This is a genomic window from Rhodopseudomonas sp. BR0G17 (genome assembly GCF_010907025.1).
In the GTDB taxonomy this organism is placed as follows: Bacteria; Pseudomonadota; Alphaproteobacteria; order Rhizobiales; family Xanthobacteraceae; genus Rhodopseudomonas; species Rhodopseudomonas palustris_H.
The window spans coordinates 1-49,976 of record NZ_QUML01000038.1 but is presented as its reverse complement, the minus strand read 5'-3'; the positions used below and the strand labels follow the sequence as shown (position 1 = coordinate 49,976).

The following is a 49,976-nucleotide window of genomic DNA, read 5'->3' as shown; positions in this document are numbered from 1 at the left end:
GACCCCTCCCCGCAAGGGGGAGGGGAGCGAGAGGCGTTCGAACTAGAACTTCACCTGCGGCACCTGCTCCACTTGGGTGCGCGTCTCGCCGAGGTCGAAGTAATCCTTGTGGGTGAAGCCGAGTGGCGCGGCGAACAGCGCGGCGGGCATCTGCTGGATGCCGGTGTTGTACTCCTGCACGGCGTTATTGAAGAACCGGCGGCTCGCCGCGATCTTGTTCTCGATGTCGCTGAGTTCGCCCTGCAGCTGCTGGAAATTGGCGTTGGCCTTGAGGTCCGGATAGGCCTCGCCGAGCGCGATCAGCCGGCCGAGCGAGGCGGTCAGCGCGTTCTCGGCCGCGGCCATCTGGCCGGCCCCCTGCGCTGAGATCGCGGCGTTGCGTGCCTTGACGACGTCTTCGAGCGTCGAGCGCTCATGCGCCGCATAGCCCTTCACGGTCTCGACCAGGTTCGGAATCAAATCGTGCCGCTGCTTGAGCTGCACGTCGATGTCGGCGAACGCCTGTCCGACGCGTTGCCGCAGCGCCACCAGGCGGTTGTAGGTCACGAGCGCATACAGCGCGAGCGCGACGACGATGCCGAGAAAGATCCACATATTGCCGGTTCCCATTCAACGACGACCCTGCACCTTGCGCCTGGACGGCACGCGTGCGGCCGGGACCGCGCCACCCGCGCGGCATCCCTTGGTCGTCGCTGCAGGTGCGAATGTTCAATCGACGGTGTCGCCCCAGTCGAGGCGCCGGAACCGCGCATAGGCCGGCTTGTCGCGCCGCGCGGCGACGGCGAGCTCGAGCTTGCCCGCGGGCGTGCAGAGTTTGGCGGTGATCGCCGCCTTGGTCTGCTCGGGCTGCGCCAGCACGCGCGCTGGCCGCTCCGGCAATGCGGCGCGCGTCAGCGCCACGTAGCTGAACTTCTCGTCTTCGAACGGGACGTCGGCGGCCTTGAGCTGCAGATGCAGCTTCGAGCGCGGCAGCCGCTGCACGAAGTGGCACCAGTCCGGCGCGGTCAGCGGACAGGCAGCCTCGTGCGGGCATGGCGCGATCACGCGCGCGCCTTGGGCGATCAGCCGGTCGCGCAGGTCGAGGATGCGCTGGTAGCCGGCGGGCGTGCCGGGTTCGACCACCAGCAGCGTATCGGTGGTCTTACGCCACAGCGCGTCGGCAAAGGTTGCGCGCGCCGCGTCGGAGAGTTCGTTGATGACGTAGCTGGCGATCACCAGCGCCGCCTCCGGCGCATCGGCCAGAGCCTTGCCGGCGTCGCCGAGCCGGTAGTCGATCGCCGGCAGCCGCGTGGTCTCAGCGAGCTGCAGGGCGAGGTTGCGCAGCGCCGGATTGGCGTCGAGCAGGGTGAAGCGCTGCAGCGTGTCGAACGCCTGCGCGGCGGCCCAGCTCGCGGTGCCAGGCCCGGCGCCGACGTCGAGCAGCGTGGCCGGGGCGAAGTCAGGACGGATCGCAGACAGCGCGTTGAGACAGGCGATCACCGCCGCGTAGGTCGCCGGCATCCGCGCGCCCGCATAGGCCAGCGCGTCGGCCTCGCTGGTGATCGGCGCCGAGGTGCCGCCGCCGCGATAGGTCAGCGAAATCCGCTCCGCCCGCGCCGCCGCATCGGCACGCGCGAGGCCGTGCAGCTTCTGCTCCAGCGCGGCTCTGAGTTCGGCGGGGAGGGATGGGGGGATCAACAGCTCACCCTTTGCCGGATGACACCGCGTCTCGCCGGCAGCGCAGGAGTACAGCTGCTCGATGTGTCGCCGCTCATTGGTGCGTCATGCGCGGGCTTGACCCGCGCATCCATCAGAGCGCGCAGCGCGCAGCACGAAGATGATTTGCGAACAAGATGGATCGCCGGGTCAAGCCCGGCGATGACGGATCCGTTGATCCTTCTGCGCCGCGTCACTGCCCTGGCGCGAGCGCCGCTCACGCCACGTTCTGATCCAGAATATCCACCGCGCCCTGGAGGTCGACGGAGACCAGCTGGGAGACACCGCGTTCGGCCATGGTGACGCCGAACAGGCGGTTCATGCGGGCCATGGTGATCGGGTTGTGGGTGATGGTGATGAACCGCGTTTCCGTGGTCTTCGCCATGTCGGTGAGCAGGTCGCAGAACCGTTCGACGTTGTGGTCGTCGAGCGGCGCGTCGACTTCGTCCAGCACGCAGATCGGCGACGGGTTGGTCAAGAACACCGCGAAGATCAGCGCCATCGCGGTCAGCGCCTGCTCGCCGCCCGACAGCAGCGACAGCGACTGCGGCTTCTTACCCGGCGGCTTGGCGATGATGTCGAGACCGGCTTCGAGCGGATCGTCGCTCTCGATCAGCTTCAGCTCGGCTTCGCCGCCGCCGAACAGCGTGGTGAACAGCCGCTTGAAGTGACCGTTGACGACGTCGAACGAGGCGAGCAGCCGCTCGCGGGCTTCCTTGTTCAGGCTCTGAATGCCGGTGCGCAGCTTCTTGATCGCTTCGACCAAATCGTCGCGCTCGGCCGCCAGCGTGCCGTGCTGGGTCTCGACCTCGTTGAGTTCTTCCTCTGCGCGCAGGTTGACGGCACCGAGCCGCTCGCGGTCGCGGCGCAGCTTGTCCAGGCTCTCTTCGATCTCGGCGAGCGGCGGCAGGTCGGCGCCCTCGACGATCTCGGCGAGCTGGGCGGCAGCCTGCGGCTCGACCTCGAGCATGTCGCGGATTTCGCGCTCGACGTCTTCGAGCCGGCGGCGGGCCGCTTCCATCCGTTCCTCGGCGCGGGCGCAGGCTTCGCGGGCGCTGGAAAGCTGTTCGAGCGAGGCTTTCGCCAGGCGGTCGGTCTCGGACATCGCCTGTTCGGCGGCTGCCAGTGCGTCAGCGGCGGCGCGGCGATCGGCTTCGGCGAATTCGATCTCGGTGATTACCGCGCTGCGCTTCTCGGCGAACACTTCGGGCGCGTTCTCGAGCTCGGCGCGCTCGGCGGTGAGTTCGGCGACGCGCTCTTCGACGGTGGCGATCTGCGACGCCGCGCCGGCCTTGCGCTTCTGCCAGTCCATCCGCTCGGCGGCGATCGCCTGCAGCCGCTTGTCGGCAAGCTCGGCTTCGCGCGCCAGCGCCTGGGCTTCGGCGCGGATCTGCGCAGCGATACGGCGGCGGCCATCGATGTCGCCGCGCACCGCAGCGAGGCGGGCTTCGGCTTCGGTGTTCGGCTCCAGATCGGCGATCTGCGCTTCGGCGTTCTCCAGCGCGGCTTCGGCTTCGGCGCGGTCGGTGGCGAGGCGCGACTGCGCTTCGGCCAGCGCCGACTTGCGCGCGGCGTGGCGGTTGACCTCGCGCTCGGCGGCGGCGAAGCGCTCGCGGGCGGCGTCGACTTCGCGGCGGGCGCCGCGCAGCGCCTCACGTGAGGCGGTCTCGGCGGCGGCCGCCATCTTCAATTCGGCTTCGGAAGTCTCCAGCGCCTGGCGCTTAGCGGCGGCGTCGATCCGGGCCTGCTCGAGTTCGTTCTCGATGTCTGTCAGGCGGGCGCGTTCGGCGAGACGGCGGGCGGCGCCGGTCGGCGCATGGGCCGAGGCGACGAAGCCGTCCCAGCGCCAGACGTCGCCGTCGAGCGATACCAGCCGCTGGCCGGTCTTGAGCTTTTCGCACAGCTCATTGCCACGCTCCTTGGTGACGACGCCGATCTGGGCGAGGCGGCGCGCCAGCTCCGGCGGCGCGGTGACGTGCTGCGCCAGCGCTTCGACGCCTTCCGGCAGCGCCGGATCTTCCGGCTGCACGCCGACATCGGTCCAGCGCATCGGCGCCGACGGATCGACCGGCGCGTCGAGATCGTCGCCGAGCACGGCGCCGATCGCCTTTTCATAGCCCTTGGCGACGGTGATGCCGTCGATGATCGGCGGCCACAGATTCTTGGTCTCGCCGTTGAGGATCTTGCTGATCGTCTTGGCTTCGGTCTCGAGCCGCTGCACCTTCTTATCAGCTTCGACCAGCGGCGCCCGCGAGCCGTCCAGCGTCTGCCGCGCGGCGATTTGTGCGGCTTCCGCGGCCTGCACCGCGGCTTCCTGCTCGGCCAGCAGCTCCTGGGCGATCTCGACCGCTTCGGCGAGTTCGGTCAGGTCGCCGGCGCCGGAGGTCTCGGCGGACAGCCGGTCGATCTCGCTCTCGACGTTCTTGATCTCGGTATCGAGCCGCGCCAGCCGGTCGCGATGGGTGCGGACGCTCTGCTCGAACTGGTTGCGCCGCGCGGTGAGTTCGGCGAGCTGGGTGGTGAGTTCGGCGAACAGCTGCTCGGCTTCGCTCAGCGAGGCATCGGCTTCGGCGACGCGCTCGTCGACGCCGCTGCGCTTCTCGACCCGCTCCAGGATCTCTTCGCGCAGCTCGACGTCTTCGGTGTCGAGCCGCTCCAGCGCGGCGTCGGCGTCGATCGCCTGCTGCTGCTCGCGCGCGACGTCGGAGGAGAACTGCGTCAGCCGCCGTTCCAGTTCGACCACGCGCTCCTTGGCGCGGGCTTCTTCACGGTCGAGCTGTTCGCGGGCATTGATCAGCCGCTGCAGGCCGGCGGCGGCGCGGGCTTCGGCCTCGCGCAGGCTCGGCAAGGTGGAGGCGCGCTCGGCCTGGATGCGGGAGGCTTCGGCCTGCACGCGGGTGCATTCGGCGAGCTGGCGCACCCCAAGATCGTGCACCTCGGCGGCCGCGCCAACTTCGGCCTGCGCGTCGCGCCAGCGCATATGATACAGCATCGCCTCGGTCTTGCGGACCTTGGCAGCGACTTCGCGGAACCGGATCGCCTGGCGCGCCTGCTTCTTCAGGCCGTCGACCTGGGTCGACAGCTGGCCGATCACGTCCTCGACGCGGGTCAGGTTGGTTTCGGCCGCCTTCAGCCGCAGTTCGGCTTCGTGGCGGCGGGCATGCAGACCGGCGACGCCGGCGGCGTCTTCCAGCACGCGGCGGCGCTGTTCCGGTTTGGCCTGAATGATTTCACCGATCTTGCCCTGGTGGACCAGCGCCGGCGACCGGGCGCCGGTGGCGGCGTCGGCGAACAGCAGCTGCACGTCGCGGGCGCGAACTTCGCGGCCGTTGATGCGATACACCGAGCCGGCCTCGCGCTCGATCCGGCGCGAGATATCCAGGGTGTCGGAATCGTTCAGCGCGGCCGGCGCGGTGCGATCGGAATTGTCGATCGACATCACCACTTCGGCGTGGTTGCGCGCCGGACGGTTGCCCGAGCCGGCGAAGATCACCGCGTCCATGTCGGTGGCGCGCAGCGATTTGTGCGAGGTTTCGCCCATCGCCCAGCGCAGCGCTTCCACCAGATTGGACTTGCCGCAGCCGTTCGGCCCGACCACGCCGGTCAGACCCGGCTCGATCATGAAGTCGGTGGGCTCGACGAACGACTTGAAGCCGTGGAGGCGGAGACGCGTGAGTTTCATCTGGTCCGATGCTCTATGGGCCGCGATTCGTGCGGCTGTAGCGAATCTCTCAAGCGCGACAATACCATAGGTTGTCCCGCCCGGTCGCAACTCGCTCGCAGCCATCAGCGTTGAGCCGCCGACAATGGCCGCCGATTAAGGCAGGAGCAACCACGCGGAAGGGCTTTTCCACGGCGGGATTCGCCGAAAAAGCGCGATAAATCTGGGGATTTCGGAAGCTGCTGACTGTGTCGGTCGCAACCAGGTATTGCCCATTCTCTGAAAGGCTTGCTGACGCAACGTTCGTCATTCCGGATTGCGCGCTTTGCGCGCAATCCGGAATCCATAAGCCGTGTGGTCGCGGTTGCGATGATGCGCGGAACGGGGGCCCGGTCCATCATGAACGCGGTGGTTATCGATTCCGGGCTCGCGCGGAGCCTGTCATCGGGCCGGCCGAAGGCCGGACCCGGTGGCGCGCCCCGGAATGACGAACGTGAGGGGATTCACCCTCGTCATCCGCGGGCTCGACCCGCGGATCCATCGCGCGTCAGCGCGCTAACTGGAAGGGCGTCTTGCGAAGGAGATGGATTGCCGGGTCAAGCCCGGCAATGACGGTGGTGAAGGATCGCGCGCAGTGCTGGCACCAGGCAGAGAACGCCCCCGCCTCAGCTCTTCTTCGCCAGCAGGGCGTCGATGCGCTTGGCGAATTCGTCAAACGAGTTCTCGCCGCGCAGCATTTCGCCGTTGATGAAGAAGGTCGGGGTGGCGTTCACCTTCAGCACTTCGTTGGCGTACTTCTGGTCGGCGGCGATCTTGTCGAGCAGCTTCTGGTCCTTCAGGCAGGCTTCGACCTCTTCGCCCGACAGGCCGGCTTGCTTGCCGATGCGCTTGAGCTGTTCGGTGGTGTCTTTCAGCACCCACTCGGTCTGGCTCTTGAACAGAACGTCGGTAACCGCGAAGTACTTGGCGGAATCCTCCTTGGCGATGCAGCGCGACAGCATCGAACCGGCGGCGGCCTTGATGTCGAGCGGGAATTCCCGGAACACGTAGCGGATCTTGCCGGTGTCGATGTAGGCCTTCTTGATCTGCGGATAGACCTGCTCGTTGAACGCGGCGCAGTGCGAGCAGGTCAGCGAGGCGTATTCGGTGATGGTGACGGCGGCGTCTTTCGGGCCGAGCGCCATGTCGGGTAGCGACATCGGCTTGGCGACATCGGCGGCCGCCGCGGCTTCCTTGCTCTGGGCGAAGGCCGCATCGATCAGCCGGAACGGCGATACGCCGGCGACGGCGAAGACCCCGGTCAGCGACAAGGCGGCGGTAAAAGTGCGGCGCGTGATCATCGGCAAACAGCTCCAGTTCGGCGGGACACGCCGCGGACAACGACACGTCAGCGGCTTCAGCCGCACGACCTTGGGATTGTCGCTAGCTTGAAACAACAATTGTGGCAATGCCGGGCCTGAACACCGCCCAAACCGCCGGCGTCACTTCCGCTTGATCGTCGCGCCGAGCCGCGCCAGCGCGTCGCGCAACTCCTGATCGGCGACCTGGTCGAGCGTCGCAGCAACGCGGGCGACCGCCGCCGGATCGGGACCAGGCGGCACGGTCTTGCGCGGCCGGCGCGACAGCGGCGCCTGGCGCAGCGCGATCCGCCCGACCGCATTCCAGCCGAGGAAGCGGTTGACCCGTTCGAGGATCAGGTCGGAGGAATGCTGGATCTCCAGCGCCATCGGGCCTTCGACCCGCAGCACCAGAGTCGCCGGTTCCACCGGCTGGCCGTCGACGGGGCGCGGCCACTGCATCTTCAGCGGTTCGGAATGCGCGGCGATCTGAGGCCCGGCGATCTCGGACCAGCGCGTCACCAGTTCGCGCGCTGCAAAGCCCTGCTTGGCGAACGCTTCGGACAGCGTTGCGCCCAACAGGCCGGACAGGGGCTTGGCGGAAATCGGGCCGGGCTTGCTCATGCAGGGACGCTTTGCGACGATACCGCTCATGAGTCTAGCAGGCGCGGCGCCGCGGCGGAAACAATCCCCGGTCATCACAGCAGAGCACGACCCGGCCGACGCTTCGTTGCGTGCGCGGCCCGCCGCGCTGCTCGTCTGGTACGACCGCCATCGCCGCAGCCTGCCGTGGCGGGCGCCGCCCGGCGCGACGGCCGATCCCTACGCGGTGTGGCTGTCGGAGATCATGCTGCAGCAGACCACGGTGCGGGCAGTCGGGCCGTATTTCGACAAGTTCATGGCGCGGTGGCCGACGGTGACGGCGCTGGGCGAAGCCTCGCTCGACGACGTGCTGAAGATGTGGGCCGGGCTCGGCTACTACTCGCGCGCCCGCAATCTGCACGCCTGCGCGGTGGCGGTGACTCGCCAGCATGGCGGGCGCTTTCCGGATACGGAGGAGGGGCTGCGCGCGCTGCCCGGCGTCGGGCCCTACACCGCAGCCGCAATCGCGGCGATCGCGTTCAGCCGGCGGACGATGCCGGTCGACGGCAATATCGAGCGGGTGGTGTCGCGGCTCTACGCGGTCGAGGACGAACTGCCGAAGGCCAAGCCGCGCATCAAGGCGCTGGCCGAGACGCTGCTCGGCCCGTCGCGCGCCGGCGACAGCGCCCAGGCGCTGATGGATCTCGGCGCCACCATCTGCACGCCGAAGAAGCCGGCCTGCGCGCTGTGCCCGCTGATGGAAGGCTGTGCCGCAAGGCTGCGCGGCGACGCCGAGAGCTTCCCGCGCAAGGCGCCGAAGAAGACCGGGGCGCTGCGCCGCGGCGCCGCCTTCGTGGTGATCCGCGGCGACCAGGTGCTGGTTCGCAGCCGCCCCGCCAAAGGCCTGCTCGGCGGCATGACCGAGGTGCCGAATTCCGACTGGCTGCCCGATCAGGATGAAGCCACCGCCAAGGCCCAGGCCCCCGCGCTGAAGGGCGTCGCCCGCTGGCACCGCAAAGCCGGCGTCGTCAGCCACGTCTTCACGCACTTTCCGCTGGAGCTGACCGTGTATGTGGCGCATGCCTCGGCCGCGACCCGGGCCCCCGCCGGCATGCGCTGGACGCAGATCTCGACGCTGTCGGACGAGGCTTTGCCCAATCTGATGCGCAAGGTGATCGCCCACGGCCTCGGTGATTGAGGCATCAAGATACCGGTTATCGTCGTCAGGCGCCTCGGAAACGGTATCTAGATGGTGCTTACATCAATAATATGAACTTTAGTAATTCACCTTTGGTGGAATAAACCCATTCGCAACAGTTCTGCGAATAACGAGCAGGCGCAAATGAGTTCCATCGAGGTCATCTATGCGCCACGTCACGCCCAGCGGACGGGAGGCCTTCTTCCCAGCTTCTGAATTGATCGTCTCCAAGACCGACACCAAAGGACGGCTGACTTACGCCAACCGCCTGTTCTGCGATGTCGCCGGCTATAGCGAGGCGGAGCTGATCGGCCAGCCGCACAACGTCATCCGCCATCCCGATATGCCGCGCGCGGTGTTCAAGCTGCTGTGGGACGCCGTGCAGCAGGGTCGCGAAATCTTCGCCTATGTGAAGAACATGACGCGCAACGGCGACCACTATTGGGTGTTCGCGCATGTCACGCCGTCGTTCGACGGCACGGGGCGGATCGTCGGCTATCACTCCAACCGGCGCGCGCCGGATCGCGGCGTGCTCGAAGGCGCGATCATCCCGCTCTACGCCGAAATCCTCCGCACCGAGCGCAGCCACCGCAACGCCAAAGAGGCGCTTGCCGCCGGCTCTCGCGCCCTGTCCGATTTCGTCGCTTCCCAGAAGGCCTCCTATGACGAACTTATGTTCTCTCTCAAGAGCGCGGCTTAACGTCGCCGGATTGATCGTCGCCGCGGGCGCGGCTGTGGTGTGCGGCGTGTTAGAGTACTACGTCGCCGCGATGGCGATCCAAGGCGTCGTCATGGCATTCGCCGGGCTGGCGCTGTTCCGCATCAGCCAGACCCGGCGACTGCTCGGCGAAGCCAGCGCCGTCTGCCGCCGCATCGCCGATGGCGATTTCGAAGCGCGGATCCTCGGCATTCCGGATGACGGCCGCACCGGCACTCTGCTGCGCGCCATCAACGACATGATCGACGATTGCGACGCCTTCGTTCGCGAGGCGACTGCGGCGATGACCGCGATGCATCACAACAAGTACTTCCGCCGCATCCTGCCGGGCGGGTTGCACGGTGCGCTGCTGCACGGCGCCGGCGCCATCAATACGGCCGCCGAGAACATCGAGCGGCGGATCAAGAGCTTCGAAGGCCGCACGGCGGAGCTGGAGGCGACCACGAGCGCGATCGTCACTGCACTCGACCAAGGCTCGGCCGAGATGAAAGACACCGCCGGCACGCTGACGGTCGGCGCGTCCTCTGCGCGCGAGCAGCTGGCTTCGGTCGCAGCGGCGTCCGAACAGGCCGCGGCCAATATGCAGTCTGTCGCCTCGGCGACGTCGGAGCTGACGTCGAGCGCCAGCGGCGTGCGTGCCGAGATCGATCGCTCCGCCGAGATCGTCGCGCGGGCGGTGAGTAGCGTCGGCGAAGCCACCGGCAATGTCGATGCGCTGAAGCAGGTCGCCAACAACATCGGCGAGATGGTCAAGGCGATCGAAGCGATCGCCAGCCAGACCAATCTGCTCGCGCTCAACGCCACGATCGAAGCGGCGCGCGCCGGCGATGCCGGCCGCGGCTTTGCCGTGGTGGCACATGAGGTGAAGGCGCTGGCGTCGCAGACCGCGCAGTTCACCGGCGAGATCGAAGCGCAGGTCGGCCAGGTTCACGGCGCCGCCGGCGCGGTGAGCAGCTCGATCGGCGAGATCGGCACCGTCATCGCGGAGATCGACAGCATCACCCGTCAGGTGGCCGGTGCAGCAGGCGCGCAGTCGCAATCGACCGCCGAGATCGCACGCAATATCGACGAGGCGTTCGCGGTGGTGCGCGAGATCTCCGAAACGATCCACGTGCTCGCCGGCAATGCCGAGGACAACGAACGCGCGGCGGCGTCGACGATGACGACCTCGGCGCAGCTGTCCTCACAGTCGGAGCAGCTTGCCGAGCAGATCAACGGTTATCTCGGCCAGGTCCGCAAGGAACTGGTGGAACAACGAGCCGCATGAGTTCAGCGAGGCCGGCGAACTGATCGTCGGCCTCGCTGGGTTCCATTCAGCGGCTTCGTACGAATACGTGTTTGGCCCATCGGCGTGACGTGAGGCGTAGGCTTTAAGACAAATTCAAACCCCTGAACTTACCTAAAACAGAGGCGTGCCCTCCGAGGAGAAAGGCGATGGCTGTCGAAATCCGCCCGACCGGCAAGGAAGTGTTCTTTCCGGCGGGTGAGCTGATCGTCTCCAAAACGGATCTGAAGGGCCGCATCACTTACGCCAACAGCACGTTCTGCCACATCGCCGGCTACAGTGAGGCGGAACTGCTTGGCCAGCCGCACAGCATCATCCGTCATCCCGACATGCCGCGCGCAGTGTTCCGCTTGGTGTGGGACACCATCGCGGCCGGCCGCGAGATCTTCGGCTACGTCAAGAACATGGCGCGTAGCGGTGACCATTATTGGGTGTTCGCGCATATCACCCCGTCGTTCGACCAGCACGGCAACATCGTCGCCTATCACTCCAATCGTCGCACGCCGGATCCGAGCGTAGTCGCCAACGCGATCGCGCCGCTCTACGCCGAGGTGCTGCGGGTCGAGCAGGGTCACGCCAACGGCAAGCAGGCGGTCGAGGCCGGCCTCAAGGCGCTGACCGATTTCGTCGCCTCCAAGAAAGTCAGCTATGACGAACTTATGTTCGCTCTCCAAAGCGCAGCTTAACCTCGCCGTCATCATCGTCGCATCGTCGATCGCGCTGGCGCTGGAGGCGCTGGACTATCGTCCGGCGGCGATGACGATCCAGGGCTTTGCGATCCTGGCGAGCTGTCTGGCGCTGTATCGCATGGTGCAGACCACGCGGCTGATCAGTCAGGCCCGCGAGGTCTGCCTGCGAATTGCCGCCGGCGACTTCGAAGCCCGCATCCTGCGGATTCCCGACAATGGCCGCACCGGCGACATGCTGCGCGCCGTCAACGACGTGATCGACGGCTGCGACGCCTTTGTGCGCGAGGCCACTGCCGCGATGGACGCGGTGCAGCACCGCCGTTACTTCCGCCGCATCCTGCCCGGCGGCTTGCACGGCGCGCTGCTGCGCGGCGCCAAGACCATCAACGCCGCCACCGACAGTATCGAGCAGCGGATCAACACGTTCGCCCAACAGGCGGAGCAGCTCGAGAATGCTGTCACCGGCGTGGTGTCCTCGCTCGACGAGGATTCCCGCGGCATGCGCGACACCGCCGGCAGCCTGACCAGTGGTGCCTCGCTTACCCGTGAGCGCCTGACCACGGTCGCAGCGTCGGCCGAGCACGCCAGCAGCAACATGCGCAGCGTCGCCGCCGCCACCACTGAACTGTCGGCGAGCGCCCGCGAGGTCGGCGCCGAAATCGGCCGTTCCGCCGAAGTGGTCGGCCGCGCGGTGAGCCGGGTGTCGGAAGCGTCCGCCAACGTCGCCAGCCTGCGCAGCGTCGCCGAACGGATCTCCGAAGTTGTGAAGTCGATCGAAGTGATCGCCGGCCAGACCAATCTGCTGGCGCTCAATGCCACCATCGAAGCGGCGCGCGCCGGCGAGGCCGGTCGCGGCTTTGCGGTGGTGGCCGCCGAGGTGAAGGCGCTGGCCGAACAGACCGCGAAGTTCACCGGCGAGATCGAAGCGCAGGTCGAGCACGTCCACAGTGCCGCCGACCTCGTCAGCCGCTCGATCGGCGAGATCGGCTCGGTGATGAGCGAAGTCGATGACATTACAGCCGCTGTCGCCGGCGCCGCCGAAGCGCAATCGGCCGCCACGGCCGATATCGCCAAGAACATCGAGCTGGCCTACGACGTGGTCAGCGAGATCACCGGCAGTATCCAGACCGTCACCGAGAGTGCCCGCGACACTGAACAATACGCCGCCTCGACCATGACGGCCTCGACCGATCTGTCGTCGCAGTCGGAAATGCTGGCGCACCGGATCCGCGACTATCTCGCCCGGGTTCGCGCCGACATGCTGGCCCAGCGCGCGGCCTGAGCGGCAGCCTGGGGCTTGCTGAGAATCACTGGCAGTTAGCTTCAGCCGGTGCATACCGGCCGTTGACGCTGGCGGCGGATGGGCCTGTCAGCAACCTGTCAGGCGCGGTAGCATAGGAAAGCAGCTCGTTGCGGCGGCTGCGGGGAGCCGGCGCGTCCGGCATCCCAGGCCGGCACAGGTGCCAGTGACAGACCCATGCTCCGCCTTTCGACGATTCCGACTTTGCTGATGGCCGCTGTACTGGCTTGCGCGACTGCGCATGCCGGCGACGAGCTGTCGATTTCCAAGCAGCAGGCCGAGCGGGTCGGGATCGAGACCTCGCCGCTGGAAAAGCAGCCTGCCGCGGCCGGCCTCAGCTTCCCGGGCAAGATCGCGGTGCCGCCGGATCGCAGCCGACTGATGAACGCGCCGCTCGGCGGCCGGATCGAGCGGCTGCTGGTGCGCACCGATACGGTGGTGAAGGCCGGCGATCTGCTGGCCGAGATCCAGAGCCCGGCGCTCGCCAATGCCCAGGCCGAATATCTGGTCGCCTTCAATAAAGAGCGGCTGCTCAAGACCAATCTCGACCGCGAGGAGCAGCTCGCGCCTTATGGCGCCGTGACCAAGAAGCAGGTCATCGTCACCCAGAGCGAATACGAACAGGCCCGCGCCACCGCTGCCGAGCGCCGCCAGGCGCTGCTGCATTACGGCATGACCGAAGCGGCGGTCGACAAGCTGGCGGCGAGCCAGAAGCTCGACCCCAGGCTGACGCTGATCGCGCCGATCGATGGCGTGGTGCTGGAAAGTCCGACCACGCCCGGCCAAACCGTCGAGGCGCTGGCGCTGGTGTTCAAGCTGGTGCAGCTCGCGCCGCTGTGGGCAGAAATTCAGGTGCCGGCGCTGCGGGCGGAGGATTTCGCGGTCGGCGCCCGCGTCACGCTGCGCGGCCATGATTGCATCGGCAAGGTGGTGTCGATCGGCTCCAGCGTCGAGCCGACCTCGCAGACCGTGATCGTCCGCGCCCAGTTCGACGAGCCCGATACCGACTTGCGGCCCGGCCAAGTGGTCGAGGCGCAGATCGCTCCGATCACCAGCGGCTCGGCCGAATGGCGCGTGCACAGCGGCGCGATGGTGCGGCGGGGCAAGGACGCCTTCGTGTTCGTGCAAACTGACAGCGGCTTCGTCGCCACGCCGGTGAAGATCCGCGAGGAGCTGCCGCAATTCGCGGTGGTCAGCGGCAGCTTCCGCGGCGACGAGCGGATCGCGGTGCGCGGCATCGCCGCGCTGAAGGGCGCCTGGCAGGGACTCGGCGGGGTCGAGTAAATGCTGACCCGTCTCGTCGAATTTTCGCTGTCGCATCGCCTGCTGGTGGTGCTCGCCACGCTGCTGCTGATCGGTGCCGGCGTGCTGGCGTTCCGGCATCTGCCGATCGATGCTTTCCCGGACGTCTCGCCGGTCCAGGTCAAGATCATCATGAAGGCCCCGGGCATGACGCCCGAGGAAGTCGAGACCCGGGTGACGATGCCGCTTGAGCTCGAGATGCTCGGCATCCCCAACAAGACCATCCTGCGCTCGACCACCAAATACGGCCTCGCCGACGTCACCATAGATTTCGCCGACGGCGTCGACATTTATTGGGCGCGCAATCAGGTCGCCGAACGGCTTGCGTCGGCGATGAAGGACATGCCCGACGGCCTCACCGGCGGTCTGGCGCCGATCACCACGCCGCTCGGCGAGATGTTCATGTTCACCATCGAGGGCGGCGACCTGACGATGGCCGAGCGGCGGACGTTGCTCGACTGGACCATCCGTCCGGCGCTCCGCACGCTGCCCGGCGTCGCCGACGTCAATTCGCTCGGCGGCTTCGTCCGCAGCTTCGAGATCGTGCCCGACAATCTGGCGATGGCCTCGCACGGCATCACCATCGATATGCTGGAGAAGGCGATCGAGAAGAACAACCGCAATGGCGGCGCTGGCCGGCTGTCGGCCGGCGAGGAGGTGCTGCTGGTCCGGGTCGACGGTCAGGTCCGCACGCTCGATGATCTGCGCGACATCGTGCTGGCGTCGCGCGACGGCGGCATGGTGCGGGTGCGCGACGTTGCCGAGGTGCGGATCGGCAGCATCACCCGCTACGGCGCAGTGACGCGCGACGGCCAGGGCGAAGCAGTGCAGGGCCTGGTGCTCGGCCTGCGCGGCGCCAATGCGCGCGACGTGGTCGACGGCGTTCGCGCCAAGTTCAAGGAGCTGGAGCCGACGCTGCCGAAGGGCGTGACGCTGAACGTGTTCTACGATCGCGGCGACCTGGTCGGCCGCGCCGTCGGCACGGTGTCGAAGTCGCTGCTCGAAGCCGTGGTGCTGGTGATCGTGCTACTCATCCTGTTCCTCGGCGATTGGCGGGCCGCGCTGGTGGTGGCGCTGACGCTGCCGCTCTCGGCACTCGCCACTTTCGTGCTGATGCGGTTCGCCGGCATGTCGGCAAACCTGATGAGCCTCGGCGGTTTGGCAGTCGCGATCGGCATGCTGATCGACGCCGCGGTGGTGGTGGTGGAAAACGTCGTGTCGCATCTGGCGCATGATCGCCACGCCGCGCAGGTGCCGCTGCTCCACCGGATCTATCAGGCATTGCGCGAAGTCGTGGTGCCGGTCACCTCGGGCATCGGCATCATCGTCATCGTGTTCCTGCCGCTGCTGACTCTGCAGGGGCTGGAAGGCAAGCTGTTCATCCCGGTGGCGCTGGCGATCGTGTTCGCGCTCGGCTCGTCGCTGCTGTTGGCGCTCACCGTGATTCCGGTGCTGGCGTCGCTGCTCTTGAAGACCGCCGGTCACGGCGACACCTGGCTCGTGCGCAAGATCAGCGCCGGCTACACGCCGGTGCTGCGGTTCGCGCTGAATCACGAGAAGGCGGTGCTGGCCGTGTCGGCGCTGGCGCTGGTCGCCACCGTGTTCGCCTATGCGCAGCTCGGCAAGATCTTCATGCCGACGATGGAAGAAGGCACGCCGATTATCAGCGTCGAGAAGCTGCCGTCGATCGGGCTGGAGGAGAGCGTCAATCTCGATCTCAGGATCCAGCAGGCGGTGATGGGCGCGGTGCCGGAGGTCAGGAGCATCGTGGCTCGCGTCGGCTCCGACGAACTCGGCCTCGACCCGATGGGTCTCAATCAGACCGACACCTACATCATCCTCAAGCCCGAAGCGGAGTGGCGCCGGCCGCACGACAAAGACTGGCTGATGGGCGAGCTGCGCAAGGCGCTCGCCGGCTTCCCGGGCATCGGCTTCTCGTTCACCCAGCCGATCGAGATGCGGGTGCAGGAGATGATCATCGGCGCCCGCGGCGATGTGGTGGCGAAGATCTTCGGCACCGACATCCCGACGCTCAACAGGTTGGCCGAACAGATCACCGCGACGCTGAAGACGCTGAAGGGCGCCGAAGACGTCCGCACCACGCTCAACGAAGGCTTCGAGTATTACAATGTCGGCATCGACCGGCTGCAGGCCGGCCGGCTCGGGCTCGATGTCGACGCGCTCACCGAGGCGCTGCGCACCCAGATCGAAGGCCGTCAGGCCGGCATCGTCGTCGAAGAAGGCCGCCGCACGCCGGTGCTGATCCGCGGCACCGAGTCGCTGCGCGAGTCGCCGGCGCGGCTCGCCGGCATCAATCTGGTACTCGCCGACGGCAAGTCGGTGCCGCTCGCCAACGTCGCCAAGCTGGAGCGGATCGACGGGCCGGTGAAGATCGACCGCGAAAACGGCAAGCGGCTGGCGCTGGTGATGAGCAACGTCTCGGGCCGCGACCTGGTCGGCTTCGTCGATGAAGCCAAGGCGGCGGTCGCCGCCAAGGTCAAGCTGCCGGAAGGCTACAGCATTGTCTGGGGCGGCCAGTTCGAGAACCAGCAGCGCGCTGCGGCTCGACTCGGCGTCGTGGTGCCGATCGCGCTAGCTCTGGTGTTCCTGTTGCTGTTCGTCACCTTCTCGTCGTTGCGGCAATCGCTGCTGGTGTTCATCAACATCCCGTTCGCGCTGATCGGCGGCGTGTTCAGCCTGCTGATCACCGGCGAATATCTGTCGGTGCCGGCCTCGGTCGGCTTCATCGCGCTGCTCGGCATCGCGGTGCTGAACGGCCTGGTGCTGGTGTCGTATTTCAACATGCTGCGTAGCCAGGGCCTGCCGCCGGATCAGATCGTCGAGATCGGTGCCCAGCGGCGGCTGCGGCCGATCCTGCTCACCGCGAGTATCACCGGGTTCGGCCTGGTGCCGCTGCTCTACGCCACCGGTCCGGGCGCCGACGTGCAGCGGCCGCTGGCAGTGGTGGTGATCGGCGGCCTCGTCACCTCGACGCTGCTGACGCTGGTGATCCTGCCGGTGCTGTATCGCCGCTTCGGGATTCCGCCGAAACCGTCGGAGGCCCAGCCATGAGCGCGATGGTGCTGACCCTGCTGGTGCCGGTGGCGCTGAAGGACGACGTGATCGCCGCGATGCTGTCGCACGAGCCGACCGCGCGCGTCGGGTTCACAGCGCGGGAGGTCGAAGGTTATGGCCGCGACGTCGACTACGACAGCGTGGTCGAACAGGTCCGCGGTCACACGCTGTCGGTCGAGATCGTCGTCACCGCCGACGACGCCGAACTGCGCGGGCTGCTCGACACGATCGGCGACGAATTCGGTGGTCGCGGTCTGCGCTGGCGGATCGTGCCCGCGCCTGCTGTCGGGACGCTGTAAGCGGCAGGGTGCAGGTTCCGTATCGGAACCCGGAGAATAATTTCGCCTTTCGCGCCTTTCGGAGAGCATGTTTCTCTCCACCCCGAAAGGCCGCGGCAACTTCCTGCTTAATTTTCGGGCTGTATTTACCGGTATCCGGGCGATGCGTACATCCAGCCTCGAAAGGCGCGCCAATTGGCGCGCCGGCTGGAGGATCGGTCGATGCAGATGCCCGAATTGGTGATCGTGTTGGGGTTTGCGATCGGCGCCGCGTTTGGCGTCGCGGGGCTGCTGAGCGGCTTCTGCCTGATGAGCGGCCTGCGCGATTACTGGACCAAGGACGATGGCCGTAAGCTGCGCAGCTACGCGGTGGCGCTGGCGGTCGCGATCGTCGGCACGCAACTGATCTCCGGCCTCGGTTATGTCGACATCGGCAAGTCGTTGTATCTGCAGCCGTCGTTCTCCGCACCGCTGATCTTTCTCGGCGGCCTGATGTTCGGCCTCGGCATGGTGCTGGCGAACGGCTGCGCATCGCGCGCGCTGGTGCTGCTCGGCAAGGGCAACCTCCGCTCGCTGCTGGTGGTCGGGATCATCGCGGTCGCTGCGCAGATGACCCTGAAGGGCCTGATCGCGCCGGCGCGGCTCGCCTTCCTGCAGTGGACACAGGTGTCGCCGCCGCACGTCTCGGTGCCGTCGCTGATCGGCGCGCTCGGCGTCGGTGAGGCCTTCGCCCAGATCGCCGCGGTGCTGATCGCCGCCGGTGCGCTGCTGGTGTTCGCATTCTCCGACCGCTCGTTCCGTCGCGCCACCGGCCAGATCACCGCGGGTGCAGTGATCGGTCTGCTGGTCGTCGCCGGCTGGCTCACCACTGGTTACTTCGGTGCCGACGAGTTCAACCCGATCCCGGCGACCTCGTTGAGCTTCGTCGCGCCGCTGGCCGATACGCTGCAATACGCGATGTTCTCGACCGGTCTGACGCTGAGCTTCGGCGTTGCCCTCGCGGTCGGCGTGTTCGCCGGCAGCGCCACGACCGCACTGCTCACCGGCCGGTTTGCACTGGAGGGCTTCACCTCGGCGCCGCACATGCTGCGCTCGACGCTGGGCGCCGCGCTGATGGGCGCCGGCGGTGCGATGGCCTATGGCTGCTCGGTCGGGCAGGGCCTCACCGGCCTGTCGACGCTGGCGCTGCCGTCGGTCATCGCGGTCGCCGGCATCGTCGGCGGCGCCGCGCTCGGCATCCGCCGCTTCGCTCCGGTCGCGGCGCTGGCGACGCGGTGAAAGCTAAAGGCAGTCATTCCGGGGCGCGCGTGAAAACGCGCGAACCCGGAATCCAGAGATTGTTTCAAAGAGATTCCGGGCTCGCGAGCTGCGTTCGCGCCCCGGAATGACGAACCCAAAATTCCCTTTCGACCTGACGGCAACGTGATGCCCCGGCACCGCTCGCTCGCAGATGACTTCGGCGGCGGGTGCGGTTAGCGTGCGCGTCAAACAAGCTTTCCGGGAGGAGTACGATGAAGTCGTTGTTCAAGGCTGCCGCTGCGGCGGCGCTGCTGATTGCCGCTGCGGCCCCTGGCTTTGCGGCCGATGCCAAGTCGCACCGGGTCGCGATCCAGGTCGATCAGAACGATCCCGCGGTGATGAACCTGGCGCTGAACAACGCCGCCAACATCATCGAGTACTACAAGGCCAAGAACGAGGACGTTCAGGTCGAAGTCGTCACCTTCGGGCCCGGCCTGCACATGCTGCGCGCCGATTCATCGCCGGTGAAGGACCGGATCAAGCAGATCGCCGACGGCGCATTTCCCTCAGCCATCAAGTTCGCGGCCTGCGAGAACACCAAGACCGGCATGGAGAAGCATGAGGGCCACGCCGTCAGCCTCATTCCGCAAGCGAGTGCGGTGCCGTCGGGTGCGGTGCGTCTGATGGAGCTGCAGGACGACGGCTGGGCTTATTTGCGGCCGTAACGGCCGGCGTCCGGCGTCGCCGTAGCAATTCACGCCAGGCATCGAACCGGCGGCGGATCAGCTCGCGCGGTGAGCCGTCGACCAGCACCGCGATGCCGATGCGGGCGCCGAGCATCATGCCGGCGATGGCGATCGGCCACGACAGCGCCATCACCGAGCCGGCGGTGATCCCCTGGCCGATGGTGCAGCCGCCGGTCAGAATGCCGCCGAATCCCATCAGAGCCGCGCCAGCGACGTGACGGCGCATTTCGTGGTCATCGTCGAACGCTTCCCAGCGCAGCTCGTCGGTGTGCCAGGCAGCAAGAAACGCACCTGCAACCACGCCGAACACGGTGCCGACGCCGAAGTCGGCGAAATTGGCGACGTTGAGCAGCCCGGCATATACCGCTTTGCCGACCGTCGAGACGAAGGTCAGGCTTTGCGGATGCACCGGCCCGGCGAACGGGTCGGCGAGCTTGGTGGTGGCCAGCCAGCCGACCACCGTCAGCACGCCGAGTGCGACGCCGGCTGCCAGCAGACGCGGCGTCCGCCGCAGCCGCTTGTCGCCGAGCGCGATCAGGCACAGCACGCCGCCGCCCAGCGCGGCGATCACCGCGCGCAGATCCATTCCAGCGAGATGCTGAGTGAGCGCCGCGAGGTCGGTATTGACGCCCTCCGGCATCGTGATCGCGAAACGCTCCAGCACGGTGATGCGGAAGCCGGAGAACATCCCGCGTAGCGTCGCATAGGCAGCGCCGCCGAGCACCAGGATCACCACGAAGCTGCGCAGATCGCCGCCGCCGAGCCGCACCAGCGAACCGAAGCCGCAGGTGCCGACGAACGCCATGCCGATGCCGAACAGCACGCTGCCGATCGCGATCGAAATCAGCGGCAGCGCCGGGGCGGTATAGTTGGATTGGCCGGGATCGAGCTGGCCAGCGATCACCAGTGCCTGAGTACCGAGCAGCGCGATGCCGAGCGCCAGACCGAAGATGCGCAGGCGGCGCGTATCGCCGCCCATCAGCGCGTCTTCGACCGCCCCAAACGAGCACAGCCGCGCCAACCGCACAAAAAAACCGGCGACGACGCCGACGCACAAGCCGGCCAGCGCGAGCATCCAGGCGGATGCATCCTGCATGGGGTTCCCTCGTTTGCGCGCAGGCGTACGATGCGCGCTTGCGTCGGCTTATTGTTAGCGTGCCGCGAGGGATGGCTTACTTCTGGCCGTCCCGCGCGGACGAGCAGAAGATATCATAGATCACCGAGATCACGCGACGGACGTCATCATTGGCCAGGCTGTAGTAAATGGTCTTACCATCCCGCCGGGTGTCGACCATGCCGTCGTAGCGCAGCCGTGCAAGTTGCTGCGACACCGCCGACTGCCGCAGCGACAGGATGTTCTCCAGCTCGCTGACCGAGCGTTCGCGCTCGGCGAGCAGGCACAGCAGCAACAGCCGGTTCTCGTGCGACACCGCCTTGAGGAAGTTGCTCGCCTTGCGCGCCCGGCGCATCAGCATGTCGAGCTCGGGCGAGTACTCTGCGCCGTCGCGCAGTTCGGTCTCGATATCGGGTTCGAGGATCGGGGGCATGGCGATCTGCTAACGTCTCCGTTGGCGTTGCGATACGATCAGATGTGACTGCGGGGCGGCGCGATCTTGGTGGCAAGCGCGCCGAGCAGACCCCAGAACGCGTCGTCGTTGATGTAGCCGGTGATACGCCCGACTTCGCGGCCCTGGTCGATCACCACGAAAGTTGGCGTAAACCGCACCGGACTTGCAAGTCCGAGGCCAGGATCTTTGTCGTGGTCGATGTTGATGCGGCGCAACGGCAGCAGCTTGGCCTCATCGGTCTTGGGATAGATCGGGCCGACATCGCGATCCCAGCGCGCGCACCAGACGCAGCCGTCGCGCTCGAACATCACCAACTCGGCCGCGTGCGTCGCCACAGCTGATAGCTGCGCCGCACCCAACAGAATCGCGCCGATGAGAGTCGATTTCAGCATCTTCCCGGTCATTCTATGATACATATAGACGAATTCGCATGTATAAACTAGGGGCGGAAGCGCGGTGGTTTCGAATATCTCGCTGGTCGGCGCCTTCGGGGCCGGGGTGTTGTCGTTCCTGTCGCCCTGCGTGTTGCCGCTGGTGCCGCCTTATCTTTGTTTTTTGGCCGGCGTCAGCCTCGATCAGCTGACCCGCGGCGCCGATCAGCCGTCCAAGGCGATCGACGGGCGCGTGGTTGGCGCTTCGCTGGCGTTCGTGCTTGGCTTTTCGACCGTGTTCGTCGCGCTCGGGGCGTCCGCCTCGGCGATCGGCAAGGCGGTGACCGACCATTTCGAAGCGCTCGGCATCGTGGCCGGGGTCATCATCATCATGCTCGGGCTGCATTTCCTCGGGCTGTTCCGGATCGGCCTGTTGTATCGCGAGGCCCGGTTTCACAATGTCAGCCGCGGCGTCGGCTTGCTCGGTGCTTACGTGGTCGGCCTTGCCTTCGCGTTCGGCTGGACGCCCTGCGTTGGGCCGGTGTTGGCGACGATCCTACTGGTGGCGGGCGTGGAGGGCTCGGCGGCGCACGGAGCGGTGCTGCTCGGCGCGTATTCGCTCGGGATCGGGCTGCCGTTCCTGCTGGCGTCGCTGTTCTCCGGCGCGTTCATCCGGCTGATGGCGCGGCTGCGCGGGCAGATGGCGACGGTCGAGAAAGCGATGGGCGGCGCATTGGTGCTGACCGGCGTGCTGTTTCTCACCGGCGCGATGCCGAAGATTTCCGGATGGCTGCTGCAGACTTTTCCTGCCTTCGGCGAGATCGGCTGACGGCGCCACGGCAACAGGGAGGACAGGTGATGACGAAGACTGGAGTCTCGCGCCGCAGCGCCATTGCCACGCTGGGATTTGGCGCGCTTGGTGCGCTGTCGCTGCGCACTATGCCTGCAATGGCGGCGGAGCCGGTGCTGGGCGACGACGGGCTGTATCAGCTCGACTGGTACCTGCAGAGCTTCCTCGATCTGAAGGAAGATCTCGAAGGCGCCACCGCCAAGGGCAAGCGCTTCGCGATTCTATGGGGGCTCAAGGGCTGCCCATACTGCAAGAAGCTGCACGACGTGCATATGCGCGATCCGGCGATCGAGAGCTACATCCGCGACAATTTCGAGATCGTGCATCTCAATCACATCGGCGCCCGCGAAGTCACCGATTTTGGCGGCAGCAAACTGAGCGAGAAGGCGTTTGCCCAGGCCTACGGCATCCGCTTCACCCCTTCGCTGCAATTCTTCCCTGAGAGCGCCGACGGTCTCGCCGCCAAGAAGCCGCAGGACCGCGAAGTCGCCCGCATGCCCGGCCTGCTCGAGCCGCCGGAATTCCTGGCGATGTTCAAATACGTCCGCGAGAAAGGCTATCAGTCGATGCCGTTCACCGACTGGTTGAAACGGCCGGTGTAGCAACTCGTCATTCCCAGGCGCGCGAAGCGCGAGCCCGGAAATCCATATTCCGCTCCAGTCATTCCGGGGCGCTCGCGCTCAGCGAGCGAATCCGGAATCCGGAGCTGTGGGACACCCGGCCGTCGCTACCAACTCGGGATTCCGGGTTCGCAGGCTTCGCCTGCGCCCCGGAATGACTCGGTGTGTCGTCAGAAATCCAACTTGTCTTTGATCGCTTCGATGCCGGCTTTGGCGCAGGCTTCGTCCGCTTCACCGCCAGGAGCGCCGGATACGCCGATGCCGGCGACCAGCGAGCCGGCGGCTTCGACGATCAGTCCGCCGCCGAGCACGACGACGCCGGGCAGGTCGCGCAAACCTGATTGCGGCATGCCCGGCTTGGTCATGTTGGCCAGCTCGCCAGTGCCGGTCTTGAATGACACCGCGGTCCAGGCTTTGCCGGTCGCGGTGCTCGGTGTGTGAGCCCCGGCGAAGCGGTCGCGCAGCATCACCTGCGGCAGGCCGCTGCGATCGACGACGGTCACTGCGACCTGAAAGCCCTGCTTGCGGCATTCGCCGAGCGCCGCCTTGGCGGCGTCGAGGGCGAGTTCGGGGCTGAGCGACTTGCTGGTCACCAACGCGTCGTCGGCGCGGGCTGGTGCGGCCAACAGCGTGAGGCCGATCACGACTAATCCGATCCTACTGAGCATCAAACTGCTCCATCTTCGATGAGGAATGTGTCCGGTCCGGCGTCATTGCGAGAAGCACCCGGATCGTTGCTTCGCGTCGCCCGGGCACAGGCTCCGCGACGAAGCAGCCCGTGTCGATGAAGAGTTGGATTGCTTCGCTTCGCCCGCAACGACGCAAGTTCTGCTGGTCCTATTCCTTGTTCACCGGCGATTCCGGATCGAACAGGAATGCCATCACGTCCTTGATCTGCTGTTCGGTGAGGAAGCCGTTGGTGCCGAACCGCGGCATGTTCGAGCACGGCACCACTGCCTGCGAATTGTAGATCTTGGTGTAGGCCTGTTTGATCTCGGCTTCGGTGTAATTGCGGTCCTTGCCGTAGTGGGTGAGGCTTGGGCCGAGCGTGCCGAACGACACTTCCGACTTCGCCATCTGATGGCAGGCGTAGCAATTGCCGCCATGCACCGTTTCCGGCTTGTCGGAGAACTGGCCACCCTGGCCGTTATTGGCGATCTTGGCGCCTTCCTTCCAATTGCCAAGGAATTTGCCATCGGCCGGATACACCACCTTGGTGATCTCGCGCTTCATGATCGCATCGCCGACCTCGTGCGGCACGTCGTTGCGATACTTGTTGCAGGCCTGCATCGTCTCATCCGGGACGATGCGTTGCTGCCAGTCTTCCGGCGCCTTGCCGAACGTCGCCTTGATGTAACCGTCGACGGTTTCGGGCGAGACCTTCGAGGCGGCGCTTGCGGTCTTGGCGGGAGCCGGCGAGGGGCCGGGCTTCGTCGCCTCGACTGTCTTGTCGGCGGCCTTGCTCATCGCGCCCGCCGGCTTGGCGATCGGCTGATCGGCGGCGAGGCTCGCGATCGGGGCGGTGCAGCTCAGCGCGCCGCCGAGGGCGAGCGCCAGCATCGAAACGTGCAACTTCGTCATGGCGTCGCTCCCTCAGCGCTTGATCGACGGCACGGCGAGTTCGCCGCCCGCCGCGATCTTGTTGAGATACAGCGTCAGCGCCGTAATGCCGTCGGAGCCATATTCCGGCGCCGGCCAGCGCTGCTGGCGATAACAGTCCCACAGCCGGTGCTGGAACGTGCGCAGCGCGCTCTGCGACACGCGATAAGTCGGCCAGCTCGCCATCGTTACTTGCGCGTCCTTACCGGGGCCGGCGAGGTAGGGCAGGGCCTGCAGACGGATGCGCTTGCCTTCGGCGCCGTGGCAGGTCGAGCACGAGAAATCCATCACGCCGCCGCGGCGATGGAATAACTCTTCGCCGACAGCGGCCATTTCCTGCTCTTTAGGATGGCTGAGCTGCGGTTCGATCTTCATGCCGCTGGATTTGTTGGCGATGAACGCCACCAGGTCTTCCATGTCGGAAGGTTTGCCCGGACCTGAGAAGCGGCGCGCGACCACGTCCTTGGTGTCGAGCCCCTGGATGTTCTGCATGCACCACAGCAGGCGCTGCTCCAGATCCATCACCCGGTCGGCATCCTTGAAGTAGCGCGGCAGCTGCGCGAACGCGCCTTCGAGCTTGCCTGCGCCGAGACCGAGATCGCAGCTTTCGAGCGAGACATTCTTGGTGCCGCGCTTCTCCGCCCACAATTGTTCGCCACGATCGACCGCAAGGAATCCGGGATTGGACATCGGGTCGGAAATCATCTCGCGATAGCGCTCGATTTCCTTCTCGCTGGCGTCCTGCGCCTTTGCGACGATCGGCATTGTGCAAAGCACAACGGCGATCACCACCGATAGAGCGGTGATGGGTCTCATGTGTCCTCCCTCCTCGGCGACCGTCTTGTGAGTTGCGGCCGACGATACCTCGGCGCGCTGCCTGGCATCTTTACATTCAAGAAAAACAATATAATGATGTTTGCGGATCATGACCGATCGCGCTTGCAATCGTCAAGCGTTAGTATGGCAAGGGACGCGAAAGACTCCCTGATGGAGGATGCCCAATGGTGTTCATGAAGACCGAGACGAGCCGCCGCGAGGCGTTGGCGCTGGCGGGCATCGCCGGCCTTGCCGCGCTCCTGGCGCCGCGGATGTCCTTCGCTGATGCGGCGATGGTCGATGCCGAGATCAAGAAGCTGTACGGCGACAAGAAGTTCGACAGCGGCAAGATCAAGCTCGACGTGCCGGAGATCGCCGAAAACGGCCTGGTGGTGCCGATCACCGTCGACGTCGAAAGCCCGATGACCGATGCGGACTACGTCAAGGCCGTTCACGTGTTCGCCGATGGCAATCCGCTGCCTGGCATCGTCAGCTACAAGTTCACTCCGGCGTGCGGCAAGGCTTCGGCCTCGACCCGGATGCGGCTGGCGCAGACCCAGAACATCATCTGCATCGCGGAGATGTCCGACGGCAAGCTGTACTCGACCAAGTCGAGTGTGAAGGTCACCATCGGCGGCTGCGGCGGCTAATCCGGCAACGGCAACAAATCCAGGCGAGGAAATTCCAATGTCCGTCAAACCGACTCCGCGCGTCCGCGTTCCGACCCAGGCCAAGCCGGGCGAACTGATCGAAATCAAGACGCTGATCTCGCACGAAATGGAATCCGGTCAGCGCAAGGACGCGTCCGGCAAGATCGTGCCGCGCAAGATCATCAACACCTTCACGGCCCAGTTCAACGGCAAGATGGTGTTCGAGGCCGAGTGGAATCCGGCGATCTCCGCCAACCCGTATCAGTCGTTCTTCTACAAGGCGTCGGAGAGCGGCGAGTTTGCCTTCCTGTGGAAGGACGATGACGGCTCGGTGTACGAGTCCAAGCACAAGCTGACCGTCGCCTGATCGCGACCAACGTCACGACCTAACTATCCGTCGCAGATCACCGGGAGCCGGATCGGCTCCCGGAACGAGGATCTGCGGCTGAACCAACGGCCGCCTGTCACGGCGGTGGTGCCGAACGCGGCGCAAAGCAAGGGATGAAACGATGATCTCGAGGCGGGAATTCCTGCAGGCGACGGCCGCCGCATCGGCACTGACGATCGCCGGCAGCCTTGGGCCGATCGGGCGGGTGGCTGCTCAGCAGCGGCTGACCCAGGGCGACATCCTCAAATTCGATCCGCTCGGCACGGTGACGCTGCTGCACATCACCGACACGCACGCCCAGCTTGTGCCGCTGCATTTCCGCGAGCCCTCGGTCAATCTTGGCGTCGGCGAGGTCAAGGGCAAGCCGCCGCATCTCACCGACGAGGAATTCCGCAAGTACTTCCATATCGCCACCGGCTCGCCGGATGCGTTCGCGCTGACCGCGGACGACTTTACCGCGCTTGCCCGCAACTACGGCAAGATGGGCGGCTTCGACCGCATCGCCACGCTAGTCAAGGCGATCCGCGCCGAGCGCGGCGCCGACAAGGTGCTGCTGCTCGACGGCGGTGATGCGCTGCAGGGCAGCTGGAGCTCGCTGAAGAGCAACGGCCAGGACATGATCGACGCGCTTGCCGGGCTCAAGGTCGATGCGATGACCGGCCATTGGGAATTCACCTACGGCGCCGACCGCGTCAAGGAAATTGCCGAGAAGGCGCCGTTCGCTTTCCTGGCGCAGAACGTCCGCGACATCGAATGGCAGGAGCCGGTGTTCGAGGCGCGCAAGATGTTCGAGCGCGGCGGCGTCAAGATCGCGGTGATCGGCCAGGCGTTGCCACGCACCGCCGTCGCCAATCCGCGCTGGATGTTTCCGAACTGGGAGTTCGGCATCCGCGAGGAGGATATGCAGAAGCAGGTCGATGATGCGCGCGCCGAAGGCGCTGCGGTCGTGGTGCTGCTGTCGCACAACGGTTTCGATGTCGACCGCAAGCTCGCCGGCCGGGTGAAGGGCCTCGACGTCATCCTCACCGGCCACACCCACGACGCGATGCCCGGCGTGATCAAGGTCGGCGACACCGTGCTGGTGGCGTCGGGCTCGCACGGCAAGTTCGTGTCGCGGCTCGACATCAAGGTCGACGGCGGCAAGGTTGCGGACATCCGCTTCAAGCTGATGCCGGTTTTTGCCGACGCGATCGCGCCGGACCCGGAGATGGCCAAGCTGGTCGAGAAGCTGCGCGAGCCTTACGCCAAGGATCTCGCCCGCGTCGTCGGCAAGACCGACTCGCTGTTGTATCGCCGCGGCAATTTCAACGGCACCTTCGACGATCTGATCTGCGACGCGATGCTGAAGCAGCGCGACACCGAGATCGCGCTGTCGCCCGGCTTCCGCTGGGGCGGCACGCTGCTGCCGGAACAGAGCATCACCTGGGAGGCGATCACCAACGCCACGGCGATCACCTATCCGAACTGCTACCGCACCGAGATGACCGGCGAGCAACTCAAGAACGTGCTGGAAGACATCGCCGACAACATCTTCCATCCCGACCCGTACTATCAGGGCGGTGGCGATATGGTGCGCACCGGCGGCATGGGTTACGCGATCGACGTATCCAAGGAGATGGGCTCGCGCATCTCCAACATGACGCATCTGGCGACCGGCAAGCCGATCGAGGCGTCGAAGAAGTACACGGTGTCCGGCTGGGCCAGCGTCAACCAGGGCACCGAAGGTCCGCCGATCTGGGAGGTGCTGGAGAAGCACGTCGCCAGCGCCGGCCCGGTAAAGATCGAACCCAACAGCGCGGTCAAAGTCTCCGGCGCCTGATCCGCGCCGGAAGTGCGGACCGGTGCGTTCCATACATTCACGTATCGCAATGAGAAAGAGGCTAGCGGCATGAGTGAAAAGCCCACATCCGACGTCCTCAACCGCCGCCGGTTTCTCGGCGCGGCGGGGCTTGGTGCGGCCGGTCTCGCTGGTGCTGGGTCGATGCTGCCGTCGCTTGCGGCCAAGGCCGGTGAGGCGGCCAAGCCCGATCCGGCGATCACCGAGATTCAGGATTGGAATCGCTATCTCGGCGATGGCGTCGACAAGCGTCCCTACGGCGTGCCGTCGAAATTCGAGAAGGACGTGATCCGCCGCGACGTGTCGTGGCTCACCGCGTCGCCGGAGTCCTCGGTCAACTTCACGCCGCTGCATGCGCTCGACGGCATCATCACGCCGTCCGGCCTGTGCTTCGAACGGCATCACGGCGGCGTCGCCGAGATCGATCCGGCGCAGCACCGGCTGATGATCCACGGCCTGGTCGACACCCCGCTGGTGTTCACCATGGACGACATCAAGCGGATGCCGCGCGTCAACAAGATCTACTTCCTGGAGTGCGCGGCGAACTCCGGCATGGAGTGGCGCGGCGCGCAGCTCAACGGCTGCCAGTTCACCCACGGCATGATCCACAACGTGATGTACACCGGCGTCACGCTGAAGACGCTGCTCGACCAGGCCGGCGTGAAGTCGAACGCCAAATGGCTACTGCTCGAAGGCGCGGATTCCGCCGGCATGGATCGGTCGCTGCCGCTGGAGAAGGCGCTCGACGACGTGATGATCGCTTATGCGATGAACGGCGAAGCGCTGCGTCCGGAGAACGGCTATCCGCTGCGCGCGGTGATCCCCGGCTGGCAGGGCAATCTCTGGGTGAAGTGGCTGCGCCGCATCGAAGTCGGCGACATGCCGTGGCAGACCCGCGAAGAGACTTCGAAGTACACCGACCTGATGCCCGACGGTCGTGCGCGCAAGCATACCTTCGTGATGGACGCCAAGAGCGTCATCACCAGCCCGTCGCCGCAGATGCCGCTCAAGTTCAAGGGGCGCAATGTGCTCACCGGCATCGCCTGGTCGGGCCGCGGCACCGTCAAACGCGTCGACGTCTCGATGGATGGCGGACGCAACTGGTACGAAGCGCGGATCGACGGCCCGGTGCTGAACAAATCGATCGTGCGGTTCTATGTCGACTTCGACTGGAACGGCGAAGAGCTGATGCTGCAATCGCGCGCGATCGACGAGACCGGTTATGTGCAGCCGACCAAGGCGGAGTTGCGCAAGATCCGCGGCGTCAACTCCGTGTACCACAACAACGGCATCCAGACCTGGCTCGTGCATCCCGACGGAGTGACCGAAAATGTCGAAATCGCTTAAGGCTCTCGTTGGGTTCGCCGTCGTTGCCGCGATGGCGCTGCCGCTGGCGCAGGCCGGCGCCGAACACAAGCCGGGTCACAAGGCCAAAGACGCGGTGAAGGAAGCCAAAGCGTCGCCGCAGCCCGCCGTGCCGGCTGCGCCGTCCGCGCCGGTGAAGCTCGGTCTGGGCCGTCCGGCGCTGCCGGAAGAGATCGCGGCCTGGGACATCGATGTCCGTCCCGATGGCCAGGGTCTGCCGCCGGGGCGCGGCACCGCCAAGGAAGGCGATGCGCTGTTTCAGGAGAAGTGCTCGACCTGCCACGGCGAATTCGGCGAAGGCGTCGGCCGCTATCCGGTGCTGTCCGGCGGCCACGGCACGCTGAAGGCGGATCGTCCCGACAAGACCATCGGCTCGTACTGGCCGGACGCCACCACGGTGTACGACTACGTCCGCCACGCGATGCCGTTCGGCAACGCGCGCTCGCTCAGTAACGACGAGATCTACGCGCTGACGGCGTACATCCTCAACATGAACGACGTCATCAAGGATCAGGACTTCGAGCTGAACCAGACCAATCTCGCCAAGGTGAAGATGCCGAACGCGGATGGTTTTTACGAAGACGATCGCGATACGGCCGAGAAGGCGTTCTGGAACAAGAATCCGTGCATGAAGGATTGCGGGCCTGCCCCGAAGGTGATCGGCCGCGCGATCGCGGTCGACGTTACGCCCGACGAAAAAGCCGGGCCGAAAGTGGACTGATACGTGATGGCGTACGTCGCGGTTCCAGCGCGGCGCGCGCCAAGTAATTGCACCAGCGTTCGGCTGGTTGATTAGTTCGGTTGCGCCAGATCAATGTCGATCGGTGCGTGCGGAGGACAATCTGTCGTTCCGCGGCCGCTGTTTGGAAGATCGAAGACGACCGACGACGGGTTGCAGTCGAGCGTGCCGCAAAGACGAGGAACGCTTCTTTTGGATCTCGACCTTCTTATCGAGCGCTTCGGCGAAACCACGCTGCTGACCGCAGGCGGTCTGCTGGTGGGGCTGGTGTTCGGCGCGACCGCCGAACGCAGCAAGTTCTGCCTGCGCTCGGCAGTCATCGAGTTTTCCGAAAGCTCGTTCGGTCCCAAGCTCGCGGTGTGGCTGCTGACGTTTTCCGCCGCGGTTGCCGCCACGCAGGTCGCAATCACCTCCGGCGTGCTCGATGTGTCCGAAGCGCGGCAGCTCGCCGCCACCGGCAGCCTGTCGGGTGCGATCATCGGCGGGCTGATGTTCGGCGCCGGCATGATCCTGTCGCGCGGCTGCGCCAGCCGGCTGTTGGTGCTGTCCGGCACCGGGAACTTGCGCGCGCTGGTCACCGGTCTGATCCTCACCATCGTGGCACAGGCGTCGCTGCGCGGCGTGCTGTCGCCGGTGCGCGAATTCCTCACCTCGCTATGGACGCTGCCGGGCGGCGCATCGCGCAACCTGCTCACCGTGGTTCATGCCGGTCCGGTGATCGGCGCGGCCTTCGGCTTCGCCGTCGTGGTGTGGGCGCTGTGGCTCGGCTGGCGCAACCGGATCGGCATCATCACCGGCATCGCCGCGATCGGCGTCGGCCTCGCGGTCACCGGCGGCTGGCTGGTCACCTACATTCTGGCGCAGCATTCGTTCGCGCCGACCCAGATCAAAAGCGTCAGCTTCACGGGGCCCTCGGCCGATACGCTGATGGGGCTGATCAACTCGCCCTCGGTGCCGCTCGGCTTCGACATCGGGCTGGTGCCCGGCGTGTTCGCCGGCTCGCTGCTCGCCGCGTTGATTGGGCGGGACTGGAAGCTGCAGGGCTTCCATGATGGGCTCAGCATGGGCCGCTATGCGGCCGGGGCCTTCCTGATGGGATTCGGCGGCATGCTGGCCGGCGGCTGCGCGGTCGGCGCCGGCGTCACCGGCGGTTCGATTTTTGCGGTGACCGCCTGGCTGGCGCTGGCTTCGATGTGGCTCGGCGCGCTGGCGACGCATACGCTGCTCGACGCGAAAGCTGCGGCCAAAGCGGACGCGGCTCCGGCAATCGAGCCGGCTCTTTCGGCGAAACAGACCGGCAACTAAGCCGGCACGCCACTACGACTTTGTCTCGGGAGGATGATGATGGCCGTGCTCGGCCGATATTTCGATCGTTCGGATTGCGCCCGCTCGCCGGCGCTGCAGATGCGCGTCGCGTTGCGGGCGCGGCTCAGCGCCGCGGCGATGCTGCTCGTCTGCGTGATTGCGGGACCGGCGCTGGCCGGCGGCGACCGCGAGCTCGGCGAGTATCTGTCGAGCGAATGCGTTACCTGCCATCAGATCAGCGGCCGGTTCGACGGCATCCCGTCGATCGTCGGCCGCGACGAGCCCGAGCTGATCGCCGCGCTCACCGAATACCGCGACAAGGTCCGCGACAATCCGGTGATGCGGGCGATCGCCGCCAAGTTCAACGACGAAGAGATCGCGGCGCTCGCGAGCTACTTCGGCAGCATCGAAAAACAACAAATCGAGCGCACCGCGGACCGGAGTGGAGACATCCGGTAGTCGATCAACATAATTGGAGGGGACGAGATGAGGATCAATCGGCGCCAGTTTTCGGCTGGCTTATTCGCAGCCGCGGGTGCGGTCGGAATGCCCGGCGTGCTGCGTGCACAGGCCAAGCCGCGCGTGGTGGTGATCGGCGGCGGGCCGGGCGGCGCCACCGTGGCGAAATATGTGGCGCGGGACTCGCAGGGCGCGGTCGAGGTCACGATGATCGAGCCGCTGGAGACGTTCGTCACCTGCTTCCACTCCAATCTCTATCTTGGCGACATGCGCTCGTTCGAGTCGATCAGCCACGGCTACAAGCTCGGCAGCTACGGCGTGAAACATGTTCGCCAGTTCGCCGCAGCGATCGATCGCGACAAGAAGGAGGTCAGGCTCGCCGACGGCTCCGCCGTGCCGTACGATCGGCTGGTGATGGCGCCCGGCATCGATATTAAGTTCGACTCGGTGCCCGGCTATTCGGAAGCCGCTGCCGAGATCATGCCGCACGGCTGGAAGCCGGGGGCGCAAACCAAGCTGGTCAAGAAGCAACTCGACGCGCTGCAGGATGGCGCGACCATCGTGATGGTGGCGCCGCCGAATCCGTATCGCTGTCCGCCGGGTCCGTATGAGCGTGTCTCGGTGATGGCCAAGGTGCTGAAGGCCAAGGGCCACACCAAGTCCAAGATCATCGTGCTCGATCCGAAGGACAAATTCTCCAAGATGGCGCTGTTCCAGGAAGGCTGGCAGAAGCACTATCCGGGCATGGTCGAGTGGATGGACCCGAAGATGCACGGCGGCATCAAGGGCGTCGATCCGGCCGCGATGACGGTGACGACCGATTTCGAAACCATCAAGGCCGACATGGTCAACGTCATTCCGGCGCAGATGGCGGGCAAGATCGCGCGCGAGGCCAATCTCGTCAATGAAACCGGCTATTGCCCGATCGACGCCACCAACATGAAGTCGGCGATTGATCCCAACATCTATGTGCTGGGCGACGCCTCGATCGCCGGTGCGATGCCGAAATCGGCGTTCTCGGCAAACAGCCAGGCCAAGGTAGTCGCCAATGCGGTGCGCGGCGAGCTGACGGGATCGCGCACCTTCCCGGCGCGTTATGCCAACACCTGCTGGTCGGTGCTGGCGCAGGACGATACGGTGAAGATCGGCGGTCGCTACGAGCCGAAGGACGGCAAGATTGCCGAGATCGAAGGGTTTGTGTCGAAGACCGGCGAAGACGCCGGCATTCGGCTGCAGACTTCGGAAGAGAACATGGGATGGTATGCCGGCATCACCGCCGACATCTTCTCCTGACGTCACTGCGGGCCGGCGCTTGGTGCGTCGGCCCGCGCTTGAATCTGCGGAGCTACGACGTGTCCAAGCCGAACCTGATCAGCCGCCGCGGCGTGATCCGCGCCGCCGCGGCGGCAACGGCGATGTTCGCCTGTCCGGTGATCGCCAAAGCCAAGCCGCGCGTGGTCGTGGTCGGCGGCGGGGCGGGCGGCGCGACGGCGGCGAAATATCTGCGTCACGGCAATGATGCGATCGACGTCACGCTGATCGAGGCCAATCGCCGCTACGTCACGCCGTTCACCTCGAACCTGTATCTCGGCGGGTTGAAGTCGTTCGACACCCTGTCGTTCGGCTACGAAGGCGTCGCCGCGCATGGCGTCGGCCTGGTGTTCGACCAGGTCTCGGCGATCGACCGCGACAACAAGGAAGTGCGCACCGCCGGCGGCGCGCGGCTCGGCTACGACCGGCTGGTGCTGTCGCCGGGGATCGACTTCCGCTGGGATGCGGTCCCCGGCTATTCCGAAGCCGCTGCCGAGCGGATGCCGCACGGCTATCGCGGCGGCGCGCAGTTTCAATTGCTGAAGAGCCAGCTCGATGCGCTCGGCGATGGCGCGCTGATTGTGATCATCGCGCCGCCCAATCCGTATCGCTGTCCGCCGGCGCCGTACGAACGTGCCTCGATGATGGCGCACGCGCTGAAGAGCCGCGGTGTCAAGAACGCCCGCATCGTGATCCTCGACGCCAAGGATCACTTCGCGATGCAGACCTTGTTCATCGACGGCTGGGAGCGGCACTACTCCGGCATGATCGAGTGGCAGGACCCGACCATCCACGGCGGCATCAAGGCGGTCGATCCGAAGGCGATGACCGTGACCACCGATTTCGAGACCCACAAGGCGGCGCTGGTCAATGTCATCCCGCCGCAGATCGCCGGCAAGCTCGGCCGCGACGCCGGGCTCGCCGATGCCAGCGGATTCTGTCCGGTGGATGCCGGCACGATGGCATCGTTGATCGATCCGTCGATCCATGTGATCGGCGATTCTGCGACTGGCGGCGAGTTTCCCAAGTCCGGCTTCGCCGCCAACAACGAGGGCAAGACCGCCGCGATGATCATCCGCGCCGATCTGATCGGCGACCGCCGGATGCCGGTGCGCTTCACCAACCATTGCTGGAGCGACATCGCCCCCGATGATGCGATCAAGAACGGCGCGCGCTACACGCCGCAGGACGGCAAGATCGTGATGTCCGACCCTTATACCTCGCAGCTCGACGAGAGCCCGCAGCTCCGCGCCAAGCAGGCGCGCGAAGCGGCCGGCTGGTATATCGGCATGACCACCGATATATTCGGTTGATCGAATGTGCGCCGACGAGTTGCAATGACTGGTTCCGAGGGCTCACGCCCGAACAGACTGCCGTGGCCGCCGATGCTGCTGGCGATCGCGGCCGTGATCGCGATCGGGCTCGGCATGGTGCTGCCGCTGCCCTTGCCGCGCAGCGACATCGTGGTGTGGGCCGGCTATCTTGTCGCCGCACTCGGTTTCGCCATCGACGGCTGGGCGATCCTGACGATGCGGGCGGCCCGTACCAACATCCTGCCGCACCGCGCCGCCGACCGGTTGGTGACCTGGGGCCCGTTCCGCTTCAGCCGCAACCCGATCTATCTCGCCAACACGCTGCTGCTGATCGGCATCGGGCTCGCCGCCGGCAACGGCTGGTTCGTGCCGCTCGCTTTGTTGATGGCGGTGCTGGTCGACCGGCTGGCAATTCGCCGCGAGGAACGCCATCTCGCGATTCGTTTCGGCAACGCCTGGATCGACTACGCGGCGGCGACGCCACGCTGGCTGATCCGCTGAGCCATGTCCCACAGGAGACTGCCATGACCACGTTGAAGCAGATGATGGAAGCCGCCAATGCCGCGGTGCCGCGGGTGAGCGTCGACGACGCTCGCCATCTGATCGAGCAGGGCGCGCTGGTGATCGACGTCCGCGATGCGCCGGAAGTCGGCAACACCGGCAAGGTCGCCGGCGCCGTCAACATCTCGCGCGGCATGCTGGAATTCCGCGCCGATCCGGATTCGCCGTTCCACGATAAGCACCTCGCCAAGGATCGCCCGGTGATCGTGTACTGTGCCTCCGGCGGCCGCTCGGCGCTGGCTGGCAAGGTGCTGAAGGATCTCGGCTACGAAAAGGTGTTCAACCTCGGCGCCTTCAAAGACTGGGCCGAAGCCGGTGGTGCCGTCGAACAGCCGATCGAACGCGGCATGTAATCTCCGCGACCAAGCAATCCAGCGGTGCGAGACGCTGGATTGCTTCGCTTCGCTCACTACGACGTCGAACTGACGTTCTCGCCTCTCACCGCTTTTTCGTCTTTGCCGTCTTCGCGGACTTCGTCTTTGCTTTGGAAGCCGCAGACTTCGTCGTCTTGGACTTCGCGCCCGACGCCTTGGCAGTCTTTGATGACGCGGTCTTTGACGTTGAGGTTTTAGACTTCGTCGTTTTGGCCTTCGTACGGGCTTTGGACGCCTTGGCCTTGGAAGCTCCAGACTTGCTGGCAGCCGACTTCGTCGCGGTCTTGGCCGCCTTCTTCGCGCCCGACGTTGCTCCCGCCTTCGCGGCGGTCTTGTTCTTGTTCGGCGAGGGCTTGGCCAAGGGCTTGGTGAATTCGGCGAGGCCGGCGCGCGCCGCAGCCTTCGTCACCGTGGCCTTGACCGGACCGCTGACCAGCCGCCGCACTGCACGCTTGGCGGCGACCTTGGTGATCTCCACCGCGCCGTCCACCACCATGTCGATCAGATTGTCGACCAGCGGCAGCCGCTTCTCGGCGGATTTGCGGGGCCTCGCCGCGGCCTTGTCCTGGTTCGGCGCCTGATCGCGCCCGTCGTCGTTCACGCTCTCGTTCACGCTGCTGTCTCCCGCGCTTGGCTCGGCTGAGGAACGTTTCAGTCCACCTGTCCTTGACCTTCTTTGCGAAGGTGTCGGCAGATGACGGGTGAGGACCTGAATTGGTTCCAGATCGCAGTCCGCGTGCTGTTCCTCGCGGCGGTGTTTTCCTACACGGCGGTGATCAGCGTTCGGCTGCTCGGACGGCTCGGCGGCATCTTCCGCCGCGGTCCGCGCGTGGTGCGTTTGAGGAAGTATCGAGAACTGGGGCGTCGGCGATGAGCTGCCGGCTGCGCTACTTGGTCAGAAACTTCCACGCCACGACAATCGCGCACAGGGCGGCGAAGATCAGCAGCGCGGGGATCGGGCGACGGGCGCCGCCGGATGGTGCGGGACGAGCGCCGCGATCCGCCATCCGCGTCACCTTCGGCTTCTGCGGCTTCTTGAAGCGGACGACGTTGTCGACCACTGCCTCGCCGCGGTCGGCCGGCGGCGGCGAGCGCGGTTCGGGCTCCGGGGCTTCGCCGGTGCCGCCCATGTCGCTGTAATAGGCCTGATAGGTCTCGCGCACCGCGATCGTCTTAGACTCGATCTCGCTCATCCGGTCGAGCCGCTCGCGATAGCCGTTCAGCACCTTCTGGGCATTGTCGGGCAGGGTGTCGAAGCTGCCGAGCTTGGCCATCATCAGCCAGGTCGCGAAATCGGCTTCGGCCCGGGTTCGGGCTCTGCGGGCGATGGTGGTGCTGGACTTCGAGGCCATGGCGATCCGGGTTGAGCGTCCTCGCTTTGAGTCGCCGAGCTTCGTGGCGATCGTGGGACAGCTCTTGATAGCCGAAACGGTTGTCCACGTCAGGTGGTTCATCATTGCCGCGAATTCCCCGGAGCGGGCTGGCGAACCGGCGGTATGATCGCTACATTGGCTGGGCGAAGCTGCGGGACGCGTCAGGAGCCATATATCCCCGGGGCCTTATCGATCCTTTCGGGAACTGTCCCTGGCCGGGTCCGTGGACCCGGTCATATGGTGCCCACCTACTTTCGTAGGGAACTCCGGGATCGAGTGCTTCAACGGTCACCGCGGCCTCGTACTTTAACCATCTTGTCCGGCAGCAAGCCGGACTGACGGTCGCCCGAGCTTCATCCCCGCGCCGCGGCCGCCTATAACCCGCCGATGTCCGATCTTTCCGCCGCTCCCAGCGATGCCAAGACCGCGCTGCGCGCCGCCGCTTTGGCGCGCCGATCGGCATTGACCGAGGACGACCGCAGCGCCGGAGCCGCGGCGATCGCTGCGCGCGGGCTGCCGGTGCCGCTGCCGGACGGAGCCATTGTCTCCGGCTATGCGCCGATCCGCGGCGAACTCGATCCGTTTCCGTTGATGCATACGCTCGCCGCCTGCGGTGCCCGGCTGGCGCTGCCGGTGGTGACGCGGCGGGGCACGCCACTGGTGTTCAGGGTTTGGCGGGACGGCGATGCGTTGCCGCGCAGCGCGCTTGGCATTCGTGAGCCGTCGCCGGATGCACCGGAGGTGACGCCCAACATCGTGCTGGTGCCGCTCGCCGCATTCGACGCCAGCGGCCATCGCATCGGCTACGGCGCCGGTCACTATGACTGCACGCTGGAATATTTGCGCGCGCGCGGCTCGGTGGTAGCGATCGGCTTGGCCTTCGCAATGCAGCAAATCCCCATCGTTCCGGCCGCCGCCCACGACGTGGTGCTGGATTATGTGCTAACGGAGCAGGGCCTGCTCACTTTCCGGAGTCGATAGTTTGCGCATTCTGTTCATCGGCGACGTGGTCGGAAAATCCGGCCGCACCGCAATCGCCGAGCATCTGCCTGGCTTGATCCGCGACTGGCAGCTCGATTGCACCATCGTCAATGGCGAGAATGCCGCCGGCGGTTTTGGTATCACCGAGGCGATCTACAACGATTTCATCGACGCCGGCGCCGACGCGGTGACGCTCGGCAACCACGCCTGGAATCAGAAGGAGGCGCTGGTGTTCATCGAGCGCGCGCCGCGTCTGGTCCGCCCGATCAACTTCCCGCGCCACACGCCGGGCCGGGGTGCAGCGCTGGTCGACACCCGCAGCGGCGCGCGGGTGCTGGTGATCAACGCGATGGGCCGCGTGTTCATGGAGCCGCTGAACGATCCGTTCGCGGCGATCGCGCGCGAACTCGAAGCCTGCCCGCTGCGCGACGCCGCCGATGCCATCGTGGTCGATTTCCACGGCGAGGCGTCGAGCGAGAAGCAGGGCATGGGGCATTTCTGCGATGGCCGGGTCAGCCTCGTGGTCGGCACCCATACGCATGTGCCGACCGCCGATCATCAGATCCTGCCGAACGGCACCGGCTACATGACCGACGCCGGCATGACTGGCGACTATGATTCAGTGATCGGCATGCACAAGGACGAGCCGGTGCATCGCTTCCTCACCGGGATTCCGCAGGGCCGGTTTGAACCGGCCAACGGCGACGCCACGCTGAGCGGCGTCGCGGTCGAAACCGACAACGCCACCGGCCTCGCCATCAAGATCGCCCCGGTCCGCATCGGCGGAAGGCTGGAGCCCGCCAAGCCGGCGTTCTGGACGGCGAACTAACAACCTCTCCATCGTCAGTCCGGATTGCGCGCAATGCGCGCAAGTCCGGAAACCATACTCCCGGGACTCGCCATAAGCCACCGCGCGTAGGCGCCGTTCTTCACCGCAAGCGCGGTGATTATGGATTCCGGGCTCGCCGCTGCGCGGCGCCCCGGAATGACGGATGAAAGGTCTTTTATCCCAGAGCTCGATGGGTGCAGAGCGGACTACTCGGCCCGCTGCGCTCCGAACTTCAGCACCGCATCCACCATCCGGTCGACATCCGCAAACGTTGTGCGGTGGTTGACGATCGCGGCGCGGATCGCCAAAGCGCCGTCGACAGTGGTCGAGGATGGCGCGGCGATTCCCGACTCGTGCAGGTCGGCGACGATCTCGGCGTTGAGCGAGTCCATCACGTTCGGCGCGGCGCGATAGCGGAAGCAGACGATGTTCAGCGTCACCGGCGCCAGCATCTCGAGCTGCGGCTCGCGTTCGACGCGGGCTTCGAGATAGCGCGCCACCTTGCAGGTCTGGGCGATCATCGCGCCCATCCGGTCGGCGCCGAAGGTCTTCAGCGTGAACCATGTCTTCAACGCGCGGAAGCCACGCGACAGGTCGGGGCCGTAGTCGCACGGCCACGGCGAGCCGCCGGCGAGGCCGCGGGTCTCGCGCCGCAAGTAAGCGGCCGGCGCCGCAAACGTGTCCCGGTGCTGCTCGCCATCGCGCACGATCAGGAAGCCGGCGTCGTAGTTGACCTGGCCCCATTTGTGGAAATCGAGCGCGATCGAATCCGCTTCCGACAGCCCCTTCAGCTTCGGTGCGATCTCGTCCGACAGCATGCCGAGTGAGCCGTAGGCGCCGTCGACATGAAACCACAGCCCTTCGTCTCGGCACAGGTCTGCAAGCGCCGCGAGATCGTCGATTGCGCCGACATCGACGGTGCCGGCCGAGCCGGTCACCAGGAATGGCTGACAGCCGGCGGCGCGATCCTGCGCGATCCGCTGCTTCAGCGCGTCGATATCGATGCGATGATCCTTGCCGAATGGAATCCGCCGCAGCGCGCCGCGGCCGAGTCCGGCCAGATCGGCGGCCTGCACCACGCAGCCATGCGCCGCCGCGGACGCGTAGGCGGTGAGCCGCTCGCCCGGCAGCCCGCCCTCGCGCACCTGCGGTCCGACCGCCGCGGTGCGCGCGACCAGCAGCGCCATGAAGTTCGCCATCGACGAGCCGGTGACGAACACGCCGCTGGCGGTTTGCGGAAAGCCGAACAATTCGCGCAACCAGCGCACGATCTGGCGTTCGACCTCGATGCCGATGTGGTCGCGGCCGCCGCAATTGGCGTTGAGCCCGGCCGCCAGCATTTCGGCCAGCATCCCCACCGCAGTGCCGCCGCCATGCACCCAGCCCATGAAGCCGGGGTGGACGTTGCCGGTGGCGTAAGGCGCGATCTCGTCGGTGAAGCGGCGATACACTTCGGGCAGCGGCGTGCCTTGGCGCGGCAGCGGCTCGGCGAAGCCGGCGCGCACCGCGGGCGGGATCGGCTGCCACACCGGACGGTCGCGCACGCCCGCGATGTAGTCGAGCATATCGTCGAGCATGCGATGCGCATCGGCGCGCAGCGCGTCCCAATTGTCAGGATCAAGGCTCGTTGCGCCGGCATTCGCGCCGGCGCGGTCCGCGTCGCTCACGCCACGCTCGTCAGACGCGACGCCACGCGGCGCTCCAGCATCGACGCGAAGGCGTCGAAGATCTTGTGCATCTGCGGCGGCTTGTAGGGATAGAGGTCCGGGCTGTCCATGTCATGGACCACCGCGGTGTTGTCGATTTCGAAGACCAACAGATCGCCGCGCGGGGTCTGGGCGCAGTCGATGGTGAAGTAATCGAGCCCGATCCGCTCGATCATGCCGTCGAGCGCGGTCTTGTGGCGCAGCGCGAAACCGAAATCGAAGGTGTGGAAGAACGCAGCTTCCTCGAGACGCTTGACCTCGTCCTCGGCCATCCCGGCGTTGAGGTACCAGATGTCCCAGCGATTGGCGATCGCCATGTGGCAGGCATATGGTTTGCCGTCCACCACCACGAGGCGATATTTGCGGAACTGGCCGTCGTCGCTGGCGTAGTCGACGTAGCGGGCGATGAAGTAATCGCTCTCCTGGCGGTCGCGCAGATAGTCGAGCAGGGCGACGCTGTCGGTGATGCGGGCGAGGCCGAAGCCGGCATGCGAGCCGCGCGGCCGAACGATGATCGGGAAATCGACCCCGCCGGTCATCTCCGGCAGCATGGCCGAGCCGTTGGCGGCGGCGACCAGCGTGTCGCGTCCGACCGAGATGGTGTCGGGGATCTCCAGCCCTTCGATGTCGCCGATCAGCCGGTACAGCTTGTCGCGGTCGAGATGGCGGATCAGATGCGGCGGGTTGAGCAGCGGCGCCGGCCAGTCGGCGGCGCGCGCTTCGATCGCCGCGAGCGCGCTCATGCATTCGTCGGAGTCGGAGGCGATCACGATCGCGACGTCGTGCGCCGGCAACGGATCGGGCAGCGGCACCCCGTCGACCACATACAGCGTCTGCAGTTCGATGCCGGAATCTTGCAGCAGGAATTCGATCGGGGTGTTGCCGCCCATGTCGATGTCGGCGGCGAGCGCCAGCACGCGCAGCCGCGGATTGTCGCTGGCGCAGGGCGAGCGGAACAGTTGCTGCTGCTTCAGCGTCTCGGTCTGCACCGACAGGCCGGCCTGCTTGTGGCCGAACAATTGCGTGATCAGCGCGAGATCAAGTTGCTCGCCGGGCGTCGCGGTGCCGGCGTCGGTCTTGCTCATCAGATCCTGCCACAGCGGATACAGATTCTCGCCGTCGAAGGCGCGCTTGGTCAGGCGGGCGAAGCCGATCCGGTCGGCGGCGACAAGCTGGGAGGGGTTAGTGGACATGATGTTCCTTGGCGGCGTTGTCGGTGGAAACAGAGGGCTGGCGCAGCAGCGCTTCGAGCGTGGTCATCGCGGCTGCGGCATCCGCGACGATGCGGCCCTGCGCGCCGGCGTCGGCGTGAATGTCGATGATGTGGCGGGCGCTGATACACAGCCGCAGCGCTGGCACGGCGTCGTCGTGGCGGCCGCCCCAGCCGACCGGCTGGCCGAGCAGGCACGCGGCGTGGCCCGCGGTGCCCTCGGCAAGGGCGCGATGCAGCGCGCGGCAGTCGGCAAGCGAGAGCGGGTGTCCGTCGCTGTGCAGCGTGAAAGCGAAGATCGTCGGCCGGGCGAATTCATCCCCGCGTCCGGCGGGGGATTGCGGCGGCAGCAGCCGTGCCGACGGCGAGGCGGCAATCAGTTTGGCGAAGTCCTCGCCGAGTTGGCGCACGACATCGCGGCGCAGCTTTGCGGGCGCCGCCACGTAAGCGCGGATCTCTTCGAGCGCAGCTTCCCAGCGCAGCCATTGGCCGAAATTCGGCTCGGCCGGAAACTGCGCGCGCAACCCCTGCCAGCGCTGCGGCCAGTCGCTGCGGCCGAGATAGTCGGCAAGTCCCGGTGCCAGCCGCGGCAGCGCGCCGACGGCTTGGGCAAGCTGCGGCGGTAGCAGCACCGCGCCGCTGAATGCGGGACCGGTGAAGTACTTCGATCCGGTCAGCAGCACGATGAAGCCGCGGTCGAGCAGCGCCGCGATCCGGCGGTTGCCGAGCCGGGCCTGACAGGCGTCGATCACGATCTGCACCCGGCCGGGCCAGCGTGTGGCGATCTCGGCGAGGCAGCGGTCGCTCGGGCCGGTGTGGCCGAGCTTGGAGCAGTCCATCGCTTCGAGCATCACCCGCGCGCCTTGCGCCACCGCGGATTCGACGATGTCGAGCGTCTCGGCGTCCAGCGTCGAGGGCGAGCGGATGCGACCATCGGTGTCGCGCAATCGCAGTCCGATGCTGCGCACCGGTCCGAGTCCGGCGATCGGTGCGCCGCGTGTGGCGACAACGCCATTGGCGCTGCGTGCGCCGAAGTGCAGGCCGCGGGCCGTGAAGGCGGTGCCGGTGCCGGTCTGATCGGACGCGGCGATCACGCTGACGATGTCGTCGCCGAGCAGGGCGCGGCTGATCGCCAGCGCCACCAATTGCGCGTCGGTGCCGGAGGAGGTGAACACGATCTCGGTGGCGGTGTGGTCGAGCCCGAGCAGCGCTTTCAGTTCGCCGCGCATCGCTTCGACGCGGTCGTCGAAGCATTCGATCAGGCCATGCAGCATCGCCGACGACATCAGCGCGTCGCGGGCGCGGCTGGCGGCGTCGTAGCCGCGCAGCGAGATCGTGCTGGCGGTGCAGGACGAGAAGCTGGGAATCTCCGGCGCCGGCGACAGGCTGCAGCCATAGGCGTTGCGGCGGGTCGCTGGATCGAGGTCGATCCGGGCGTCGCCGCCGCAGGCGAGCAACTGGTCCAGCGGAGCGAACAGCTCGCGCAACGGTGATTGCGGCCGCAGGGCCGGATCGATCGCCGGCCGGCTGTCCGCCGGGCGGATGAGACTTCCGGGATGGGCCATCGCTCGCTTACCTCGCCCGGCGCTGATCCGTCGCGCCGAGAGGCGGCGACGGTGGAACCTCACCAATCTGTAAACGGGCTTGGTTAATGCCGGCTTTACCAAGACCTCGTGCGGTTACGGGTAGAGGCAGGCGGGCCGGGACTAATGCCTTGAAATGCAAACGGCCGGCGCCTTGGGAGGCGCCGGCCGCGACAATAGGGTCGGAGACGGTCAGGCGGCGCGGACCGAATCCAGGAAGTTCGAGACTTCGACCTTGAGCCGGGTGGAGTCGCCGGACAGCGACTTCGCCGCCGCAAGCACCTGGGACGAGGCCGCGCCGGTCTCGGTGGCGCCGCGCTGCACATCGGTGATGTTCGACGACACCTGCTGGGTGCCGAGCGAAGCCTGCTGGACGTTGCGGGAGATCTCCTGCGTCGCCGCGCCTTGCTCCTCGACCGCAGCGGCGATCGTCGACGAGATCTCCGACATCTTGGCGATGGTCTCGCCGATCTCCTTGATGGCCGCCACCGACTGGTCGGTCGCCGCCTGGATGCCGTTGATCTGCAGCGTGATCTCGCCCGTGGCCTTGGCGGTCTGCTCGGCCAGCGCCTTGACCTCGCTGGCAACCACCGCGAAGCCGCGGCCGGCCTCACCGGCGCGCGCCGCCTCGATGGTGGCGTTGAGCGCCAAGAGGTTGGTCTGACCCGCAATGGTGCTGATCAGTTCGACCACGTCGCCGATCCGGGAGGCCGCCTTGGCGAGCTCTTCGACCCGTCCGTTGGTCTGGCGCGCCTGGTCGACCGCTTCGTGGGCGATCCGGGCGGATTCCTGGACCTGACGGCTGATCTCGTTGACCGACGACGACATCTCCTCGGTCGCCGACGCCACCGACTGCACGTTGGTCGAGGCTTCTTCGGAGGCCGCGGCCACGGCGGTCGCGAGCTCCTGCGATTGCTCGGCGGTGCGGGTCAGCGTGGTGGCCGAAGCCTCCAGCTCGTCCGAGGCCGCCGAGACGGTCTCGACGATTTCGCCGATGGCGCGTTCGAACGCTTCGGCGACCTGGTTGGCGTGGGCCCGGCGCTCGGCCTCGGCGCGCGCTTCCATCTCCTGCCGCTCGCCTTCGAGCCGCCGACGTTCCTGCGCGTTGACCTTGAACACCTCGACAGCTTCCGCCATCTCGCCGATTTCGTCGTGGCGGCCGATGCCCGGCACCTCGATGTCGATGCGGCCGCCGGCCAGATCCTTCATCGCGCCCGTCATCGCCTGGATCGGCTTGGTGATCCGCCGCGCGATGAACACCGACACCGCGATGGTGATCAGCAGCACCAGGGCGGCTGCGATCAGCGAGTGCTGCATCGCGTTCCAGGTTTGGGCGTCGAGGTCGTCGATATAGACGCCGGTGCCGATCACCCAGCCCCACGGTTCGAAGCCGGTCACGAAGGTCAGCTTCGGCTGCGGCTTGTCGGAGCCCGGCTTCGGCCAGACGTAGTCGACGAAGCCGCTGCCGCTGCGGCGAACCGTGTTGACCATCTCGGCGAACAGCATCTTGCCGTTCGGGTCCTTGGCGCTGGACTGATCCTGTCCGATCAACTGCTTGGCGATCGGATGCATGAGCATTTTGCTCTGCATGTCGGTGATGAAGAAGTACTCGTTTCCGCCGTAGCGCAGCTTTGCGATCCGCGCCTGGGCGCGCTTCTGCGCTTCGTCGGTGCTGATCTCACCGCGCTGCGCGGCGTCGTGTTCGTCCTTGACGAAGCTGACGGCCAATTCGGCAAGATGTCGGAGCTCGATCTGTTTCTGTTGCTGCAGGCTGGTCGCCAGCTCGCGGGAATCCAGCAATGTGAGGCCGAGAAGGCCGATAAAACCGAGGCCGATCAGCAAGTAGATGCGGCGGCCGATAGTCAAGTGCAGTCGAGACAGCATTAATCGAGCTCCAAAATAACGACGTGCGGCCGGCTTCGCAGCCAGTCCGTGCGCAGTGCAATTTCCGATGGGTGCTCACAGGCCGCTCGCGCCCTGTGTCTTGCCTTATGTCTCTCTCGAAGATCGCATCGACAACGGATGCTGATCGGACCGGACTCGTCGGACGCGCGTGCGCAACGCCTGACGAGTTCGGATGAGGAGACGTCCTGTGTCACCCAAGGGTATCAGCAGGTCTGGCCGTTGCGACGAATAGGTAGCAGGGCCAGTATTTCCACAAACCATGCGATCCAAACACTATCGTTTTAGTAAAGACGGGCCTCAACTAATAAGAGTGCTACTCAACTCCAACTTGAGAATGGTGCGGAATTCTACACAAGGATACCGTAGGTGAGGGGTCCATACCTCGGTATTCTACGAAGTGATACTTTTGGCCGCACAACCCTCGTGACCTCCCGAAGGAAATCCCTCTTGGCCCCGTATTCACGACATCGGCCCGGTCTGCCGGGCCAATCTTCGACCAGGGAAGGATGTCGTGATGCGCAAACCGATCAGGACTGCGGCGCTCGCCGTCTCTGCAACACTGGCCTTCGCCGGCTCGGCCGCGATCGCGGCGCCGCTGGCGCCCGTGAGCCCCTCGGCGGCGGTTGCCGCCGCAACCGCGCTGCCGATCGAAACCGTGGCCTGCCTCCGCGGCGGCTGGCGCGGCGTCGGGGTCTACCCCGGCTGCGGCTATTATCGCCGGCCGTACTACCGGCCCGCACCTTATTATGTGGTGCGGCCGTATGCGGTGGCGCCGGTTTACGGCGCGCCGGTGGTGGTCGCGGGCGCGCCCGTGGTGCCGGTGCCGCGGCAATGCTGGATCGCCGGCGCCTGGCGGCCGTGCTGACCGCGTGTCGGCTGTCATCATCAAGCTCAACCGGGGCGCGCCGGCTCAGGCCGGCGGGCTTCGACCGTTGAGCATCGAACACGATAGCGACGAGGTGCTGATGCTGGCGGTCGCAGAGCGCCGGCAGCAGGCCTTTCGCGTGCTGATGGCGCGCCATATGCCCCGCGCCATCCGGCTCGCGCAGCGCATCGTCCGCGATCCCGCCGAAGCGGATGACATCGGCCAGGAGGCGTTTCTGCGGGTGTGGAACAAGGCGTCGTCGTTCGATCCGAAGATCGCGCGGTTCTCGACCTGGCTATACCGGATCGTGCTGAACCTCAGCTTCGATCGCACCCGCAAGCCGCGGCATGCGCCGATTGAGGATGCCGCCGAGGTGGCGTCGGCCGACCCGGCGCCGGTCGAAACGCTCATCGCCGCGCAGCAGCAGCGGCTGTTGGAGGCGGCGCTGGCAGAACTGCCGGAGCGGCAGCGCGGCGCGATCGCGCTGTTTCATATGGAAGGGCTGTCCGGCGAAGAGGCCGCCCGCGCGATGAATCTCAGCCCGAAGGCATTCGAGTCGCTGCTCGGACGGGCGCGGCTGACGCTCAAGAAAGCAGTCGAGAAACGACAGGACGACAGGAGGCGGGCATGACGCTCGATCAATTCAGGCAGTTGGCCGACACTTGGGGCGGCGACATCGAACGCTGGCCGGCGGAGGCGCGGAGCGCCGCGCGGGTGGTCGCCGCCACCGAACCGGGCGCGGCGGTGCTACGCGAAGCGAGCGCGTTCGACGCGCTGCTCGCGATGCCGCCGGAGGTGGCGCCGGCGCGGGCAGGGCGGGTCGCGCTGGGGGTGCTGCAACGGATCGGCGCCGGCGAGGCGCGCGAGCCTTGGTATCGCCGGCTGCTGCAGCCCACCTCGCTGCTGCCGGTCGGCAGCCTCGCCTGCTCGGCGCTGGTCGGCCTGTGGCTCGCCGGCACGCTGCCCTATCACCATTCGCAGGAGGCGATCGCGGCGATGGATGCGGTGTTCGATTCCTCCGCCGTGACGCTGTGGAGTCCACAATGACGATTTCGCTCGGCCGCTTCACCCCGGAGCGCTGGCTGCTGCTGGCCTCGCTTTGTATCAACGTCGCGCTCGGCGCCTATATCGGCGCGCAGTGGCTGCGGCCGCAATGGACGCCCCCGCATGCCGGCATGCCGATGCGTCTGATCGAGCGCGTCGCCTCGCGCCTGCCGCAGGCCGACGCCGACATCCTGTGGCGCAACTTCAATGCCAAGCAGGTGACGCTGCAGCCGCTGCAGCGCGACTATGTGGCGGCGCTGCGCACCACCTTGAATCTCGCCGCGCAGCCCGAGCTCGACAAGCCGGCGCTCCGCGCTGCGGTCGAGAACGCGCGCGACAAGCGCAGCAAGGTCGGCGACGCGATGATCGACACCTTCGTCGAGACGCTGGAGCAGATTTCTCCGGAAGGACGCCGGCAACTCGCCGGCCGGCTGTTTCGCTGAACTGGCGCGCGAAGGATCGGACGGGCTCGAAGGTATCAACTACATCCGCCTCGACGGCGTCCACTTCGAACCCAAGGATTCGCCATGGTGCAACGAATGAACACTTCGAATCGGTCCGATCGTCCCGCGCCGCTGTTCCGTGCGCCCGACGTGCTGGTGCGGGCAACGCTCGCCGCCGCCTGCGTGGTTGCGGCCCTGATGCTGACCCTGCAGATGGCGAGCGCGCAGGATCGCGGCGCGGCGCGCGAAGCCTGCAAGGCGGACTATCAGAAGCTCTGCAACGGGGTGTCGCCCGGCGGCGGCCGCATCAAGAAGTGCCTGAACGACAATTTCAGCGCGCTGTCCGATCCTTGCAAGCAGGCGCTCGGCGGCGCCGACAAGTAAGCGGCGCGGGTCTCGGCCTCGGCTGAATTCAGTCCATTGCGGGCGTCGGCGCGGATCGCGCCGGCGCCTGATTACTTCTTGGCTTTCGCCTTGGCCGGCTGCTTGGCGGCCGGATCGGCCTTCGGGGTCGGAGCGTTCTCGACCGCGGTGTTGATGTCCTCGGTGAGCTTGGCGATCCGCGCAGCGTTGCTGCCGAGGTCGCTTTCGAAATAGCGCGAAGACGACCGGATATCGATCCGAGTGTCCTCGCCGTCCGGCCGCAGCCGGATCACCACGTCTTCGGGTAGGCTCAGGATGGTGGTGCGCGCCACCGCCTCGATATGGCCTTCGCGCTTCGGCAGCTGCGGCGGGCGCTCGTCGACCACCCGCCATTTCCGCCGGTTCACCAGCTGCAGCACGATGTCATAGGCGCGCTGCACCGGCATCTCGACCTGAAGGGTCTCAATGTTCGGATAGGCGGCGCGCTGCCGTTCGGCGGAGTACAGGCCGGCATAGACCGCGGTGTTGACGTCGTCGCCGACCCGCAGCCGCGCCAGGGTCTCGAACTGCGGCGGATCGATCGAATCGGTGGTGATGTCGTGGATCGCCGGAAGGCTGCGGTACTGCCAGCCGAGATAGGCCGGGTAGGCGAGGATCAGCGCGTCCAGCAGTAGCGCCAGCAGGATGCGCGGGATGCCGCGCGAGCCGTTCTGCCAGATCGCCGCGAAGCCGGCGAGCGCCAGCAGGATCGACACCCCGGCCAGCGCCAGCGCGCCGAACCAGGTGGCCATCGCCGGGCGCATTTCGAGAAAGCCGAATCGCACCACACCGATCGACACCAGCGTCGCCACCGCGGAGAACACCGCGAGATTGCGGGCCCAGGTGGCGAGTCCGGAGACGGGCTCCTTCAGATACGGAGCGGAAAATCTGCGCGCCATCGCGTGAGGACTGCCGGGTTGATCGCGGCAGACATCGCGCCGCAGGAGCCTCCGTTGAGACCACGGGCGGCAGCCGAATTCAAGGCCGGAGAGGGAACCTGAGCGCCGGGGAAGGGCGCACGCTCCGAGTTTGCCGGAAGTGCTTCCGGGGGGTCTCGCGGGAAAGGTCAGCAGGCAGCGGCTCGGCGCCGGCCAGGCCTTAAAGGATCTTCTGAATTCGCGGGATGCGCAGAATCAGGCCGGCGAGCAGGAAGCAGGCGACGCAGGTGGCGATGCCTGTCACCGCGAATTTCAGCAGCGGCGGCGCCGTCATGTTGCGCAAGGCGAGCGCTAATCCGACCAGCACCGGCGGATGGATGATGTAGATGGTGTAGGCCCGCGCGGCGAGTTGCTGCCATCGCGGGACGAGATGCTGATATCGGCGCTGAAACACAACCAGCAACAGCAGGATCAGCCCCCAAGCCACCAGCGGCTCCCAAAAGGCGTAGATCGCCGCCGGGACTGTCCAACCACCGTCGGACGAGTTGGTGGGGCCCGGCGGCCACACTCCGGCGGAAAGCGGCAGCAACGGCAGGCTCACCAGCGCGATGCCAAACCAGATCATTGCGGTGCGTCGTGGGATTCGCTCCAGCCAGCGTGGTCTCGCCGCCAAGCATCCGGCAGCGAACAGCACGACGTAGCTAGCGAAGTAACCGAACTGCAGCCCGTGCCAACTCGTCCCGACGGGCCACCACAGCCGGAGGACGAACGCTGCGGCGCCGGTGAGCACCGCCAGGATTGCCAGTGTGGTGTTGGAAGGAAACGGAGCCGCGGTGGCTTGTGGAGCCGTCGATCGTTGGGACAGCAGCAGCCAGGGCACTGCCGCGACCCCAAAGATCAGCAGTGCCTCGGCAAACCACAGCGGCCCTTCGATGAACCGGCCGCGCTGCCACAGCGTCAGCAACGTCGGCCAGAACGCGTGGCCGCTGGCGAGCCCTGCAAGCGCGACGGTCAACGGCCCGATCAGCAAGCCGAACAGCAGCAGGGGCACGCCGAGCCGTAGCAGCCGGTCGCGCAAATAAGCCGCACTGCCCTTGGTGCGGAAGGCGGCCGGGGTGAAATAGCCGGCGAGCAGAAAGAACAGGCCCATGAAGTAAGCCTGATTGGTGGCCACGAACATCGTCAGCAGGTGCGACGACAGCGATCCGTTGGGCGTCACCTCATGATAAAACCAGCCGCCGCTGGCGCCGTAGGTAATCGCGGTGTGATGAAACAGCACCAGCAGAGTCATCACCGCCCGCAGCGCGTCGAGTCCGCCGTTGCGTGTGCGCCCGGCTTCGTCCGGCCGAGGAACAACACCCACCTGCATCGCCCCGCCGGTCGCTTTGGTTCGAGGAAGACACGTCTTATCGGATGTCGACAATCGCTGTCGTTGATCTTTCTTCGCTCTCGCGTAGCAGAAGTCTGCTCAATGCCCGGGGCCCCCCACCCCCGACCCCTCCCCGCAAGGGGGAGGGGAGAAGAGC

Annotated in this window: 50 protein-coding genes and 1 other RNA gene; 32 read left to right on the top strand and 19 right to left on the bottom strand. The window is 66.3% G+C overall.

The genetic code is table 11. From position 1 onward, the window contains the following. Positions 1 to 42: 42 nt before the first annotated feature. The 5 genes from DY467_RS22125 to DY467_RS22105 all read right to left on the bottom strand — a co-directional run bounded on the left by DY467_RS22125 (position 43) and on the right by DY467_RS22105 (position 7,317). Positions 43 to 609, bottom strand: a complete 567-nt coding sequence (locus DY467_RS22125) for a LemA family protein (protein ID WP_164638979.1) — start codon at positions 607 to 609, stop codon at positions 43 to 45. Between the two features lie 99 nt (positions 610 to 708). Beyond that, a complete protein-coding gene (locus tag DY467_RS22120) occupies positions 709 to 1,677 on the bottom strand; it encodes a small ribosomal subunit Rsm22 family protein (protein WP_164638977.1) in 969 nt (322 codons plus the stop codon). A gap of 235 nt (positions 1,678 to 1,912) precedes the next feature. Next, positions 1,913 to 5,377 (bottom strand): chromosome segregation protein SMC, encoded by a 3,465-nt coding sequence (gene smc, locus DY467_RS22115; RefSeq protein ID WP_164638975.1) that lies wholly within the window; start codon positions 5,375 to 5,377, stop codon positions 1,913 to 1,915. Positions 5,378 to 6,021: 644 nt separating this feature from the next. Continuing rightward, positions 6,022 to 6,696 carry a DsbA family protein gene (locus DY467_RS22110; RefSeq protein ID WP_164638973.1) on the bottom strand — a complete coding sequence of 225 codons (675 nt, stop codon included), beginning with the start codon at positions 6,694 to 6,696 and terminating at the stop codon, positions 6,022 to 6,024. A 141-nt stretch (positions 6,697 to 6,837) separates the two neighbouring features. Then, positions 6,838 to 7,317: a DUF721 domain-containing protein gene (locus DY467_RS22105; RefSeq protein WP_107346739.1), complete on the bottom strand. Its 480-nt coding sequence runs from the start codon at positions 7,315 to 7,317 to the stop codon at positions 6,838 to 6,840. Between the two features lie 28 nt (positions 7,318 to 7,345). Between DY467_RS22105 and mutY the strand changes: the two genes are divergently transcribed. The 10 genes from mutY to DY467_RS22055 all read left to right on the top strand — a co-directional run bounded on the left by mutY (position 7,346) and on the right by DY467_RS22055 (position 19,084). After that, on the top strand, positions 7,346 to 8,473 hold the full coding sequence (gene mutY / locus DY467_RS22100) for an A/G-specific adenine glycosylase (RefSeq protein ID WP_205502655.1): 1,128 nt from the start codon (positions 7,346 to 7,348) through the stop codon (positions 8,471 to 8,473). Positions 8,474 to 8,639: 166 nt separating this feature from the next. Beyond that, positions 8,640 to 9,173 (top strand): PAS domain-containing protein, encoded by a 534-nt coding sequence (locus DY467_RS22095; RefSeq protein WP_107346053.1) that lies wholly within the window; start codon positions 8,640 to 8,642, stop codon positions 9,171 to 9,173. Between the two features lie 10 nt (positions 9,174 to 9,183). Beyond that, positions 9,184 to 10,458 carry a methyl-accepting chemotaxis protein gene (locus DY467_RS22090; RefSeq protein ID WP_283811814.1) on the top strand — a complete coding sequence of 425 codons (1,275 nt, stop codon included), beginning with the start codon at positions 9,184 to 9,186 and terminating at the stop codon, positions 10,456 to 10,458. Positions 10,459 to 10,625: 167 nt separating this feature from the next. After that, positions 10,626 to 11,162, top strand: a complete 537-nt coding sequence (locus DY467_RS22085) for a PAS domain-containing protein (RefSeq protein ID WP_107346051.1) — start codon at positions 10,626 to 10,628, stop codon at positions 11,160 to 11,162. Next, a complete protein-coding gene (locus tag DY467_RS22080; RefSeq protein ID WP_107346050.1) occupies positions 11,125 to 12,447 on the top strand; it encodes a methyl-accepting chemotaxis protein in 1,323 nt (440 codons plus the stop codon). Before DY467_RS22085 ends, DY467_RS22080 begins: the two co-directional genes overlap by 38 nt. 228 nt (positions 12,448 to 12,675) lie before the next feature. Beyond that, complete coding sequence (locus tag DY467_RS22075) at positions 12,676 to 13,749, top strand: efflux RND transporter periplasmic adaptor subunit (RefSeq protein ID WP_246701606.1); 1,074 nt, start codon at positions 12,676 to 12,678, stop codon at positions 13,747 to 13,749. Next, positions 13,750 to 16,839: an efflux RND transporter permease subunit gene (locus DY467_RS22070; protein WP_164638967.1), complete on the top strand. Its 3,090-nt coding sequence runs from the start codon at positions 13,750 to 13,752 to the stop codon at positions 16,837 to 16,839. Beyond that, positions 16,836 to 17,141: a DUF3240 family protein gene (locus DY467_RS22065; protein WP_107346047.1), complete on the top strand. Its 306-nt coding sequence runs from the start codon at positions 16,836 to 16,838 to the stop codon at positions 17,139 to 17,141. The genes DY467_RS22070 and DY467_RS22065 overlap by 4 nt, the downstream gene beginning before the upstream one ends. Before the next feature lie 201 nt (positions 17,142 to 17,342). Beyond that, positions 17,343 to 18,398 (top strand): YeeE/YedE family protein, encoded by a 1,056-nt coding sequence (locus DY467_RS22060; RefSeq protein ID WP_502706452.1) that lies wholly within the window; start codon positions 17,343 to 17,345, stop codon positions 18,396 to 18,398. Positions 18,399 to 18,631: 233 nt separating this feature from the next. After that, positions 18,632 to 19,084: a DsrE family protein gene (locus DY467_RS22055; RefSeq protein WP_107346045.1), complete on the top strand. Its 453-nt coding sequence runs from the start codon at positions 18,632 to 18,634 to the stop codon at positions 19,082 to 19,084. Here the strand turns inward: DY467_RS22055 and DY467_RS22050 are convergent. The 3 genes from DY467_RS22050 to DY467_RS22040 all read right to left on the bottom strand — a co-directional run bounded on the left by DY467_RS22050 (position 18,999) and on the right by DY467_RS22040 (position 21,089). Continuing rightward, positions 18,999 to 20,201 (bottom strand): YeeE/YedE family protein, encoded by a 1,203-nt coding sequence (locus DY467_RS22050; protein WP_164638965.1) that lies wholly within the window; start codon positions 20,199 to 20,201, stop codon positions 18,999 to 19,001. The genes DY467_RS22055 and DY467_RS22050 overlap by 86 nt on opposite strands. A 76-nt stretch (positions 20,202 to 20,277) precedes the next feature. Further along, on the bottom strand, positions 20,278 to 20,652 hold the full coding sequence (locus DY467_RS22045; protein ID WP_011160008.1) for an ArsR/SmtB family transcription factor: 375 nt from the start codon (positions 20,650 to 20,652) through the stop codon (positions 20,278 to 20,280). A 38-nt stretch (positions 20,653 to 20,690) separates the two neighbouring features. Then, the gene (locus DY467_RS22040; RefSeq protein WP_164638963.1) at positions 20,691 to 21,089 is read right to left on the bottom strand and encodes a thioredoxin fold domain-containing protein; all 399 of its coding nucleotides are present in this window, start codon (positions 21,087 to 21,089) and stop codon (positions 20,691 to 20,693) included. Positions 21,090 to 21,129: 40 nt separating this feature from the next. Between DY467_RS22040 and DY467_RS22035 the strand changes: the two genes are divergently transcribed. Together DY467_RS22035 and DY467_RS22030 are read left to right on the top strand one after the other, a co-directional pair. Next, positions 21,130 to 21,873: a cytochrome c biogenesis CcdA family protein gene (locus DY467_RS22035; protein WP_164638961.1), complete on the top strand. Its 744-nt coding sequence runs from the start codon at positions 21,130 to 21,132 to the stop codon at positions 21,871 to 21,873. 29 nt (positions 21,874 to 21,902) lie between these two features. After that, complete coding sequence (locus DY467_RS22030) at positions 21,903 to 22,496, top strand: SoxW family protein (RefSeq protein WP_164638959.1); 594 nt, start codon at positions 21,903 to 21,905, stop codon at positions 22,494 to 22,496. A 188-nt stretch (positions 22,497 to 22,684) separates the two neighbouring features. On the opposite strand, the gene DY467_RS22025 is transcribed toward DY467_RS22030, so the two are convergent. From DY467_RS22025 to soxA, 3 genes are all read right to left on the bottom strand, one after another. Beyond that, the gene (locus tag DY467_RS22025; protein ID WP_164638957.1) at positions 22,685 to 23,182 is read right to left on the bottom strand and encodes a GlcG/HbpS family heme-binding protein; all 498 of its coding nucleotides are present in this window, start codon (positions 23,180 to 23,182) and stop codon (positions 22,685 to 22,687) included. A gap of 169 nt (positions 23,183 to 23,351) precedes the next feature. Next, positions 23,352 to 24,095 carry a sulfur oxidation c-type cytochrome SoxX gene (soxX, locus tag DY467_RS22020; RefSeq protein ID WP_164638955.1) on the bottom strand — a complete coding sequence of 248 codons (744 nt, stop codon included), beginning with the start codon at positions 24,093 to 24,095 and terminating at the stop codon, positions 23,352 to 23,354. 12 nt (positions 24,096 to 24,107) lie between these two features. Next, positions 24,108 to 24,929 (bottom strand): sulfur oxidation c-type cytochrome SoxA, encoded by an 822-nt coding sequence (soxA, locus tag DY467_RS22015; protein ID WP_164638953.1) that lies wholly within the window; start codon positions 24,927 to 24,929, stop codon positions 24,108 to 24,110. Positions 24,930 to 25,114: 185 nt separating this feature from the next. Between soxA and soxY the strand changes: the two genes are divergently transcribed. The 11 genes from soxY (at position 25,115) to DY467_RS21960 (ending at position 35,210) form a co-directional block, all read left to right on the top strand. After that, positions 25,115 to 25,579 (top strand): thiosulfate oxidation carrier protein SoxY, encoded by a 465-nt coding sequence (gene soxY, locus DY467_RS22010; protein WP_107356982.1) that lies wholly within the window; start codon positions 25,115 to 25,117, stop codon positions 25,577 to 25,579. Between the two features lie 37 nt (positions 25,580 to 25,616). Continuing rightward, positions 25,617 to 25,946, top strand: coding sequence for a thiosulfate oxidation carrier complex protein SoxZ (soxZ, locus tag DY467_RS22005; RefSeq protein WP_013502840.1), 330 nt, complete (start codon positions 25,617 to 25,619; stop codon positions 25,944 to 25,946). A gap of 142 nt (positions 25,947 to 26,088) precedes the next feature. Further along, the gene (soxB, locus tag DY467_RS22000) at positions 26,089 to 27,786 is read left to right on the top strand and encodes a thiosulfohydrolase SoxB (protein WP_164638952.1); all 1,698 of its coding nucleotides are present in this window, start codon (positions 26,089 to 26,091) and stop codon (positions 27,784 to 27,786) included. Between the two features lie 69 nt (positions 27,787 to 27,855). Beyond that, positions 27,856 to 29,151, top strand: a complete 1,296-nt coding sequence (soxC, locus tag DY467_RS21995; protein WP_164638950.1) for a sulfite dehydrogenase — start codon at positions 27,856 to 27,858, stop codon at positions 29,149 to 29,151. Next, positions 29,135 to 29,890, top strand: a complete 756-nt coding sequence (locus DY467_RS21990) for a c-type cytochrome (RefSeq protein ID WP_164638948.1) — start codon at positions 29,135 to 29,137, stop codon at positions 29,888 to 29,890. Before soxC ends, DY467_RS21990 begins: the two co-directional genes overlap by 17 nt. A 210-nt stretch (positions 29,891 to 30,100) precedes the next feature. Beyond that, positions 30,101 to 31,213: a YeeE/YedE family protein gene (locus DY467_RS21985; protein ID WP_164638946.1), complete on the top strand. Its 1,113-nt coding sequence runs from the start codon at positions 30,101 to 30,103 to the stop codon at positions 31,211 to 31,213. A gap of 39 nt (positions 31,214 to 31,252) precedes the next feature. Continuing rightward, entirely contained in the window at positions 31,253 to 31,672 is a 420-nt protein-coding gene (locus tag DY467_RS21980) for a c-type cytochrome (protein WP_164638944.1), read from the top strand. A 27-nt stretch (positions 31,673 to 31,699) separates the two neighbouring features. Then, positions 31,700 to 32,965 (top strand): NAD(P)/FAD-dependent oxidoreductase, encoded by a 1,266-nt coding sequence (locus DY467_RS21975; protein ID WP_164638942.1) that lies wholly within the window; start codon positions 31,700 to 31,702, stop codon positions 32,963 to 32,965. Positions 32,966 to 33,024: 59 nt separating this feature from the next. After that, positions 33,025 to 34,296 carry an FCSD flavin-binding domain-containing protein gene (locus tag DY467_RS21970; protein WP_502706451.1) on the top strand — a complete coding sequence of 424 codons (1,272 nt, stop codon included), beginning with the start codon at positions 33,025 to 33,027 and terminating at the stop codon, positions 34,294 to 34,296. Positions 34,297 to 34,320: 24 nt separating this feature from the next. After that, entirely contained in the window at positions 34,321 to 34,797 is a 477-nt protein-coding gene (locus tag DY467_RS21965) for a methyltransferase family protein (protein ID WP_164638938.1), read from the top strand. A 23-nt stretch (positions 34,798 to 34,820) separates the two neighbouring features. Then, positions 34,821 to 35,210, top strand: coding sequence for a rhodanese-like domain-containing protein (locus tag DY467_RS21960; protein WP_107346029.1), 390 nt, complete (start codon positions 34,821 to 34,823; stop codon positions 35,208 to 35,210). 85 nt (positions 35,211 to 35,295) lie between these two features. Here the strand turns inward: DY467_RS21960 and DY467_RS21955 are convergent, their stop codons facing one another. Further along, positions 35,296 to 35,832, bottom strand: a complete 537-nt coding sequence (locus DY467_RS21955) for a recombinase RecQ (protein WP_349627673.1) — start codon at positions 35,830 to 35,832, stop codon at positions 35,296 to 35,298. A gap of 93 nt (positions 35,833 to 35,925) precedes the next feature. On the opposite strand from DY467_RS21955, the gene DY467_RS21950 reads away from it, so the two are divergent. Then, complete coding sequence (locus DY467_RS21950) at positions 35,926 to 36,105, top strand: cadmium ABC transporter ATPase (RefSeq protein WP_164638934.1); 180 nt, start codon at positions 35,926 to 35,928, stop codon at positions 36,103 to 36,105. Between the two features lie 13 nt (positions 36,106 to 36,118). On the opposite strand, the gene DY467_RS21945 is transcribed toward DY467_RS21950, so the two are convergent. Then, a complete protein-coding gene (locus DY467_RS21945) occupies positions 36,119 to 36,583 on the bottom strand; it encodes a hypothetical protein (protein WP_107346026.1) in 465 nt (154 codons plus the stop codon). Between the two features lie 164 nt (positions 36,584 to 36,747). Here DY467_RS21945 and ssrS point away from each other — a divergent pair. The 3 genes from ssrS (at position 36,748) to DY467_RS21930 (ending at position 38,414) form a co-directional block, all read left to right on the top strand. Next, positions 36,748 to 36,908, top strand: a non-coding RNA gene (gene ssrS, locus DY467_RS21940) — 6S RNA. An 83-nt stretch (positions 36,909 to 36,991) separates the two neighbouring features. Further along, entirely contained in the window at positions 36,992 to 37,585 is a 594-nt protein-coding gene (locus DY467_RS21935; protein WP_164638932.1) for a 5-formyltetrahydrofolate cyclo-ligase, read from the top strand. A gap of 1 nt (position 37,586) precedes the next feature. Continuing rightward, positions 37,587 to 38,414, top strand: coding sequence for a TIGR00282 family metallophosphoesterase (locus tag DY467_RS21930; protein ID WP_013504318.1), 828 nt, complete (start codon positions 37,587 to 37,589; stop codon positions 38,412 to 38,414). Between the two features lie 206 nt (positions 38,415 to 38,620). On the opposite strand, the gene DY467_RS21925 is transcribed toward DY467_RS21930, so the two are convergent. From DY467_RS21925 to DY467_RS21910, 4 genes are all read right to left on the bottom strand, one after another. Further along, the gene (locus tag DY467_RS21925) at positions 38,621 to 40,081 is read right to left on the bottom strand and encodes a pyridoxal phosphate-dependent decarboxylase family protein (RefSeq protein ID WP_164638930.1); all 1,461 of its coding nucleotides are present in this window, start codon (positions 40,079 to 40,081) and stop codon (positions 38,621 to 38,623) included. Continuing rightward, a complete protein-coding gene (locus tag DY467_RS21920; protein WP_164638928.1) occupies positions 40,078 to 41,313 on the bottom strand; it encodes an ATP-grasp domain-containing protein in 1,236 nt (411 codons plus the stop codon). Before DY467_RS21920 ends, DY467_RS21925 begins: the two co-directional genes overlap by 4 nt. Further along, positions 41,303 to 42,895 carry a hypothetical protein gene (locus DY467_RS21915; protein WP_164638926.1) on the bottom strand — a complete coding sequence of 531 codons (1,593 nt, stop codon included), beginning with the start codon at positions 42,893 to 42,895 and terminating at the stop codon, positions 41,303 to 41,305. The genes DY467_RS21920 and DY467_RS21915 overlap by 11 nt, the downstream gene beginning before the upstream one ends. A gap of 210 nt (positions 42,896 to 43,105) precedes the next feature. Next, on the bottom strand, positions 43,106 to 44,797 hold the full coding sequence (locus tag DY467_RS21910) for a methyl-accepting chemotaxis protein (protein WP_164638924.1): 1,692 nt from the start codon (positions 44,795 to 44,797) through the stop codon (positions 43,106 to 43,108). Positions 44,798 to 45,332: 535 nt separating this feature from the next. Here DY467_RS21910 and DY467_RS21905 point away from each other — a divergent pair. The 5 genes from DY467_RS21905 to DY467_RS21885 all read left to right on the top strand — a co-directional run bounded on the left by DY467_RS21905 (position 45,333) and on the right by DY467_RS21885 (position 47,554). Next, positions 45,333 to 45,683: a hypothetical protein gene (locus DY467_RS21905; protein ID WP_164638922.1), complete on the top strand. Its 351-nt coding sequence runs from the start codon at positions 45,333 to 45,335 to the stop codon at positions 45,681 to 45,683. Beyond that, positions 45,565 to 46,314 carry an RNA polymerase sigma factor gene (locus tag DY467_RS21900; RefSeq protein ID WP_164638920.1) on the top strand — a complete coding sequence of 250 codons (750 nt, stop codon included), beginning with the start codon at positions 45,565 to 45,567 and terminating at the stop codon, positions 46,312 to 46,314. Before DY467_RS21905 ends, DY467_RS21900 begins: the two co-directional genes overlap by 119 nt. Beyond that, a complete protein-coding gene (locus tag DY467_RS21895; RefSeq protein ID WP_164638918.1) occupies positions 46,311 to 46,730 on the top strand; it encodes a hypothetical protein in 420 nt (139 codons plus the stop codon). The genes DY467_RS21900 and DY467_RS21895 overlap by 4 nt, the downstream gene beginning before the upstream one ends. After that, a complete protein-coding gene (locus tag DY467_RS21890) occupies positions 46,727 to 47,170 on the top strand; it encodes a periplasmic heavy metal sensor (RefSeq protein WP_164638917.1) in 444 nt (147 codons plus the stop codon). The genes DY467_RS21895 and DY467_RS21890 overlap by 4 nt, the downstream gene beginning before the upstream one ends. Positions 47,171 to 47,266: 96 nt before the next feature. Then, on the top strand, positions 47,267 to 47,554 hold the full coding sequence (locus tag DY467_RS21885; protein WP_234820031.1) for a cysteine rich repeat-containing protein: 288 nt from the start codon (positions 47,267 to 47,269) through the stop codon (positions 47,552 to 47,554). Between the two features lie 71 nt (positions 47,555 to 47,625). On the opposite strand, the gene DY467_RS21880 is transcribed toward DY467_RS21885, so the two are convergent. Together DY467_RS21880 and DY467_RS21875 are read right to left on the bottom strand one after the other, a co-directional pair. Continuing rightward, on the bottom strand, positions 47,626 to 48,471 hold the full coding sequence (locus DY467_RS21880) for a DUF1499 domain-containing protein (protein ID WP_164638915.1): 846 nt from the start codon (positions 48,469 to 48,471) through the stop codon (positions 47,626 to 47,628). A 199-nt stretch (positions 48,472 to 48,670) separates the two neighbouring features. Beyond that, positions 48,671 to 49,819 carry an acyltransferase family protein gene (locus DY467_RS21875; protein WP_164638913.1) on the bottom strand — a complete coding sequence of 383 codons (1,149 nt, stop codon included), beginning with the start codon at positions 49,817 to 49,819 and terminating at the stop codon, positions 48,671 to 48,673. Between the last annotated feature and the right edge of the window lie 157 nt (positions 49,820 to 49,976).

Bases quoted from the DNA above. Each gene is read 5' to 3' on its own strand.
- DY467_RS21895 (WP_164638918.1), top strand. From the start codon at position 46,311: ATGACGCTCGATCAATTCAGGCAGTTGGCCGACACTTGGGGCGGCGAC.
- DY467_RS22045 (WP_011160008.1), bottom strand. From the start codon at position 20,652: ATGCCCCCGATCCTCGAACCCGATATCGAGACCGAACTGCGCGACGGC.
- DY467_RS21980 (WP_164638944.1), top strand. From the start codon at position 31,253: ATGGCCGTGCTCGGCCGATATTTCGATCGTTCGGATTGCGCCCGCTCG.
- DY467_RS21890 (WP_164638917.1), top strand. From the start codon at position 46,727: ATGACGATTTCGCTCGGCCGCTTCACCCCGGAGCGCTGGCTGCTGCTG.
- DY467_RS21960 (WP_107346029.1), top strand. From the start codon at position 34,821: ATGACCACGTTGAAGCAGATGATGGAAGCCGCCAATGCCGCGGTGCCG.
- DY467_RS22085 (WP_107346051.1), top strand. From the start codon at position 10,626: ATGGCTGTCGAAATCCGCCCGACCGGCAAGGAAGTGTTCTTTCCGGCG.
- DY467_RS22080 (WP_107346050.1), top strand. From the start codon at position 11,125: ATGACGAACTTATGTTCGCTCTCCAAAGCGCAGCTTAACCTCGCCGTC.
- DY467_RS21950 (WP_164638934.1), top strand. From the start codon at position 35,926: ATGACGGGTGAGGACCTGAATTGGTTCCAGATCGCAGTCCGCGTGCTG.
- soxC (WP_164638950.1), top strand. From the start codon at position 27,856: ATGAGTGAAAAGCCCACATCCGACGTCCTCAACCGCCGCCGGTTTCTC.
- DY467_RS21905 (WP_164638922.1), top strand. From the start codon at position 45,333: ATGCGCAAACCGATCAGGACTGCGGCGCTCGCCGTCTCTGCAACACTG.
- DY467_RS21975 (WP_164638942.1), top strand. From the start codon at position 31,700: ATGAGGATCAATCGGCGCCAGTTTTCGGCTGGCTTATTCGCAGCCGCG.
- smc (WP_164638975.1), bottom strand. From the start codon at position 5,377: ATGAAACTCACGCGTCTCCGCCTCCACGGCTTCAAGTCGTTCGTCGAG.
- mutY (WP_205502655.1), top strand. From the start codon at position 7,346: ATGAGTCTAGCAGGCGCGGCGCCGCGGCGGAAACAATCCCCGGTCATC.
- DY467_RS22055 (WP_107346045.1), top strand. From the start codon at position 18,632: ATGAAGTCGTTGTTCAAGGCTGCCGCTGCGGCGGCGCTGCTGATTGCC.
- soxB (WP_164638952.1), top strand. From the start codon at position 26,089: ATGATCTCGAGGCGGGAATTCCTGCAGGCGACGGCCGCCGCATCGGCA.
- DY467_RS22030 (WP_164638959.1), top strand. From the start codon at position 21,903: ATGACGAAGACTGGAGTCTCGCGCCGCAGCGCCATTGCCACGCTGGGA.
- DY467_RS22060 (WP_502706452.1), top strand. From the start codon at position 17,343: ATGCAGATGCCCGAATTGGTGATCGTGTTGGGGTTTGCGATCGGCGCC.
- DY467_RS22025 (WP_164638957.1), bottom strand. From the start codon at position 23,182: ATGCTCAGTAGGATCGGATTAGTCGTGATCGGCCTCACGCTGTTGGCC.
- DY467_RS22050 (WP_164638965.1), bottom strand. From the start codon at position 20,201: ATGCAGGATGCATCCGCCTGGATGCTCGCGCTGGCCGGCTTGTGCGTC.
- DY467_RS21910 (WP_164638924.1), bottom strand. From the start codon at position 44,797: ATGCTGTCTCGACTGCACTTGACTATCGGCCGCCGCATCTACTTGCTG.
- DY467_RS22105 (WP_107346739.1), bottom strand. From the start codon at position 7,317: ATGAGCAAGCCCGGCCCGATTTCCGCCAAGCCCCTGTCCGGCCTGTTG.
- soxY (WP_107356982.1), top strand. From the start codon at position 25,115: ATGGTGTTCATGAAGACCGAGACGAGCCGCCGCGAGGCGTTGGCGCTG.
- DY467_RS21875 (WP_164638913.1), bottom strand. From the start codon at position 49,819: ATGCAGGTGGGTGTTGTTCCTCGGCCGGACGAAGCCGGGCGCACACGC.
- soxX (WP_164638955.1), bottom strand. From the start codon at position 24,095: ATGACGAAGTTGCACGTTTCGATGCTGGCGCTCGCCCTCGGCGGCGCG.
- DY467_RS22125 (WP_164638979.1), bottom strand. From the start codon at position 609: ATGGGAACCGGCAATATGTGGATCTTTCTCGGCATCGTCGTCGCGCTC.
- DY467_RS22075 (WP_246701606.1), top strand. From the start codon at position 12,676: ATGGCCGCTGTACTGGCTTGCGCGACTGCGCATGCCGGCGACGAGCTG.
- DY467_RS21965 (WP_164638938.1), top strand. From the start codon at position 34,321: ATGACTGGTTCCGAGGGCTCACGCCCGAACAGACTGCCGTGGCCGCCG.
- DY467_RS22110 (WP_164638973.1), bottom strand. From the start codon at position 6,696: ATGATCACGCGCCGCACTTTTACCGCCGCCTTGTCGCTGACCGGGGTC.
- DY467_RS21915 (WP_164638926.1), bottom strand. From the start codon at position 42,895: ATGGCCCATCCCGGAAGTCTCATCCGCCCGGCGGACAGCCGGCCGGCG.
- soxZ (WP_013502840.1), top strand. From the start codon at position 25,617: ATGTCCGTCAAACCGACTCCGCGCGTCCGCGTTCCGACCCAGGCCAAG.
- DY467_RS21885 (WP_234820031.1), top strand. From the start codon at position 47,267: ATGAACACTTCGAATCGGTCCGATCGTCCCGCGCCGCTGTTCCGTGCG.
- DY467_RS22065 (WP_107346047.1), top strand. From the start codon at position 16,836: ATGAGCGCGATGGTGCTGACCCTGCTGGTGCCGGTGGCGCTGAAGGAC.
- soxA (WP_164638953.1), bottom strand. From the start codon at position 24,929: ATGAGACCCATCACCGCTCTATCGGTGGTGATCGCCGTTGTGCTTTGC.
- DY467_RS21920 (WP_164638928.1), bottom strand. From the start codon at position 41,313: ATGTCCACTAACCCCTCCCAGCTTGTCGCCGCCGACCGGATCGGCTTC.
- DY467_RS22070 (WP_164638967.1), top strand. From the start codon at position 13,750: ATGCTGACCCGTCTCGTCGAATTTTCGCTGTCGCATCGCCTGCTGGTG.
- DY467_RS21880 (WP_164638915.1), bottom strand. From the start codon at position 48,471: ATGGCGCGCAGATTTTCCGCTCCGTATCTGAAGGAGCCCGTCTCCGGA.
- DY467_RS21990 (WP_164638948.1), top strand. From the start codon at position 29,135: ATGTCGAAATCGCTTAAGGCTCTCGTTGGGTTCGCCGTCGTTGCCGCG.
- DY467_RS22040 (WP_164638963.1), bottom strand. From the start codon at position 21,089: ATGTATCATAGAATGACCGGGAAGATGCTGAAATCGACTCTCATCGGC.
- DY467_RS21935 (WP_164638932.1), top strand. From the start codon at position 36,992: ATGTCCGATCTTTCCGCCGCTCCCAGCGATGCCAAGACCGCGCTGCGC.
- DY467_RS22095 (WP_107346053.1), top strand. From the start codon at position 8,640: ATGCGCCACGTCACGCCCAGCGGACGGGAGGCCTTCTTCCCAGCTTCT.
- DY467_RS21945 (WP_107346026.1), bottom strand. From the start codon at position 36,583: ATGGCCTCGAAGTCCAGCACCACCATCGCCCGCAGAGCCCGAACCCGG.
- DY467_RS21900 (WP_164638920.1), top strand. From the start codon at position 45,565: ATGTGGTGCGGCCGTATGCGGTGGCGCCGGTTTACGGCGCGCCGGTGG.